Annotated in this window: 61 protein-coding genes and 3 pseudogenes (1 of these 64 running past the window's edge); 29 read left to right on the top strand and 35 right to left on the bottom strand. The window is 70.5% G+C overall.

All coding sequences use genetic code 11. From position 1 onward, the window contains the following. On the bottom strand, nt 1–370 hold the 5' end (the start) of the coding sequence (locus BG452_RS06445; RefSeq protein WP_188303190.1) for a Scr1 family TA system antitoxin-like transcriptional regulator. Its footprint begins 476 nt before the window's first position; only the first 370 of its 846 coding nucleotides appear in the window; the start codon lies at nt 368–370; the stop codon falls past the left edge of the window. Between the two features lie 212 nt (nt 371–582). Here BG452_RS06445 and BG452_RS06440 point away from each other — a divergent pair, with 212 nt between their 5' ends. From BG452_RS06440 to BG452_RS06370, 15 genes are all read left to right on the top strand, one after another. Then, a complete protein-coding gene (locus tag BG452_RS06440; RefSeq protein WP_188303189.1) occupies nt 583–1,233 on the top strand; it encodes an ATP-binding protein in 651 nt (216 codons plus the stop codon). Continuing rightward, nucleotides 1,230–1,595 carry a hypothetical protein gene (locus BG452_RS06435; protein WP_188303188.1) on the top strand — a complete coding sequence of 122 codons (366 nt, stop codon included), beginning with the start codon at nt 1,230–1,232 and terminating at the stop codon, nt 1,593–1,595. Before BG452_RS06440 ends, BG452_RS06435 begins: the two co-directional genes overlap by 4 nt. A gap of 207 nt (nt 1,596–1,802) precedes the next feature. Then, nucleotides 1,803–2,213 (top strand): 6-pyruvoyl trahydropterin synthase family protein, encoded by a 411-nt coding sequence (locus BG452_RS06430; RefSeq protein ID WP_188303187.1) that lies wholly within the window; start codon nt 1,803–1,805, stop codon nt 2,211–2,213. A gap of 14 nt (nt 2,214–2,227) precedes the next feature. Next, on the top strand, nt 2,228–2,956 hold the full coding sequence (locus BG452_RS06425; RefSeq protein WP_188303217.1) for a 7-carboxy-7-deazaguanine synthase QueE: 729 nt from the start codon (nt 2,228–2,230) through the stop codon (nt 2,954–2,956). Between the two features lie 34 nt (nt 2,957–2,990). After that, on the top strand, nt 2,991–3,614 hold the full coding sequence (gene folE / locus BG452_RS06420) for a GTP cyclohydrolase I (RefSeq protein WP_188303186.1): 624 nt from the start codon (nt 2,991–2,993) through the stop codon (nt 3,612–3,614). 39 nt (nt 3,615–3,653) lie between these two features. Further along, complete coding sequence (locus BG452_RS06415; RefSeq protein ID WP_188303185.1) at nt 3,654–4,187, top strand: phosphoribosyltransferase; 534 nt, start codon at nt 3,654–3,656, stop codon at nt 4,185–4,187. Continuing rightward, on the top strand, nt 4,177–4,995 hold the full coding sequence (locus BG452_RS06410) for a class I SAM-dependent methyltransferase (RefSeq protein ID WP_188303184.1): 819 nt from the start codon (nt 4,177–4,179) through the stop codon (nt 4,993–4,995). Before BG452_RS06415 ends, BG452_RS06410 begins: the two co-directional genes overlap by 11 nt. Then, nucleotides 4,992–5,714, top strand: coding sequence for a thymidylate kinase (locus tag BG452_RS06405; protein WP_188303183.1), 723 nt, complete (start codon nt 4,992–4,994; stop codon nt 5,712–5,714). Before BG452_RS06410 ends, BG452_RS06405 begins: the two co-directional genes overlap by 4 nt. Then, nucleotides 5,704–6,738 carry a radical SAM protein gene (locus tag BG452_RS06400; protein WP_188303182.1) on the top strand — a complete coding sequence of 345 codons (1,035 nt, stop codon included), beginning with the start codon at nt 5,704–5,706 and terminating at the stop codon, nt 6,736–6,738. The genes BG452_RS06405 and BG452_RS06400 overlap by 11 nt, the downstream gene beginning before the upstream one ends. Nucleotides 6,739–6,761: 23 nt before the next feature. Continuing rightward, nucleotides 6,762–7,847, top strand: coding sequence for a DegT/DnrJ/EryC1/StrS family aminotransferase (locus BG452_RS06395; protein WP_317620926.1), 1,086 nt, complete (start codon nt 6,762–6,764; stop codon nt 7,845–7,847). Nucleotides 7,848–7,926: 79 nt separating this feature from the next. After that, nucleotides 7,927–8,697 carry a dTMP kinase gene (locus BG452_RS06390; RefSeq protein WP_188303180.1) on the top strand — a complete coding sequence of 257 codons (771 nt, stop codon included), beginning with the start codon at nt 7,927–7,929 and terminating at the stop codon, nt 8,695–8,697. Continuing rightward, on the top strand, nt 8,655–9,401 hold the full coding sequence (locus BG452_RS06385; RefSeq protein WP_317620925.1) for an HAD family phosphatase: 747 nt from the start codon (nt 8,655–8,657) through the stop codon (nt 9,399–9,401). The genes BG452_RS06390 and BG452_RS06385 overlap by 43 nt, the downstream gene beginning before the upstream one ends. 31 nt (nt 9,402–9,432) lie before the next feature. Further along, the gene (locus BG452_RS06380; RefSeq protein WP_188303179.1) at nt 9,433–10,398 is read left to right on the top strand and encodes a phosphoribosylaminoimidazolesuccinocarboxamide synthase; all 966 of its coding nucleotides are present in this window, start codon (nt 9,433–9,435) and stop codon (nt 10,396–10,398) included. Between the two features lie 94 nt (nt 10,399–10,492). Further along, the gene (locus BG452_RS06375) at nt 10,493–11,155 is read left to right on the top strand and encodes a PolC-type DNA polymerase III (protein ID WP_188303178.1); all 663 of its coding nucleotides are present in this window, start codon (nt 10,493–10,495) and stop codon (nt 11,153–11,155) included. A gap of 59 nt (nt 11,156–11,214) precedes the next feature. After that, on the top strand, nt 11,215–11,847 hold the full coding sequence (locus BG452_RS06370; RefSeq protein WP_188303177.1) for a disulfide bond formation protein DsbA: 633 nt from the start codon (nt 11,215–11,217) through the stop codon (nt 11,845–11,847). Nucleotides 11,848–11,933: 86 nt separating this feature from the next. On the opposite strand, the gene BG452_RS06365 is transcribed toward BG452_RS06370, so the two are convergent. Continuing rightward, on the bottom strand, nt 11,934–12,500 hold the full coding sequence (locus BG452_RS06365; protein ID WP_188303176.1) for an NUDIX hydrolase: 567 nt from the start codon (nt 12,498–12,500) through the stop codon (nt 11,934–11,936). Nucleotides 12,501–12,711: 211 nt separating this feature from the next. Here BG452_RS06365 and BG452_RS06360 point away from each other — a divergent pair, with 211 nt between their 5' ends. Continuing rightward, a complete protein-coding gene (locus BG452_RS06360; RefSeq protein ID WP_188303175.1) occupies nt 12,712–13,458 on the top strand; it encodes a protein phosphatase 2C domain-containing protein in 747 nt (248 codons plus the stop codon). Between the two features lie 126 nt (nt 13,459–13,584). Here BG452_RS06360 and BG452_RS06355 read toward each other — a convergent pair whose 3' ends face one another. Continuing rightward, the gene (locus BG452_RS06355) at nt 13,585–13,788 is read right to left on the bottom strand and encodes a hypothetical protein (RefSeq protein ID WP_411292886.1); all 204 of its coding nucleotides are present in this window, start codon (nt 13,786–13,788) and stop codon (nt 13,585–13,587) included. Nucleotides 13,789–13,883: 95 nt separating this feature from the next. Between BG452_RS06355 and BG452_RS06350 the strand changes: the two genes are divergently transcribed. After that, on the top strand, nt 13,884–15,524 hold the full coding sequence (locus BG452_RS06350; RefSeq protein ID WP_188303174.1) for a hypothetical protein: 1,641 nt from the start codon (nt 13,884–13,886) through the stop codon (nt 15,522–15,524). Nucleotides 15,525–15,627: 103 nt separating this feature from the next. Here the strand turns inward: BG452_RS06350 and mobF are convergent, their stop codons facing one another. From mobF to BG452_RS06250, 20 genes are all read right to left on the bottom strand, one after another. Beyond that, nucleotides 15,628–20,088: a MobF family relaxase gene (mobF, locus tag BG452_RS06345; protein ID WP_223241830.1), complete on the bottom strand. Its 4,461-nt coding sequence runs from the start codon at nt 20,086–20,088 to the stop codon at nt 15,628–15,630. A gap of 451 nt (nt 20,089–20,539) precedes the next feature. Next, complete coding sequence (locus BG452_RS06340) at nt 20,540–20,713, bottom strand: hypothetical protein (protein WP_188303173.1); 174 nt, start codon at nt 20,711–20,713, stop codon at nt 20,540–20,542. Nucleotides 20,714–20,716: 3 nt separating this feature from the next. Continuing rightward, complete coding sequence (locus BG452_RS06335; protein WP_317620924.1) at nt 20,717–21,373, bottom strand: hypothetical protein; 657 nt, start codon at nt 21,371–21,373, stop codon at nt 20,717–20,719. Nucleotides 21,374–21,411: 38 nt separating this feature from the next. Continuing rightward, nucleotides 21,412–21,690: a DUF6211 family protein gene (locus tag BG452_RS06330; RefSeq protein ID WP_188303171.1), complete on the bottom strand. Its 279-nt coding sequence runs from the start codon at nt 21,688–21,690 to the stop codon at nt 21,412–21,414. A gap of 202 nt (nt 21,691–21,892) precedes the next feature. Next, nucleotides 21,893–22,498, bottom strand: a complete 606-nt coding sequence (locus tag BG452_RS06325; protein WP_188303170.1) for a DUF6349 family protein — start codon at nt 22,496–22,498, stop codon at nt 21,893–21,895. Further along, a complete protein-coding gene (locus BG452_RS06320; RefSeq protein ID WP_188303169.1) occupies nt 22,495–22,896 on the bottom strand; it encodes a DUF6181 family protein in 402 nt (133 codons plus the stop codon). Before BG452_RS06320 ends, BG452_RS06325 begins: the two co-directional genes overlap by 4 nt. A 42-nt stretch (nt 22,897–22,938) precedes the next feature. Beyond that, nucleotides 22,939–23,367 carry a DUF6197 family protein gene (locus BG452_RS06315; protein ID WP_188303168.1) on the bottom strand — a complete coding sequence of 143 codons (429 nt, stop codon included), beginning with the start codon at nt 23,365–23,367 and terminating at the stop codon, nt 22,939–22,941. A gap of 62 nt (nt 23,368–23,429) precedes the next feature. Further along, complete coding sequence (locus BG452_RS06310; RefSeq protein ID WP_188303167.1) at nt 23,430–24,128, bottom strand: hypothetical protein; 699 nt, start codon at nt 24,126–24,128, stop codon at nt 23,430–23,432. 80 nt (nt 24,129–24,208) lie between these two features. Then, nucleotides 24,209–25,576, bottom strand: coding sequence for a DUF3560 domain-containing protein (locus BG452_RS06305; RefSeq protein WP_188303166.1), 1,368 nt, complete (start codon nt 25,574–25,576; stop codon nt 24,209–24,211). A gap of 329 nt (nt 25,577–25,905) precedes the next feature. Beyond that, nucleotides 25,906–26,298: a DUF6409 family protein gene (locus BG452_RS06300; RefSeq protein WP_188303165.1), complete on the bottom strand. Its 393-nt coding sequence runs from the start codon at nt 26,296–26,298 to the stop codon at nt 25,906–25,908. A gap of 124 nt (nt 26,299–26,422) precedes the next feature. Further along, entirely contained in the window at nt 26,423–27,283 is an 861-nt protein-coding gene (locus BG452_RS06295; protein WP_188303164.1) for a hypothetical protein, read from the bottom strand. 125 nt (nt 27,284–27,408) lie between these two features. Further along, the gene (locus BG452_RS06290; protein WP_188303163.1) at nt 27,409–27,768 is read right to left on the bottom strand and encodes a hypothetical protein; all 360 of its coding nucleotides are present in this window, start codon (nt 27,766–27,768) and stop codon (nt 27,409–27,411) included. A 66-nt stretch (nt 27,769–27,834) separates the two neighbouring features. Continuing rightward, nucleotides 27,835–28,467, bottom strand: coding sequence for a hypothetical protein (locus tag BG452_RS06285; RefSeq protein WP_188303162.1), 633 nt, complete (start codon nt 28,465–28,467; stop codon nt 27,835–27,837). Between the two features lie 456 nt (nt 28,468–28,923). Then, on the bottom strand, nt 28,924–30,069 hold the full coding sequence (locus BG452_RS06280) for a hypothetical protein (protein ID WP_188303161.1): 1,146 nt from the start codon (nt 30,067–30,069) through the stop codon (nt 28,924–28,926). A gap of 381 nt (nt 30,070–30,450) precedes the next feature. Next, the gene (locus BG452_RS06275) at nt 30,451–31,668 is read right to left on the bottom strand and encodes a hypothetical protein (RefSeq protein WP_223241829.1); all 1,218 of its coding nucleotides are present in this window, start codon (nt 31,666–31,668) and stop codon (nt 30,451–30,453) included. Nucleotides 31,669–31,807: 139 nt separating this feature from the next. Beyond that, on the bottom strand, nt 31,808–32,233 hold the full coding sequence (locus BG452_RS06270) for a hypothetical protein (RefSeq protein WP_188303160.1): 426 nt from the start codon (nt 32,231–32,233) through the stop codon (nt 31,808–31,810). A 69-nt stretch (nt 32,234–32,302) separates the two neighbouring features. Next, nucleotides 32,303–34,198 (bottom strand): ParB/RepB/Spo0J family partition protein, encoded by a 1,896-nt coding sequence (locus tag BG452_RS06265; protein ID WP_188303159.1) that lies wholly within the window; start codon nt 34,196–34,198, stop codon nt 32,303–32,305. 98 nt (nt 34,199–34,296) lie between these two features. Next, complete coding sequence (locus tag BG452_RS06260; protein WP_188303158.1) at nt 34,297–34,758, bottom strand: DUF6197 family protein; 462 nt, start codon at nt 34,756–34,758, stop codon at nt 34,297–34,299. 26 nt (nt 34,759–34,784) lie between these two features. Further along, the gene (locus BG452_RS06255; protein ID WP_188303157.1) at nt 34,785–35,021 is read right to left on the bottom strand and encodes a hypothetical protein; all 237 of its coding nucleotides are present in this window, start codon (nt 35,019–35,021) and stop codon (nt 34,785–34,787) included. Between the two features lie 75 nt (nt 35,022–35,096). Continuing rightward, nucleotides 35,097–35,834, bottom strand: a complete 738-nt coding sequence (locus BG452_RS06250) for a DUF2786 domain-containing protein (RefSeq protein ID WP_188303156.1) — start codon at nt 35,832–35,834, stop codon at nt 35,097–35,099. Between the two features lie 534 nt (nt 35,835–36,368). On the opposite strand from BG452_RS06250, the gene BG452_RS06245 reads away from it, so the two are divergent. From BG452_RS06245 to BG452_RS06230, 4 genes are all read left to right on the top strand, one after another. After that, nucleotides 36,369–36,806 carry a hypothetical protein gene (locus tag BG452_RS06245; RefSeq protein ID WP_188303155.1) on the top strand — a complete coding sequence of 146 codons (438 nt, stop codon included), beginning with the start codon at nt 36,369–36,371 and terminating at the stop codon, nt 36,804–36,806. Continuing rightward, the gene (locus tag BG452_RS06240; RefSeq protein ID WP_188303154.1) at nt 36,796–37,428 is read left to right on the top strand and encodes an HNH endonuclease; all 633 of its coding nucleotides are present in this window, start codon (nt 36,796–36,798) and stop codon (nt 37,426–37,428) included. Before BG452_RS06245 ends, BG452_RS06240 begins: the two co-directional genes overlap by 11 nt. Before the next feature lie 95 nt (nt 37,429–37,523). Continuing rightward, entirely contained in the window at nt 37,524–37,889 is a 366-nt protein-coding gene (locus BG452_RS06235; protein WP_188303153.1) for a hypothetical protein, read from the top strand. Between the two features lie 42 nt (nt 37,890–37,931). Beyond that, nucleotides 37,932–39,020: a restriction endonuclease gene (locus BG452_RS06230; RefSeq protein ID WP_188303152.1), complete on the top strand. Its 1,089-nt coding sequence runs from the start codon at nt 37,932–37,934 to the stop codon at nt 39,018–39,020. 111 nt (nt 39,021–39,131) lie between these two features. Here BG452_RS06230 and BG452_RS06225 read toward each other — a convergent pair whose 3' ends face one another. The 4 genes and pseudogenes from BG452_RS06225 to BG452_RS06210 all read right to left on the bottom strand — a co-directional run bounded on the left by BG452_RS06225 (nt 39,132) and on the right by BG452_RS06210 (nt 40,850). After that, complete coding sequence (locus tag BG452_RS06225) at nt 39,132–39,281, bottom strand: hypothetical protein (RefSeq protein ID WP_188303151.1); 150 nt, start codon at nt 39,279–39,281, stop codon at nt 39,132–39,134. Nucleotides 39,282–39,338: 57 nt separating this feature from the next. Beyond that, a pseudogene (locus tag BG452_RS06220) lies at nt 39,339–39,497 on the bottom strand (DUF255 domain-containing protein); the annotation flags it as partial. 112 nt (nt 39,498–39,609) lie between these two features. After that, on the bottom strand, nt 39,610–40,284 hold the full coding sequence (locus BG452_RS06215; protein ID WP_317620923.1) for a class I SAM-dependent methyltransferase: 675 nt from the start codon (nt 40,282–40,284) through the stop codon (nt 39,610–39,612). Then, on the bottom strand, nt 40,281–40,850 hold the full coding sequence (locus BG452_RS06210; RefSeq protein ID WP_223241827.1) for a hypothetical protein: 570 nt from the start codon (nt 40,848–40,850) through the stop codon (nt 40,281–40,283). Before BG452_RS06210 ends, BG452_RS06215 begins: the two co-directional genes overlap by 4 nt. Nucleotides 40,851–41,054: 204 nt before the next feature. Here BG452_RS06210 and BG452_RS06205 point away from each other — a divergent pair, with 204 nt between their 5' ends. Further along, nucleotides 41,055–42,500, top strand: coding sequence for a sensor histidine kinase (locus tag BG452_RS06205; protein WP_317620922.1), 1,446 nt, complete (start codon nt 41,055–41,057; stop codon nt 42,498–42,500). Next, entirely contained in the window at nt 42,497–43,183 is a 687-nt protein-coding gene (locus BG452_RS06200; protein WP_188303149.1) for a response regulator, read from the top strand. The genes BG452_RS06205 and BG452_RS06200 overlap by 4 nt, the downstream gene beginning before the upstream one ends. Before the next feature lie 159 nt (nt 43,184–43,342). Here BG452_RS06200 and BG452_RS48020 read toward each other — a convergent pair. The 3 genes and pseudogenes from BG452_RS48020 to mca form a co-directional block, all read right to left on the bottom strand. Next, a pseudogene (locus BG452_RS48020) lies at nt 43,343–43,468 on the bottom strand (DUF255 domain-containing protein); the annotation flags it as partial. A gap of 176 nt (nt 43,469–43,644) precedes the next feature. Then, on the bottom strand, nt 43,645–43,836 hold the full coding sequence (locus tag BG452_RS06190) for a hypothetical protein (protein ID WP_188303148.1): 192 nt from the start codon (nt 43,834–43,836) through the stop codon (nt 43,645–43,647). Between the two features lie 48 nt (nt 43,837–43,884). Next, a complete protein-coding gene (gene mca / locus BG452_RS06185) occupies nt 43,885–44,790 on the bottom strand; it encodes a mycothiol conjugate amidase Mca (RefSeq protein ID WP_188303147.1) in 906 nt (301 codons plus the stop codon). Between the two features lie 242 nt (nt 44,791–45,032). On the opposite strand from mca, the gene BG452_RS06180 reads away from it, so the two are divergent. Together BG452_RS06180 and greA are read left to right on the top strand one after the other, a co-directional pair. Further along, nucleotides 45,033–45,446 carry a DUF4307 domain-containing protein gene (locus tag BG452_RS06180; protein ID WP_188303146.1) on the top strand — a complete coding sequence of 138 codons (414 nt, stop codon included), beginning with the start codon at nt 45,033–45,035 and terminating at the stop codon, nt 45,444–45,446. Nucleotides 45,447–45,852: 406 nt separating this feature from the next. Further along, entirely contained in the window at nt 45,853–46,353 is a 501-nt protein-coding gene (gene greA / locus BG452_RS06175; protein ID WP_188303145.1) for a transcription elongation factor GreA, read from the top strand. A 160-nt stretch (nt 46,354–46,513) separates the two neighbouring features. Here the strand turns inward: greA and BG452_RS06170 are convergent, their stop codons facing one another. From BG452_RS06170 to ilvA, 3 genes are all read right to left on the bottom strand, one after another. Continuing rightward, entirely contained in the window at nt 46,514–47,371 is an 858-nt protein-coding gene (locus BG452_RS06170) for an ABC transporter permease (protein ID WP_188303144.1), read from the bottom strand. Nucleotide 47,372: 1 nt separating this feature from the next. Then, nucleotides 47,373–48,473 carry an ATP-binding cassette domain-containing protein gene (locus tag BG452_RS06165; protein ID WP_188303143.1) on the bottom strand — a complete coding sequence of 367 codons (1,101 nt, stop codon included), beginning with the start codon at nt 48,471–48,473 and terminating at the stop codon, nt 47,373–47,375. Between the two features lie 205 nt (nt 48,474–48,678). Further along, on the bottom strand, nt 48,679–49,890 hold the full coding sequence (gene ilvA, locus BG452_RS06160; protein WP_188303142.1) for a threonine ammonia-lyase: 1,212 nt from the start codon (nt 49,888–49,890) through the stop codon (nt 48,679–48,681). Nucleotides 49,891–50,138: 248 nt separating this feature from the next. Here ilvA and BG452_RS06155 point away from each other — a divergent pair, with 248 nt between their 5' ends. Next, entirely contained in the window at nt 50,139–50,621 is a 483-nt protein-coding gene (locus BG452_RS06155) for a MarR family winged helix-turn-helix transcriptional regulator (RefSeq protein WP_188303141.1), read from the top strand. Between the two features lie 12 nt (nt 50,622–50,633). Here BG452_RS06155 and BG452_RS06150 read toward each other — a convergent pair whose 3' ends face one another. Continuing rightward, complete coding sequence (locus BG452_RS06150; protein WP_188303140.1) at nt 50,634–51,788, bottom strand: cystathionine gamma-synthase; 1,155 nt, start codon at nt 51,786–51,788, stop codon at nt 50,634–50,636. A gap of 116 nt (nt 51,789–51,904) precedes the next feature. On the opposite strand from BG452_RS06150, the gene msrA reads away from it, so the two are divergent. Beyond that, complete coding sequence (gene msrA, locus BG452_RS06145; protein ID WP_188303139.1) at nt 51,905–52,570, top strand: peptide-methionine (S)-S-oxide reductase MsrA; 666 nt, start codon at nt 51,905–51,907, stop codon at nt 52,568–52,570. 137 nt (nt 52,571–52,707) lie between these two features. Next, nucleotides 52,708–53,073 (top strand): cupin domain-containing protein, encoded by a 366-nt coding sequence (locus BG452_RS06140; RefSeq protein ID WP_188303138.1) that lies wholly within the window; start codon nt 52,708–52,710, stop codon nt 53,071–53,073. A gap of 72 nt (nt 53,074–53,145) precedes the next feature. On the opposite strand, the gene BG452_RS06135 is transcribed toward BG452_RS06140, so the two are convergent. Then, on the bottom strand, nt 53,146–53,607 hold the full coding sequence (locus BG452_RS06135) for a hypothetical protein (protein WP_188303137.1): 462 nt from the start codon (nt 53,605–53,607) through the stop codon (nt 53,146–53,148). Nucleotides 53,608–53,638: 31 nt separating this feature from the next. Here BG452_RS06135 and BG452_RS45345 point away from each other — a divergent pair. Beyond that, nucleotides 53,639–53,864: pseudogene (locus BG452_RS45345) on the top strand (hypothetical protein); the annotation flags it as partial.

Genomic DNA, 53,864 nt, shown 5'->3' with positions numbered 1-53,864 from the left:
GATGCTGGAGGAGGTAGCCGAAGCAGTCATCGACGATCTCTTCCAGGAGAGCCGCCTTGGCCTCGACCTCAATCTCCCCGATCATCTGATGGTCAAGGATCTCGCGGAAGGCCGCCCACCAGTGGACCTTGGTTGCGTCCTCTCGGAGGTTCAGCAGGGCCTGCCGGCGCGTCCCCTGAACATCATGGAAGTCGAGTAGGCGTTCGAGGGATCGCTCTGGGATGAGCTTGCTGCCGTTCTCGTACTTGCTGAGGTCGCTGACGTCGATCCCGGTCGCCTTGGCTACCTCTCGCAGCAGGAGGTTGCCGCGGAGGGCTCCCAGCTCAACGCCCAGGGCCCCGGCGGCGATCGGTGAGAAGTGTGGTGGCACGGTTCCTCCTTCCTGGCTGTCCGTCAGTCTCCTGCGCCGACGGACGCGTTGCAAGATTCGAAGATAGACCCATTGGGTCGCCCATTGGGGTTGCGCACGCCATGTGACCGGGTCCACACTCGGTATCGCCACGCAGCGCGGTCATCGCCCCACCGTTGGTGATCATGTCGTGCCCTCGACAGCTGCACCCCCTCGCGTTGGAGGCAGTCGTGATGGCCTTGGAAGACAAACACCCTCACGTGTTCGCGACTAGCCAGTTCCCAGCGTTAGACCAGTCCGTCCGCGAGGCTCGCCAGTTCGTCAAGACCGCCTACCAGTGCTTCGAGGTGGAGACAGACGCCGCCGAACTCGTCGTCAGTGAACTCGTCACCAACGGCGTCCAGCACACCAAGCGCCCCGTACGCGTAACCCTGTTCACGCCCGCGTGGGGCCTGCTCCGCATCGAGGTCGCGGACACGAGCACCGTGCTTCCTGAACCCCGGGAGGCCGGCCCGGAGGACGAGGGGGGCCGCGGAATCGGGCTTGCGAAGGAGCTGTCCGAGTCGTTCGAGGTCTCTCCCGTCCCCGGCGGGAAGGTGGTCTGCGTCTCGATCGCGATCGGCGACGTCAAGCCCTCGCCGGAGGAGGCGTTGGACACGGCGACACGCCTGCTCGGCCTCATGGACCCGCAGCACCTCAAGCGCCTGATGCTCCGTCTCGGCGAGCAGATCGGCGCGGAGATCACCGTCGATGGCCATCCCATCACCCAGGGAATGGCCGCCTTAAAGATCATGCGCGACGTGGAGAAGCCCGGCTGGGGGCTCCCTGCCAGCCCGGCCATCCTGCCGTCCGGCGAGCAGCGCATCATGGAGGGGGTTCGATGAGCACCGGACAGGAAGAGACTCTGCACGAAGCGGGGGGCGAGGAACCCGTCTGTCCCGGCACAGACGTTGAGTTGACCGTTGATCAGCTCTGGTCCCACATCCGCGACGAACACGCGAAGTTGAAGGCGTACTCGAACGGCGCGCCGGACTTCATCAACCTCCTGTTGCTCTACCTCCAGGAGGACATGGGCAACGCGGCGCTCCACATGCTGAAACTCCGCAAGATGCGCGTGGGGCGCACGAGCCACGCCACCAGGGAGTTCCAGGCATCGCTGGTCGCGGTTGCGCAGATGGCCCTCGTGACGCTGCTGGAGTCGACCGAGGACGCGCCGGCCGTATTCCGCTCGGAGCTGCGGCTCTGATCTCAGCATTGAGGACCGCCCACGCTGGGCATGTCGCCTTCTGATGCAGCGGCTCGAACTAGGCAGCGCTAGAGAGCGGTTCACGCTCCCACTGCGGCCTGACCTGATGCTGAGCCCCGCGAGATGGCGAGCCCCGCCGGGCCATCCGAGGAGAGAAGTCACCCGATGACCGAGGGGTCGCCTCGGCCTGACCCAGTGAGGAACAACATGGACTTGAGCTCCGTTGCGATGCCGACCGGGACCTTTACCATCGGCAAGAGGTTCCGCTTCGAAGCCGGGCACCGGCTTCCCGGCCTCCCGCCCGAGCACAAGTGCTCCCGACAGCACGGCCACAGCTACGAGGTCGAGGTTGTCCTCACCGCCCCCGACTTGGAGGAGCCCGGCTTCGTCACGGACTTCGGTGCGCTGGGCCCGTTCAAGGCGTTCCTCGATGCCGAACTGGACCACCGCAACCTGCACGAGGTCCTGCCCTTCGAGCCGACCTCGGAGCGCCTGGCCCAGTTCCTGGCCGGCTGGTTCATGCAGAACCTCCAGCCGAAGATCCCCGGCCGCCTGGTCGCGGTCGCCGTCAGCGAGACCCCCAGCAGTTGGGCCCGCTTCGAGGTGGAGGGGAAGTGACCTTACCCCAGCCGATGGCCCATGGGTCGGCTACGAGCCTCGTCGCGTTCAGTCTGATCGTGGCTGAGTGCTTCGGCGTCGAGGTGCCGACCTTCCAGGGCGAGGGCCCGAGCTGCGGCCACCCCGCGCTGTTCATCCGCCTGTCCCGCTGCAACCTGACCTGCAAGCTGTGCGACACCAAGTACACCTGGGACTGGGCCCGCTTCGACCCGCGCAAGGAGTCGAGGAAACAGACGGTGGCGGACCTCGCGGCGTGGGCCGCGTCCTCGCCGGTCGAGCTGGTCGTGATCACCGGCGGTGAGCCGCTGATCCAGCAGGAACGCCTGGTGCCTCTCGTTCGTGAGCTGCTGGCCGCCGGGAAGCGGGTGGAGTTCGAGACGAACGGCACCCTCGCGCCGGTCCCCGAACTCCTGGTCGACGGAGTCCGGTTCAACGTTTCCCCCAAGCTCTCCTCCTTCGGTGTCGATGAGGCCAAGAGCATCGTGCCCTCCGCCCTAGAGGCGTTCGTAGCGTCTGAGCGCGCGGCGTTCAAGTTCGTCGCGTCCTCGGTCCCTGACCTGGAGCGGATCGCCGAGCTGGCCGACACCCACCGGCTCGCGCCGGTGTGGGTGATGCCGGAGGGCACCACCGCCGATGCGATCACCGAGAAGACCCGGGTTCTCGCCGACGCCGTCGCGGCCCACCACTGGTACTTCACCACCCGGCTCCACGTGCTGGCCTTCGCGGACACCCGTGGCCGATGACCGCCCGCAACCCGACCTGAGACGAGAGAGGCCCATGACGACCACCACCGCCGACACCGCGCAGGCGCTGAACACCGGGTTACCCACGCAGAGCATCGACAGCGGCCGGGTCGCCGCCCTGGTCACCCAGCTCCTGATCGAGCTGGGCGAGGACCCCACCCGCGCCGGCCTGACCGACACGCCGAACCGTGTCGCCGCCTGGTGGCAAGCCTTCCTGTCGCCGGACAAGAGCGCGGTAGCCACGTGTTTCCCCGAGTCCCAGCTGAGCGGTCAGCTGGTCATCGTCGGCGGCATGAGCGTGTGGTCGCTGTGCGAGCACCACATGCTGCCCATGAACCTCCAAGTCACTGCCGGGTATGTGCCGGACGGGGAGGTGGTGGGTCTGTCGAAGTTCGGGCGGATCGCCCAGCACTTCGCGGGCCGGCTCCAGGTCCAGGAGCGCTTCACGCAGCAGTTCGCCGAGCACCTCACCGGCTTGATCGGACGTGAGGACGTCGCGGTCGCCGTGCGCGGGTTGCACCTCTGCATGAGCATGCGAGGCGTGCGGATGGAGGAAGCCCGGACCACCACGGTCCACACCGGTGGCCGGTTCGCCAGCGACCCGGTGCTCACCCAGCAGTTCCTCACCCTCGCCGCCGTCCAGCAGCACACAGCCTGATCCCCGTTCGGCAAGTAGACCGAGAAGGAGGTGAAGCCCATGGCCACGTCATCGACACCGTCGGCGCAGGACGCTCCTGGCTCCGGGCCGCTGTACATGACCTGGGAGGACATCGACACCGCCACCCGGACCCTCGCTGAGCAGGTGGAGGCCGTGGAGGTACCGCAGGTTCTGGTGGGCATCGTGCGGGGCGGCATGATCCCGACGGTGTGGCTCGCCCACCGGCTCGGGGTCCGCGACGTGCGGTGCATCGAGGTCACCCGCACCACCAGCGACGGCATCAACGCCGCCAAGACCACGCTGCCGACCACTCGCAACCCCGGTTCGCTCGGCGACATGACGGGCCTGGACGTGCTGTTGGTCGACGACATCGCCGGCAGCGGCGCGACGCTCGCCCACACGGTGGATCTGCTCCGCGACCTCGGGGCCTCCCGGGTGCGCACCGCGGTCCTCACCGTCAACCGGGCCAACTGGGCGCGCGAGGCGGAACCCGAGAACGTCATCGACTACATCGCATCGCTGAACCACACCTGGATCGTCTTCCCCTGGGAGGGACAACAGCATGAGCGCTGAACTGGACGAGCAGTACCGCACTCGGCCGGGTACGCCGATGATCGGCCCGTACAGCACGAACCAGATGGACGACTTCTATACCGCCCTCGCGGTCGGCGAGGCGAAGCCGTCCGGCCTGATGAACCTGATGCAGCACCTCATGGTCGCCGAACGGTGCGGGGAGGGCGCGAACGTGCTCGACGTGTGCTGCGGCCGTGGCCTGGCCCTGCCGCTGCTGCACCGGTACGCGCCGAAGATCGCCCGCTACGTCGGTCTCGACATCAGCCCGGACAACCTCACCGAGGCCCGCACGCGGTTGACCGCGCTGCGGGGGGAGTACGGCAACCTCTTCCCGGTCGAGTTCGTCCAACACGACGTCTCCGCCCACTGGCCCGAGCTTCCGAAGTTCGACGTCGCGGTGTACACCTCGGCCCTGGAGCACCTGCCCTACGAACTCGGTGTGAAGAGCCTGCTCGAAACGGGGAACGCGCTCGCCCCGGGTGGAGTGCTCTACCTGTCCACGCCGCAGGCGTTCGGACCGCCGCCCCGCCCGTTGCAGTACCGGGTCCACGTGTACGAGTGGTCGCGCGAGGAGGTCGTCAAGGCCGTCGAGGCCGCGGGCCTGGTCGTGGACGACGTGATGGGGGTGCTGCCGCCCGAACCGGACGATGTGGTCGCCGAGTTGGCGGTGCGGTACGGGTCCGCCGCCGTCGACTGGTACCGCGACCTGGCCGCCCGGGTGCCGAAGGCGCTGCTGGACACCGTGTCGTCCGTCGCCGTGCCGGACCGGGCGACCGAGCTGCTGTTCGTGTGCCGGAGGCCGGCATGACCGTGATCCCGGTTCCCCGGCCCCGCCGCGGTGGCGTGTTACTCGACCGGCCGCTGTGGGTGAGCGTGGAGGGCATCAACGGTGTCGGGAAGACCACTGCGGTTCGTGCAGCGGCTGCCGCGCTCGGCTCGCGGTGCCTGCGACTGGACGAGCTGACCGACCAGGCCGCCGACACCCTGCCCGGCCAGGTGATCGCCGCGCTCTCCGCGGAAGGAGATGTCTGCCTGCGGACCGGGCACCCGGTGGTGGAGACGCTGGCGCTGCTGGCGCTCAAGTTCCGCGAGGTCGAACGCCTTACGCCCACGCTGCTGGACGGTGTCGACGTAATCCTCGAAGACCGCGGCGTGGACAGCGTGGCCGTGTGTCAGGGAGCGATCCTGCACGCAGAGCACCGGGCGACGCCGGCCCGGGCGGTCGCTGACCAGATCCTGGCCACCACCCGCCGGTGGCGGTCGATGCCGGACGCCACCCTCCTGCTGACCGGCGACCTCAAGGTGTGCACGGCCCGGTTCGCCGAGCGGATCGGTCGTGAACTCCCGGCAAGCGCCCTGGAGGTGATCGAGCAGACCGAGCAGCTGTACCAGGAGCTGGCGGCTGCCGAGCCGGACCGGTTCACCGTGATCGACGTGACCGGCTACGGCCGGGTGGAGACCGGCAAGGCCGTCGAAGACGCCGTCCGCGTCATCGTCGCGCACCGGGAGGTCGACCGTGCCTCGTGACGTCACCCTCTTGTGGGCCCTGCGCTCACCCTGCTCGTTCGCTTGCCCGCACTGCTACTTCGGAGAGCTGGAGGTGCACAAGGAGGCGCCTCCGGAGGGTCCGGGATTGCTCTCCCACATCCCCCTCCGCGACCTCGACCGCACCGTCATGGAGGCGTTCGCGCAGACCCTGGCCGGCTCGCCGGTTGAGCGGGTCGTCCTCGCCGGCGGTGAGCCGCTGGATTGGCTACCCACCCTCAGCCTGATCAAGACGATCAAGGACGCCGGATGCGAGGTCGTCATCGCGACCAACGGCGTGCCGCTCACCCGGCCCGGCATCGCCCGGCGGCTCGTGGAGCACGGCGTTGACGGGGTGTCGGTGTCCCTCGACAGCGCGGACGCGGCCACCAACGACCGGCTGCGGCCGTCCCGGTCCGGACGGGTCGGCCACCGGGAAGTCCTGGACGGCATCCGTACCCTGCTGGGCGAGCGAGGCTCCGGGCCGGGCCCCCGGGTCGGCATCTACACCGTGGTCATCCGGGACCGGCCCCAGGAGATCACTGACGTGGCCCGACTCGCGCGGGAGATCGGCGTCGACTACTACGTCCCGCAGCCCATCTCTCTCCCGCCCGATCACAAGCTCTTCGCCGAGCGCTGCCACACCCCCGGCGACGTGCCCGCCGTCGAGGACGAACTGCGCCGCCTCCAGCAGGACCCCGGCGGGCTCACCATCCCCGACCCTGCCTACACGAGGCAGTTCATTGCCTCGATCTCCACCCAGGACAGCGGTCGGGTCGAAGACTGCTACGGCGGAGCCCAGCTCTTCTTCGTCCAGCCCGACGGCTCGGTGTGGGACTGCCCGTCCGATCGGCGGATCGCCGCCACACCGCCCCAGGAGCACCGCACGATCGTCGGGGCCGACGCGCGGGCCCTGTTCGCCGACCGCCCAGCGTGCACGGACTGCTCACACTTCTCCCGGGACTGCGTGAACATGGGGCCGCTCGTGCTGGGCATGCCCCGTCTCCTTGCTCGGGAGGCGACATGATCGGGCTCCCACCGCTGCCCTCGGTGCAGGACCTCGGCGAAGGAATGCTGTCCGCGCTGGCCAGCATGCCCAACCCCGCCGGTGCCGAGTTCACCAGCGGGTTGGAACACGACCTCGCGGACACGTTCTCCAGCGAGCACGCGGTGGCGGTGTCGTCCGGCACGACGGCCCTACATGCCGCGCTGTCCGCGGTCGGAGTCGGGCCGGGTGACGAGGTGCTGGTTCCAGCGCTGACCGTGGTCATGACGGCCGCGCCGGTTGTACTGCTCGGCGCCAAGCCGGTGTTCGTCGACAGTGACCCCTCGACACTCGATCTGGACTTCGCCGATGCCGCCACCAAGGTCACGGCCCGTACCAAGGCGATCGTTCCGGTACACCTTTGGGGCAGGATGGGCGCCCCGGCCGACCTGCTCGCGTTCGCCGCCGAGCACGGGATCGTCGTTGTTGAGGATGCTGCCCAGGCTGCGGGCACATCGCGTGCTGGTGCCATGGCCGGGACAGTCGGCGCGGCCGGATGTTTCAGTCTGAAGGACGGCAAGGTCCTCTGGAGCGGGGAGGGCGGCTTCGTCCTGACCGACGACGGTGCTCTCGCCGCGCACACCAGAGCCTTCCGCGGTCACTGGCTGACGCCCCCGCTCGGCAGCCGCCCCCAGGAACGGATTGCTCTCAACGGGCGCTTGGCCGAACCGCTCGCCGCGCTCGCCCACGCCAACCTGTTCCGGTTCCCGGCGCTGCTGGACTACCGCCGCGCACAGACCGCGTACCTCGTCCGTGCCTTGGACAGCGCCCGGGGCCTCACGCCGCTCCTGCCCGCCACCGACGAGACCTGGAACGCCTACGCCCCGCTCTTCCACATCGGGCTGGCGAACCCCCGAGGGTTCGCCGAGCACCTGGCCCAGCAGGAAGTACCGAACTCCACCGGCACGTTCCGGCTCGTGCCGTGCGACACCCGGCCCATGTTCGCCGGGGTGGACCGGAAGCCCTGCCATGGCGCGGCCGAGATCCTGGACCACACTCTCGCTCTCGTCCTCACCGAACGCGACGACGAAGCGGTCCTCGACCAGTACGCAGCCGTCATAGCCCGGGAGGCCGCTGCATGGCGCACCTGACCGACGCCCCCGGGCCCGCACCGACCGGAACAACGCTTCCGGCACCTTCCTGCCTTCGTCGCCGAACGGATGCCGCCGCATGACGATCACACCGAAGCTCTCCGCCTGCACCCGCGGCCCGCTGATCTCCGCCGAGGGGCTGAACGGTGTCGGCAAGACGTACCTCACCAACCGGGCCGTCGAAGGGCTCGACCTCAAGCCGCTGATGCTGGACGAGTTCTCCCAGCGGGTCAATGGGCGCCCTGGCCTGGGGGAAGCCCTGTTGCGCGCGCTGCGCGAGGCCAGCGCGGGCGACCCGTTCCTGCGCGGCGGCACCCCCATGGCCGAGGCGCTGATTCTCATGGCCATCAAGCGGCACGACCTGGACACCGTCCTGCCCGAACTGTCCGGCGGTCGTCCCGTCGTTGAGGGTCGCAGCGTGGACACCACCGCCGTGTGCCAAGCTCTGCTCCTGCACCCGAACGACCAGGACGAGGCCCTTCGAACGGCGGTTGCCCTGCTGGGCCTCGCTTCCTCCTTCCGCCCCCTGCCGGACCTCACCATCCTGGTCACCGACGACGCCTCGAAGGCCCTGGAACGCGCACAGCAGCGGGACCAGTGCGTCTTCACCGCCGAGCAGGCCACGTTCATGGCAGACGCCTGCACGCTCTTCGAGCGGCTGGCCGCCACCGATCAGGTCCGCTACCGGGTGGTGGACCGGCGACATGTCAACGAGTACGAGGCGGCCGAGCAGATCCGGGCCTGGGTCGCCGATGCCGGCCGTGACCTGGGGTGCGTGGTGGAGCCGTGGCAGGGCCCGGGCGCGGCGTGCATCTGCTGCGGCCGGCTCTCCGAGTTGCAGTCGGCATGAGTGCGGAGCTGCGGCACCCGTTCTCCACCGGGCAGCCCTGCCCGCAGGGTTGTGTTCCGGCGATCCCCAGCGACGTCGAGGCGCTGGTCCTCGACTTCGACGGAACCCTCGCCGATACGACCGGAGGGCATGAGGAGGCCCTGCGTACGGCACTTCGGCCGTACGGCGTCGACCTGGATCACGACTGGTACCGCCAGCACGTCGGGCTGTCCATCCGAGAGCTCTTGGCGGCCCTGCCCGGCGGCCCTGCCCTGCCCCACAACGAGATCATCGCGAACAGCCGTGCCCACCTGCTGGCCGTGCTGCACACGATCACCCCGATCCCGTGCGTCGTCACCCTCCTGGGTGCTGCCCGTCGGGCCGGGTTGCCCTGCGCTGTGGCATCCGGCGCGAGCCGGCTACTCGTCGAACCGGGTCTCGCCGTCCTGGGCCTGGCGCAAGAGTTCGCGGCTGTCGTCGCACGCGAAGACGCCATGCACGGCAAGCCGGCCCCGGACCTGTTCCTCTCGGCTGCCCGTCGGCTGCGGGTCTCGGCGGGCAACTGCCTCGCGGTAGACGACGCTCCGGACGGCATCGCCTCCGCCCGCGCGGCTGGCATGCGGGTGTTCACGGTGATCGGCGGGCACCTCGCCCCGGCCGAGAACCGCGGCACTGCGGCACTTCCCGCCATCGCCCCTCCCCCGTCAGCAGATCCCTTCCGGTGACGGCACAGTGCCGTCGAACCCGAGGAGCATGATGCCCGTCCTCCACTCGACCAAGAACCTGCGAGTCGTCTCGCCTCCCACCAGTACCAGGGAAGGCGTCGGCATCTTCGAGTACACGGACAACTACACCGTCTTCCACTACGGCCGGATGCCGGACCCGATCCCCGGCAAGGGCGAGGCGGTCTGCCGGATGGCCGTCGCCAACTTCACGATGCTGGAAGAGGCCGGTGTGCGGACCCACTTCCGCCGCTTCATCGCCCCGAACCAGATCGAGTTCACCCTGACCCGCCTCCCTGACCTCACCGCCCGCCCCCTCACCCCGGAGCAGGGCAACTACCTGATCCCGCTCCAGATCCTCTTCCGCAACGAGCTGCCGCCGGGAAGCTCCGTCCACCGGCGGCTGGCCGCCGGTGACCTGTCCCCTGCCGATGTCGGACTGAGCACGGTGCCCTCGATCGGCGAGAAGCTGGAACGACCGCTCATCGAGTACGCGACCACCCGTGACGACGTCAACCGGTTCATCGCCCCCGGCGAGGCACAGCGCCTCGCCGGCTTGGACGACGTGCACTTCGAAGCCATGCGCGCGACCACCCTCAAGGCCAACGAGGTGCTGACCGGGCACGCGGCCAAGATCGGGCTGAGCCACTGCGACGGCAAGTTCGAGTACCTGCTGACGGCTGACCATGAGCTGGTGCTCGCCGACAGCCCCGGCACGCCGGACGAGAGCCGTCTGATGTTCAACGGTGTGCACTGCGGCAAGCAGATCCTGCGGGACTGGTACGTCCGATCGGGGCACGAGATCCCGGTCAGCAAGCTGATCGCTGAGGGCGTGCCGAGGAGCGAGTGGCCGAACCCGACGCCGCTCCCGCCCGCGTTCGTGCCGGTGATGACGGACCTGTACCAGTCCCTGAGCGAGGCGTGGACGGGCGAGCAGCGGTGGAACGCATCGGGCTTGGAGGCAGCCACCCGCGCCGTCACCGAGGTCATCCTTCCGTGACGATGCATCAGGCAGTCTGGTTCTCCGGCATGCTCGTGCGGGCATGCCGGGTACCGGATTGCATCGGTACAGGCCCCGCAAGAACGGTGGAGACATGGGAAGCCTGACCAAGGACCCCGCCTTCCAGGCGATGACCTTCGTGGTCATCGACTTCGAGACAACGACGCCGACAGGCCACCCGCCCCAGCCGATCGAAGTAGCCGCTCGCGCCCTGCGGCACGGGGAGAATGGTTGGGCGCAGAGGGGAACAAGCGCGTCCCTGATCCGGCCGCCCTCCTTCGCTCCGGTGACGCCGGCTGACACCGCGCAGACCGGACTGACGGCAGAACAGCTGCGGCAGGCTCCCACTCCCGCTGAGGCTCTGGGCGCGTTGGACAAGCGGTTCACCCCCGGTGCCCCGTACCTTCTGGTGGCCCAGCACGCTGCCACTGAGGCCAACGTGATCTACACCCAGCGCGAGCACTGCCCCGCGCTGGCCCACCTCGACTTGCTCGACACGATCCCGCTGGCCAAGCACCTAGTCCCGGGGCTGGTGAACTACAAGCTGGACACCCTGCTCGCGCACTTCGCCATCCCGCAGCCGGCGGACCGCCACAGAGCCTTCGCCGACGTCGACGTCACCGCACAGCTATTCCAGCAGCTGATCACCCTCGCGCACGAGAGCGGAGAACTTGACGATCTCGCTGCCCTCGTGAAGACCGCGGGGCGCAGGGCCAAGTGCAACCTGCCCGTTCAAGGCGGGCTCTTCGACCTGTGACACCCGGAGTCGAAGACGCCGCCCGACAACTCCGAGAGAAGGAAGAAGGTGCGGATCTGATGCCCGACGCACAACCGGACCGCGAGTTGGTCCCCTTCTGGTTCGACCCGCTGTGCCCGTGGGCGTGGATCACCTCGCGCTGGCTGCTGGAGGTTGAGCAGCTGCGGCCCGTGCGGGCCGACTGGCGAATCATGTCGCTGTCCTACCTGAACCTCGTCCAGCGCGAGGGCAAGGGACTGAGCGACGAATACCGGGAGCTGATGACGAGGGCGTGGGGCCCGGTGCGGGTCTGCGCCGCAGCCGCCGAGCACGACAGCCCCGCCGTACTCGGAGCCCTGTACACGGCCATCGGCACGCGGCTGCACAACCAAAGGCGCCGCGACGATCCGACCGTCCTCACCGAGGCCCTGGCGGAGGTTGGTCTTCCTGAGTCGCTTGCGGCGGCGGCCACCAGCAGGGAGTTCGATCAGATCATCAAGGACTCGCACCACGAGGCGTTCGACGAGGTTGGTCTTGATGTCGGGACGCCCGTACTGCGCATCCGCGGCACGGCTCTGTTCGGCCCCGTCGTCACGCCGGCTCCTCGCGGTGAGGCCGCCGCGCGGCTCTGGGACGGCATGGTCGCCGTCGCTGAGACGGACGGCTTCTTCGAGGTCAAGCGGAGCCGGGACCGTAAGCCGTCCTTCGACTGAGCGCACGGCCGACTCATCAGGTCAACTGTCGTTCGCCGACTGAACCCGTGGTCGGCCAGCCATCTGGCGGGCCGACCACGGAGCGATCAGCCGAGCCGAGCTGGCGCACTGACCGCCCGGCCGATGCGCCACCCGACCAGACGCTCGGCCGTGGCGAGCGGGTACCAGGCCGCGCCCGTCACCTCGGACTCCTGGAGGGCACCAACGTCCACGTTCGCGTGAGCAGTCCTGAACGCGAATCCGAGGTCGAGGTGATGGTGAGCTGGCTCATCCTTCTCCGGCCGAGCCGGAACCTCGCCGTACTCGATGTAGACCGGCGTCACCGACACCGGGACCACGTCAGCAGGATCAAGCCCGGTCTCCTCCGTCAGCTCGCGAACTGCGGCATCCAGAAGATCGAGGTCCGTGAGCTCAAGGTGGCCGCCAGGCTGAAGGGTGATGCCGTACGCCAGATGCTCGATAAGCAGAACCTCAGCGTCGTCCCTGACGAGGAGCGCGCCAACGGTCACGTGCATGGGGAAGCTCCGCCGCGACGCGAAGTCCCGTCCTTCACTCAGAAGCCGCAGAGGTTCGGACAGCTGCTCGACCTCGTCCGGGAAGCGCTCAAGGTAGGCGGCAAGGGTGCCCGCGATGACCGCGTCACTGATCGCCACGGCGCACCTCCACGCCACCCCGAGAGCAAGGCTCCCGGTGACCGATCAATCGAACGCGAGCTACCAGCGCTAACACAGTCGACTCCCACAAGATGCATGGCTTACAAGGCGGTTCGCACTCTACAAGTCACGCCTGCCCCACCACGCACCAACGCGCCGTCATGCCGGTGGCCAAGGGCGCCCCAGGCATCGAATCGAAGGAGTTCCGCCTATGGAGATCACATGCGCCAGTGTCCCGACGCCGGGGACAGACGGCGACGGCGACGACTACGCCCTCACCGGGAACACCTGGGCGGTTGCTCTGGACGGCGCTACCGCGAATGGTCTGCCTACCGGCTGCACCCATACCGTCGCCTGGTACGTGCGCAAGCTCGCCGCCGGGCTCGGCACCCGGCTGGCCACCACCGCCGTGCCGCTGCCGGAGGTGCTGCGGGCCGCCATCGCCGACCTCGCCGCGTTCCACGGCCGGACCTGCGACATGACCTGCCCCGACAGCCCGTCGTCCACCGTGGCCGCTGCCCGGATCACCGAGGATGAGGTGGAGCTGATGGTGCTCTGCGACTCCCCAATCCTCGTGCTCACGAGCGCGGGCGAGGTTCAGGTGGTCACCGATACCCGCACCCGCCACCTGCCTGGCTACACGCCCGACCACCTCAGCGCCCTGCGGAACCGCGACCCCGGATTCTGGGTCGCCTCCACCGACCCGGCTGCCGCCGACCGGGCCGTCACCCGCACCCTGCCGCGGGACTCCGTCGCCGCCGTTGCAGTGCTCACCGATGGCGCCTCCCGCCTGGCCGACCACTACGGCTGGACCTGGGAAGAACTCATGGACGCGCTGCTCAACCTCGGTCCCCGGGAGGTCATCCGCCTGACCCGCGAAGAGGAAGCGGTCCGGTCCCCGGAGCGGGGAAAGCCGCACGACGACGCCACTGCGATCATCATCCGCCTGATCTCGTAGGCCGACCCGCCACCAGCGAAGCCACGGCAGCAGTTCAGCCGAGCCGAGCCAGCGTGCTGACCGCCCGGCCAATGCGGTGCCCGACAAGACGCTCGGCCGTGCCGAGCGGGTACCAGGCCGCGCCCGTCACCTCAGACTCCTGGAGGCGACCCACGTCCACGTTCGCGTGAGCCGGTCCTGAATGCGAATCCGAGGTCGAGGTGGTGGTGAGCCGGCTCGTCCTTCTTCGGCCGAGCCGGGAACCTGGCCATACTCGATGTAGACCGGCGTCTGCGACGCGGGAAGCACACCGGCAGGGTCAAGCCCGGTCTCCTCTATCAGCTCGCGCACTGTGGCAGCGAGCAGGTCGACGCCGGTGGGCTCAAGATGGCCGCCGGGTTGCAGAGTTCTGCCGTACGCCAGGCGCTCGCCGATAGGATTAGCGGGTGGCAATTGAAGATAGGGGCGGCTTTTCGGCCGCCTGGGTAGGCGCAGCAGTCGTCTCCTTTACGGTTCTCGCGATCGTCTGGCCGATGGCGGCCGCGGACCACTCGACCTTCCCGTGGTGGCCTACGTACCTCTGTGCCGGGCTCGGGGTGATCACTTTGTACCTGGGCTTCGCCACCGTGTTGAAGTGGTGGCCGGCTCGGGAGCGTCCGACTGTCCACGTCGAGTCGTCAACGGCCGGTCGAGGCCGTGATGCTGCCGACGTGCCTGCGGCGCCGGTTGTGGTCCGGCTCTCGCCGGAGTTCGACACGGCCACGAATCGCCTCCGGCTCGGTGTTCTGAACCGGGGTGACCTCGGGCGCTTCCGGGTGAAGGTCATCGACGCCCATGACCAGGATGGCGGTTGGGTCGGCCCTCGAAGTTGGCCTGTGCCCTGGCTGGAGGACGGGTCGGTCGACGCCAAGGCTGTCCCGAAGTTCGACAGGCCGTTGCTCGACCTCGCCGGATTCGACTTCCCCGCGCTCCGGGAGGATCTTGAGGGGACCAAGTGGCTGCGCGGCGATCATTGGGTCTTCCCGTCGCTCCCGAAGGCGGTGACCTTCCGCTATCAGGCTGTCAGGGCCTGGGCCGAGCTCAAGAGTCAGCACATCATCCTCACGCTGCGAGTGATCAGGGACGAGCCGGAGGGCAACGTCGACTACCAGTTCCAGATCGGTACCGACGGGACCGAGCCGTACTGCCTCGATCTGAGCAAGCTGCCCGAGGAACCGGAGCAGGAGAACGCGATCGAGCCTGAGCCCGCGTCCGCCCTGGGGCTGGTACCGGCGGTGACCGACCACTGGCACCACACCACGAACGGTGCGGAGGTCGGTGGGGTCATGAACATGAGCCACAGCATGATGTCCCACCCCGGCTATGGCGGCCGTCAGTGGGAGGATGCGCCGCCGGTGGTCAAGGTCGGCATGCTCGTCGGCTGCGAGGAGATGGACCAGGCGGTCAGTGGCACCGAGCTGCGTGCGAAGTTGGCGGCGTTTCTCGACTCAGCTGCCGTGCGCGAGGTCGTCGGATCGTTGACTCATGTGCCAGCTGATGCGGCCTGGACGAATCTGGCGGGGCGGGGGCTGCTGGCCCTTGAGGCCGCTCTGACGGCTGGTGACGATCCGATGGAAGGTACGCCGGTTGCCTCTGCGCTCTTCCTGCCGCCTACCGGCGGGAGTCTCGGCCGGCCCGCGCGGACGGCAGCCTTGCTCCTCTATGTCGAGCCGCGGACGGCCGACGGACAGGTACCTCCGGCCTCGGGTCTCGTGGAGTGGTACCGACGCATTAACCTTGGCCTGGCGGTCCCGGCAGCCTTCGCCGAGTTCCTGACGAAGGATCTTGGACTGGGCACCTTCGCTCCCCCTGCGGCCCAGTTCGGGGTCTGGCTGGAGAGCCGCAAGCCGCTGACGACCATGGTTGGCACCGATGGGCTGCGGACGCTGCCGGGTTCCCCGCTGTCGAACCAGTTCATCGGCTGGGCGTACGCCGACCTGGACGGCAAGCCCGCCGTGGGGGTCGCTCGCGACATGATGTTGCAGATGTGCGAGTACGAGCTGCACCTGGACAACTTCGAATCGGTGCTGCCCGAGAGCCTCGGGTGACGCGGCGCGTTTCTTGATCGTGTGCAGGTGATGGGGCGGGGAGCCAAGGAGTTGCTCCCCGCCCCTTCGCGTGCGCCCGTACGTTACGCGGCTGTCAGCGTCCCTACGGCAGCGGTGTAGCCAGCGGGGTTTCCGGCACCTCGTACAAGTACGGATCTGCCGCACTCGCGTGCTTGGCGTACGGGGACTCCGGGTTCGGCGTAGTCGGCACTGCTGCCTCTTCGGTGTCGTTGTTCTGCCGGCTCCGGTCGGTCCGCCGAGTCAGTTCTTCCTGGAGCCCGAACACCCGGCTGTCGGCCTTGCGTGCGGTAGTGCGTGCCTTGGTCGCCTCGACTCGGAGGCCCTTGGCCGCTTGGGTGTCCTTGTCCTTGGCACGTCGCAGAAGCGCGGCCTTCTCCTCCTGCGGCATGTCGGCCTCGGCGAGCACGGCTTCGTGCTCGCTGGCGGGTCCGGCCTGCTGGGCAACCTCGCGGAGCCGCTTGCTCGCGGTCTCCAGCTCCTGCCCAGCGTCGTGGCACGTACGGATCAGGTCCTCGCGCTCTGTCTCGACGGCGGCCCGCTGGTCTCCGCGCAGCACCAGGCGCCCGAACCGACCGGTGGCGGCCAACTGCTGTTCGACCGCGCTGATGCGGTCCTGTGTTCCGTGCAGCCGGGCAGTGCGCTCGGCGACCACAGCGTTCAGCGTTCGCACTTCGCGGATCGCTCCGGCGCGTTCGGCGATCTCTTGCTGCCGGCGGCTGAGAGCCAGCACGTTCGGACCGGTTCCAGCGGATACCTTCTGCTCGACGCGGTCCGCTGCGGCCTCTGCCTTATCGGCCGCCGCTCCCGTAGCCCGTGCGGCTGCGGTGGCCTTGCGCACAGCGTCACGCAAGGCCGAGTTGGCCAGATGGGCGAACGGACGGACGGCGTGCGACTGGCGGATGTCCGAGGTCACGGCCGGGTCCACCGCACGCTTAGTGGAACTCGCGGTGCGTCGGTGCTCAGGCTTGGGCGTGTCCGCAGTCTCGATGTCGCCCGCTTCCTCCGCCTCGTGTGCGCTTCCGGGAGCACGGGGGATCGGCAGGTCGGCGACGATTTCCCGGACGTGGGCGGGGACGGCAGCCTGCGGGAGTTCAGTGAGGATCATGCGTTCCTCGGTGCCGGTCTCGACCTCGCGGATGAGGCCCGCGACGGCGCGGTCAAGCTGCTCCTGGTCGGTGAGCGCTTCGCCTGCGCGAGCACGGTCCGCGTCGGTCTCGTAGACGGACAGCGGGAGAAAGAGGTGACTCTCCTTCTTGTCCCGGCTCAGCATCGTGTAGAGGGCGTTGGCCTGCGCGCCGGGGCCGTAGACCAGGGCTTCCTGAACGCTCAGGCCCTGGGACTTGTGGCCGGTGATGGCGTACCCGAGGCCGAGGCCGCCCTGTGCGATGTAGTCGGTATCGACCCACTCTGCGACGTCGCGCTGGCCCTCGGGGGTCTTCTCCCTCCACTCGACCAGGACCCGGCGTGCCTCGTCCACGGCCCGCACGATTCCGCGGTAGCCGTTCAGGACGTCTTCGTTCGCACCTCGACTCTGCTTGTTCCGGTAGTCGTTGGCTCGCAGGAGCACCTGGTCGCCGATGGACAGCGCGAGTTCGCCGCCGCCTGGCAGTGCGAAGAGGTGTTCCGGGCCGGTGAGGGCACCGGCGGCCTTCCGCAGGGCGCGGGCGCCGAGATTCAGCTCTTCCACAATCTCGTTGGTGGAGGCGAGCATGAGGAGCTGCTGCACGGCGGTGTGGTCGTCGGTGTGCGCGGCGCGCTTGTCGGCCCAGATGGTGAGCATCGCGGCGAGGGTCGCGTCCTTGTCCGCAAGGGCGTGCACGCGGCCGGTCCCGGCGAAGGAGCGGAGTGCTTCCATGCGGTTGTCGTCGCGCCACAGTGCCAGTGCCCGACGCTCGATCGCGTCCTTCTGCCGGAAGTTCTCGGTGAGTTCGAGTCCACCCACGATGTGGTGGACGGCGGCGAAGGAGCCGCCGATGCCGGGTGCGTGCAGTTGCTTGGGGTCGCCGATGCCGATGATCTTCGTGCGGGTCGTGGCGGCGTGGGCGAGGAGTTCGGCGATGTCGCGGTCGTCGCACATCGCCGCCTCGTCCACGACCAAGACGTCCACGCCAGTGAGACCCGGGCCGCCGTTGCGGATGCCGGTGAGCCAGGAGGCGAGGGTGCGGGAGCCAATGCCCGCCTCTGCTTTGAGGTTGGCGGCGGCGACGGCGGCGGTGCTCGCCCCGGCGATGATGAGCCCGTTGGCCTCCCACGCCTGCCGGGCGGTGTCCATGATCGTGGTCTTGCCCGATCCGGCGATGCCCACGACGGCGTCGATTCCGTGGCCTGCGGTCAGCAGCCGTTCGAGGACCGCGCGCTGCTCGCCCGAGAACGCGAAGGTGCCGCCGTGCTGGGCTTCGACGGCGGACAGGGTCATGGCGACGGTGTCGTGGCTGACTACGGCCGCGTGCTCGTTGAGGCGGTTCGTGGCCTCGGAGATGATGAGCGTTTCGGCGGCGACCACGTCGGCTGTGGTGTAGCGGTCGGCGTGGGTGAAGTGCCTGGCGCCCTTCGGGTTCAGCTTGACCGCGTACCCGCTGTGCCGCAGGACGGAGTTGGTGAGCCGTTCGGCTTCGTCGGCGTCGGCGACGCCGTACGGGAGGGCGTCCAGGACGGCGGCGATGGCGGCGGCGTGGGTGAACTCCTTGGAGTGGCTGGTCAGGCCGGTCTTCGGGTCGAAGACCTGGGCGCACAGCTGGTCCAGGTCAGGGTTCTGGCCTGCCTTGGCCTGCTGCACGGCGCTGGCCGCGATGGCGTCAGGGTCGTCGCCAGCGGCACGGCCTTCGGCCTGCCAGTACGCGCGCAGGACATCGTCCTCGACCCCGGCGGCTTCGCCGTTCTTCGCGGCCTTGGACGCGGTGGAGGCGGCGGTGCGCTCGCGAGTGGTGGCGCTGTCGTAGTCGATGCCCAGCTTGCTCAGCAGGGACCGCACCTGGCTGTCGCGCTTGCTGAACAGGCGGACGGTGGCTTCGGGGATCGCGCCGATCTCCCAGGCACCGGTGCGCTCTTCGCGGCGGAAGGTGATGCCGAAGGTGTCGGTGAGCTCCCGGCGGATGCGGGCATTCATGAGGGACTGGGTGGCGCGCGCGTGGCGGTTGAGGTCACGGCCTCCGGCCGCCACGGTGGACCACTGGCCGTCGGTCCCCTTGGCCATGTTGGCGAGCGTGAAGTGGAGGTGAAAGTGGGGGTCGCCGTACGGGGCGCCGTCCACGGGCCGGGCGGCTCGGTGCACCATCATCCAGCCGGAGAAGCCGCTGGTCCTCACGGTCTCCGGTTCGGCGCCGTCGCCGTTGCGTCCGCGCATGCCGTAGGCGGTCCACCGTTCCAGAGCGGTGATGGACTCGCGGCCGGCGGAGGTGTAGATGGCCTCAACCTGGGCGGCGATCTCCTCGGGTGCGTAGGCAAGCAGCACCGACTTGGACTTCGCCAGGTCGAGGGTGACGTCGGCGCCACGGTTGCCGACCTGTACCCGGCCTTCGAGGAAGGCGGCCTTGATCTCCTCGGCGTCCCACACGCTGTCAGGTGCGAGCCCTGCGGCCTTGGCCATGGCGACGGCTTCGCGGACGTCCATGGGCAGGTCGCGGAGGCGCCGTTCGCCTTCGCGTGCGGTCTGGGCGTACCGGCGCTTCATGGACGCTGCCGTGAACAGGTCGGCAGGCTGCTGTCCGGTTTCGGTGGCGCGGGCTTCGACGGCGCGCAGGAGTGCACGGGCGTCGAGGCGACCGCCCGCCTCGGCGGCGACGGCCTTCTGCAAGGCGGCTTCGCCGTAGAGGGCGACGGCGTCGATGCCGACGGCGTCGGCGAGCTTGAGCAGGGTGGAGGCGGGGATGCGGTGCGATTCGCCGTGCCGCTGGAGCTGGTTCTCCATCCTGCGGAAGGCGTCCTTCTTCCGCTGGGAGTCCAGCAGGCTCGCGGGGCTCACGCTGCGTTCGGCGCCGGCGCGGCGGATGGCGCGGACCAGCGGGGCGGCGGGCAGCTTCGCGGCCGGCGCGATGGCGACCATGGGTTCCACCAGGGTCTGGCCTGTTCGGGGGTCCTCACCGCGCATGAGGCGCCGGGCCGCCTGGAAGTCGGTGGGAGCGAGCACGCTGCCGGGGGCGATGCCGAATTCGTTGAGGCCGCCGCCGATCCACACGAGGGGGCGTTCGCTGGCATCGAGGTGGTAGTCCACCTGCCCGTCGGCAGCCTGGAGCGGGAGGGCCTGTTCGCCGTACAGCTCGCGGGCGCTGAGGCCGGCAGCGGCAGCGACCTCGACGGCGTCGAACCCGGTGAACCGCGCGGACTTGGCGTTCCGCACTTGGGCGCGGGCCCGGAAGAACGCCTTCTTGGCCTCGGTGGAGCCGAGCAGGGCGGCGACGGTCGTCCCGGCTTCCTCGGCCTTGGCCTCGATCGCGGCGACGAGGGGCGCGGCGTCGACCGTGACCGTCTTCCCGCATCCGTGGCCGCCGGTGAGGCGGTACTCAACCTGCTCGTCGGACGGGCCGATCATGGTCACCCACGCCATCGGCCCGCTCACCCCCCGCACTCTTCCGGTCAGATCCGGTCATCTTTGCCGATTGTATCGTCACGAAGTGACGATACCTTGGTCCTCTAAATTCAAGATCATGATCAGCTAGGGGTGCCTTCGGGCACTCCGGGCGGGTTGGTTGCTGCTACGGATCGGGCTCGATCGGGCCTGGCGTGCTGTTGGACTGTTACCTCGGGAGCGGGTCCGGGGGCTGGGGCTTCGTACTCGGTGAGGTGATGGAGCGGAGGTGGCTCCGGGCCCTGCGGGCGTGGGTGGACTTCGCGGGTTCGGGCTCGGTGGGCAGCTGCTGGTGGCCGGGGCAGGCGGCTCCGCGGGGCGGGCCGGGCTCACGGGTCGGCTGCTGCCGGGAGATACGGGAAGGTCCCCCGCTCCAGCGGCTGGAGCGGGGGACCTTCCCGTGCCACCGGGTGGCCCTGGGGGGGCTGAACTAGGTCAGCGGCCATTCGCCGGGCGGCACAGGTGCCTGGCGCTGGGCCTGGCGCACGGCTTCGTCGGTGCCGCACGTGGTGCAGATGAGGATGTCCCGGTGGGTGGTCAGCCTGGAGTGGGCGGGCCGTTCACCGAGCGGGCCGCCGCAGCGCGGGCAGCGGGTGTCGGGCAACGGTCAGTCCTCCCCGGGGTGTTCGCGGGCCGACTTGAGGATGTTGTTCCAGGTCGGGCGGGAGTAGGTCTTCTCCGTCCGCTCCAAGAGCTGGGGGATCAGCTCGGCGTTCGTGGCCTGAGGGTTGGCGGCGATGGCCTGCCGGGCGAGGGTGAGCCGTTCGTCCCCCTGGTACGGGTAGGCCACACCCCGGCGCCCGGTGGGGCGTCCGCCGGCGTGGCCCTTGCCCTTGCGGTCGGCGAGGTACTGCCACAACCGCCAGCGCTTCCACTTCGGGCGGTCCCTGGTCGGCAGCTTGTCCCAGTCGTCTGGGTCGGGCCATCCCTCCGGCGGGTTCTTGACGTAGTGGGAGACGGTGGCGGAGTCGGAGAACCCGCAGACCTTCGCCGCTTCGGCCGGGCCCACCAGGTCCTCCGGGTCGCCGTCGAGCTTCGGCGGGTTCGTGGTGTTCGCGGCTGCCCGCTGGCGCTGGAGCTCGTGGTGCCACTTCGCCCAGACGTCGCCGTCCCAGTGCATGACGCCGTCGATCGTGTCCGCGACGGGCGGATGCCCGTTGTTCTCGCGGTCGGTCCAGAGGTTCTGGAGCGTGGGTTCGCTGATCTTGTGGACCTGGCGCAGGTCCGCGCGCGAGTAGAGCGTGCGGCCGTTCTTGGCGGGCACGGTCGCCTCCTGTTCGTGGTCGTGGGTGCTCGGTGGGGTCACTGGAGTTCGTCCGGCTCGGGGACGGGCGTCCAGGTGCGGCTGCCGGTGGGTTCGAGTCGGGTGAGGGTGGCTATCTCCTCCACCGGTACAGCGGCGGCCCAGTCGTCGTGGGCGGGGTGGGTGATGGGGAGGTTGAGCACGAGGTGCCGGCCGGTCCGCGGGAAGTCCTCGACGATGACGAAGCTGTCGGTGTCCTTGGCGCCGATACTGTTACCGCTCCTTAGCTGGGCGGTGTCACCCGGCTGGGGACGGTCGGCATGCCGATCGCATAGCATGGTGTGGTTCTTTCTGGTGAGAGAACACCCGGACGGCCAGCACCGTGTTGCCCATGTGTGCTGGCCGTCCTTTGTTGTCTTGGTGGTGCGGGTGCCGGTTCGGCACCCGCCGGGGCGGAGGTTGCCCGCTCCGCCGTCGGCGGAGTAATTAGACCATCTTTGCGCCGGGGTGGCGGGGCTCTGGCCCGGACTGCGGCGGTCATCAGAACAGGGCTTCCTGATCGGCGGTGCGGTTCGCCCGGCTGCCCGGTGGCCGGAGTACGCGGAGTTCGTAGCGGGGGCGTCCGCGGTGCGGGGGTGCGTGAACTTCGCGGCGGTGGCGGCTCCACGCCACCAGCGGGGCGCCCTGGTCCAGCCACCCGGACGGGTAGCGGGAGGTCAGCTGTGCCCACCGCCCCCGGTCACGCGGGAGTGCCGACCGGTCCTCGACGGTGGTCAGGGGCGGCAGGGTGCGCCAGCCGGGGAAAGCGTGATCGTGGGCCTCCTCCACGGCCTGGTTGTCGCCGTCGCCGTACCCGTCGCCGCGGTGGACGGGGCCTTCCCAGCCGCAGGCCAGGCACCCGCCCCGGAACTCCTCCGCTTCCCGGCGGCCGGTCGGCCGGCTGCGGGTGAGCAGGGTGGGGACGTGATGCCCGGACGGGTCCAGGTCGTGGCCGAGGTCGCTGTACTCGCCACCGGGGTGACCGTGGCGGATGTGCCATGCCCGCGGGGCGCTCTCGGTGGGTTCGGGCGTCCGCCCGTTGCGCACCCGCCAATAGAGCGTCTGCCGGGCCCGGGCGCCGGTCGGCTCGGCGGTGGGCGCGGTCACGGCCACTCGCCCGCCCCCGTGGCGAGCACCTCGCGCAGGGGGTCGGCGAGCACGGCCACCTCTGCCGGGGAGTCCTGGAAGCGCGGTCCGTAGGCGCGACGGATCGCGCGGCGGGCGTCCTGGTGGCGGTCGCGGCCGGGGTCGTACGGCGACCGGTCAAGTACCTCGTAGCCGTGCTGGGTGAGCACCTCGGCGATGATCGCGCGGACCTGTACGGGGTCGAGGGTGTGGAGGTCGGTCTCCGCCGGGGCCGCAAGGAGTACGCGGATCAGGTCGGTCGCGCTGAGCCGGGGCTGGAGGGGGACGCCGATTCGGTGGACGCCGTCCTTGCTCGGGGTGGCGGCTCCTCGTCGGCTGGGGGCCCCGGTGGTGCTGCGGAGTGTGGTCGTCTGGTCCATCGTGCTGGCTCTCGGAGTGTCGGGGTGGCGGGGCAGGCCCGGTCAGAACAGGGCGTGGTCGGCACGGACGGCGGCTTCGCGGAAGGCGCGGGCGGCGTCGGCGACGGTGCGGCCGGGCTCGGCGCTCCACTGGTCGATGACATCGCAGTGGGCGTCCTTCGCAGCGGCGGGGTCGGCGGCGTCCACGGGGTGGCCGGTGAGGGTCTCGGCGAGCAGGGCGAACGCCTTGTCGCGGGCGTGGTTGATGCGGGGCCAGTCGTAGGTGCGGCCAGCAGCTCCCCGCCCCTCGCCGGCGGCGACTTCGAGGGCGCCGCGCGGCCAGCACGGCAGCAGCGCGGTACGGCCGGGGCCGGCGAACAGGCGCGGGCCCTGGTTGATGCCGACGTGCTCGATGTGGTGGGCGGCCCATTCGAGGATGTCGGCCGGGGTGTCGGCGATGACGATGCTCTCGGGGCTGTAGCGGATGGGCATGGTGGTGTCCGTCTCGGTGGCGGCCGGGGGCGGCGGCGTGCCGCCGACCCCGGGTAGTCGGTCTACTGCTGGTAGGCGGGGATGAGTTCGCGGACGCGGTCCGGGCCGACGCATCCGCCCTCGTGGCGGTGGAGGCTCGGCAACCCGCCGTTCCTCCCGCGCAGGTGCGACCAGAACTTGGGGCCGACCCACCCGCACAGCTCGCAGAGCAGGACCCAGTGGTTGTCACTGCCGGGGAACCCGGTGAGGACCGCGCGCCACCGGAGGTTCGCGAGTCCGGCGAACGCGGTGAGAGCGCTCTTGACGTTGCGGTCGTTGACGGGCATCCGCGGGTGCAGCAGAGGCACGGGGCCGGTGAGCGGCCGGAGCACTTCGGCGCGGATCTGGTCCAGCGGGACGGCGGTGATCTCTCCGGCGGCGTACTGCTCGGCGAGGCGGGCGGCGGCCATCTCGACGCCGGGAACGCCCTTGTCCGGGCGGCCGAAGTTGCTCTCCCCCGCGCTGGTTTCGACCCACCAGTCCCGGCTCCACCGGTGTGCGCGGCCGATGACCTGGTCCTGGCCGATGATCACGGGATAGCGGCCTGCGGAGTCCGGGGTTCCGATGCGGTAGGGCATGGCGGCCTGGTGGGCGGCGGGCGGTGCCGCTTCGGGGGCGGCCGTCCGGTGGTCGGGCTGGCCGGGGACGGGGGTGTTCTGGTCGTCCGGCTCGGGGGTGGGGACCGTGAGGACAACGGGGCGTTCGAGAAGCTGGGTGGTCATGGTGGTGCCCTGTTCTGGTGAGTTCTGGTGAGAGGGGGCCCGCCCCGACGCGCTCGGCTGCCGGGGCGGGCGGGCAGTCGCTACGCGGCGTCGGCCAGGATCTTCGGGGCGGCGGTCCATTCACGGCGCGGCGTGATGCCCAGGTCTTCAAGAACTGGGTCAAGGCTCCCGTTGTCCGGCACCCATTCCCAGTCGGCACCCTCGCTGCCGGGCTGCTCGGTCCAGGTGAGCATGTACGAGCGGCCGGAGGTGCGGGGGTCGCCGCATACGGCCTGTGCCTCGCGGCGGGTCATCGCCCACAGGGCGCGCTTGCGGGAGCGGGGGGAGTGCTTCGAGGCGATGAGCACGAGCGCCATTCCCTCCAGCCAGTTCGCCGCTGCGGCGGGGGCCACCGGCTCCTCGACCCGCAAGGAGTGCTCGGCCTCCTCCTGGTGCTCGGTGGCCTCGGCCTGGGCAGGTTGCTGCATCTCGTCGGCGCCCTTGCGCCCCGAGATGTCGTCGTAGGGGGCGGTGGAGGTCCAGCCGTCGTATCCATCGTCGGTGGCGCGGACGACCGTCTTGCCGGTGCCGTTGAAGATGTGCCGGATGGTCACGCTCTTGGGGTTGACGCGCAGGACTTCGTACCAGGTGCCTCGGTAGAGCGCGAAGTCACCGCGCTTGAAGTCGGTCTTCGACCAGACCTTGAAGCCCCGGTCTTCGGCGTCCTTGATGACCTGCTCCCAGTGCGCGATCTCCTCGGTCAGCTCCTCGTGCCGGATGGTCAGCTCCGGGTCCTGGGGGTTGCGGGAGTAGCCCTTGGCGGACTCGCCGCGCTGCCACTTCTCGACGGCGCGCAGGTCGGCCCGCAGCGTGTCGAGGCGTCGGAGAGTGCGGCCGGGGTTGGTGCGGAACTGCTCGTAACTGGCGGCGGCCTTCTGCCGGTCGGCCCAGTGCTGGGCGCGGTCGCCTTCGCTGATGCTCTTGCGCATCGAGGTGTCCATGCGCTCGCGGTCGCGGAGGGCGCGGGGTTCGGAGTGGTGTCCGCGGAGGATGGGCTGGCCGAACTCGAACCGCTCGGATATCTCGTGGGCGGACTTCCACGCGGCCTGGGAGTTGCTGGCGGCGTTGTCGGCGTATCCGGCGAAGCGATCGGCACGGGCCTCGGCGCGCTCCTCGCGGTCCTGTTCGGCCTCGGCGAAGCTGCGGCGGGCGGCGTTGTCGACGGTCAGGGTGGCGTCGAGGCCGGCGTCCCGCAGTCGCTGGGCGAGGAGTTCGAGGTTGGGGGTGTACGCGGCGTGGTCGCGGCTGTGCGGGAGGTACCAGGAGTCGAGGTTGCGGCTCCAGCGGAAGGGCTGGCGCAGGGTGCGGCCGTACTCGCGGAGCTTGAGGATCTCGGCCGATCCGTCGTTCCGGCTGGTGCCGTTGACCAGGGTTCCGGCCCGGCGGGTGTGGGTGATCTGGATGGTCATCGAACTGGTCTTTTCTGGTGAGAGTCTTTTGGCCGCCCGGAGGGCGGACGGGGTGCTGGAAGCGGTGAGCACCACCGGGGGCGGGCCGTGAGGGACGAGCGGTCCGCCGCCGTCGCGCCCTGCGCGGCGGCAGGGGCTGCCGCGCCCCCGCGGGGCGCGTCCTTCGCGGTCCGGTGCCCGCCGTTGGTCGGCGGAGCCGCTAGGCGGAGTCGGCCGGCGGCGGTGAACGCACCGGACCGTGCTGCTGTCGCCCCGAAGGGGTGGCCGCTCGGGTGTGGGGGCCCGCCGGTCCGGAGGTGTTGCCCTCCCCCGGACCGGCGGGCCTTCGGTCAGCTGTGGGTGGCCGGAGCAGCTGCGATCCGCTCGCGGACCGCGCGGTTCACGGCGGCGGTGAGGTCGTCCCCGTCGTTGTAGGCGAACCGGCCGAGCGGCAGGCTGGTGGCGAGGTCGCAGAACGCGCCCTGGTCCATGGTGGTCAGCGTGTCGTCAAGCGGCGTCAGCTCGTGGGGAAACATCGCCTGGAGGCTCAGGCCCGACACCGGCATGCCCAGGGTGTAGTACCAGACAACGACCATTCGGGCCTCACCTGCGAACTCCGGGCCGCCCCAGGGGCCGACGACGATGGCCGGGCGGGGGTCGAGCTGGTGGCCGCTGGCCCAGGGTCCGGCGGTCACGAGGGTTGCGGTGGGGAAGTCCTGGACGGTGGGGGTCTTGGTGGTCATCGTCTTGGCCTGCCTTCTGGTGAGAGGTTCCGCCGGGGCTGGTCGGCCCCGGCGGGGGTGTCGGTCGGGGGTGTTGCCCTCCCCCTTCCGGCATCACTAATTAAACCATGTTTCTAGGTCTGGGTCAACCGGCCGGGGCGAGTTCGCGGCGGTGCTCGGCGGCGGCGGTGACGGCCTGGGCGATGGCGCGGCCGGTCTCGATGACGCGGACGGCGGACTCATGCACGGGGGGCTTCCTGTCCTGGGTGATGATGCCCGCGAGCGGGGGCATGACGGCCGGTCCGGGGGCGATTCCGAGGATCAGGGCGGCGGCGTGGGCGGCTGAGGCGACCTCGGCGAGGTGCTGGCCGGGGAGCGGGGCGTCCGCCTCGGTGATGCGTCGCCATGCGTGGCCGTACAGCAGGATGCGGGCGGCGGCGTCGGGGGCCTCGCGGGCGAAGTCGAACCCTCCGGCCTGCTCGGGGTCCTCGTGGTACCAGTCGCGGTACTGGGTGAGCAGGGTATCCCGGACGACCTCGGCGGCGAGCACGGCGGCGGCGGGCTCCTCGTAGGCGTCGCCGTCCGTCTGGCTGATGTCGAACACCGGCCCGGCCTTGAAACCGGAGACCCGGCGGCCCTCCCCCTCGGCGACGTCGGCGGCTTCCCGGGGCCCGGCCTCGGCGGCGGCCTGGGCGTCGTCGGTCCGCCGCCGGATCGGGGTCCAGATGCGCACGGAGGTGGACCCCTTGACCGGGAACCGCCCGGCCTTGCGCCAGTCGCCGGAGCTGAGGACGCGGGTGGCGTGCGGGCACTGGGCGGCGATGGCGATGCAGTTGACGGGGCTGCGGTCGGCCAGGGTCGCGGCCGTGCGCATGACGGCGGCCCAGAACCCTTCGTCAGCGACCATCGCGCCGTACGCGCGGTCCATCACGCCTTCGAGTTCGCCGCGCATCCGGGCACTGTAGGCGCGGCGCTCATCGTCGGTCATCTTCGGCTTGCTGGGCATTCCCTGGTCTCCCTGGTGAGAAATTGCGATCCTCGGCCGGCTGGCCGGTGGATGTCGGTCGGTGGTGTTGCCCTCCCCTTCCGACATAACTAATTAAACCACGTTCTTGAGGGTTCGGCAAGCCCTCACATCCAGTGCAGCCCTTCCGCGTGGCAAGAATTTCGGTATGCCGCTATGACCTCGTCCTCAATTTCTGTCCAGTGTTCGAGGATATCCGGGGCGGTCTTCTGGTCGCTGGCCTCGCGCTTGGCCCTGCGCCATTCGATGGCGATTTTGAGCGTGCGGAGCTGGGAGTGGCCAAGGTGCCACGGGCCGGAATCGGAAAGTTCCCCGCCGTCGGCCATTGCACCGGCATTGTTGATGTGCTCCGTACCGGACCACACCTTTTGTTCGGGCTGGGCGGCAAGGGCCCTTCTCAGGGTGCACCGGAGGTGCGGGGCCTGCACGGCCCATTGCGGGCGGATGACGAACAGGTCGGCGCTCATTGCGGCCTTTCTGGGGCTGGGTGGGCGGCGCGCTCCGGGAGCGCGCCGCCGGAATTCTCGGGGAGATCAGAGGTCGAATTCGTCGGCCTGCTGGCCGCGCTCGTCCTCGGGCGTCTGGATGTCGGGCAGGAATCGGCTGACCGCGAATACGACCGCGTCGGCGATGATCAGGGGTGCGTCTTGGAGAACGATGTTCACCGAACCCCCTTCAAGTCCGATTCGGACATCTCCGGGCTCAAGGTTCATGCGGATGTAGGCGCTCGTCCCGTCGATCCGGGTCCGGGCTCCGGGGAGGCGGGCGGCGATTTCGCGGGCGGCCTCTTCGGTGCGGCGGCACATCGCGGCCTGTTCGCTGTTGTAGTCGTTCACGAGCTGGTGAACGGTGCGGTGCGTGGGGATGAGGTGGTTCGAGATCAGGGCCGCGATCCGCGCGGGGTCTTCGTCCATGGAGACGCGGACGCTGTCGCGCTCGCCGCTGCGGAACGGGTAGTCAGTGGCGGGGAACGCGCCCCGGATGTGGAGGTGGCCGGGGTCGTCGTAGCGCTCGGAGAGGTGGAGCCGTCGGCCGTCGAGGTGGGTGAGGTTGGCGGCGTGGGCCAGCTCCTGGACGCCGTGGAGTACCTGCTGCGGTCGCCAGTTCCCGCCGAGCGCGAGGGCGATCGGGTGGGCGAGGTCGGCGACGGTGGGCGGCGGGGTCATCTGGGTTCTCCTGGTGAGAGTGAGCTCCGGGGCCGGTCGGCCTCCGGTGGTCGGCTGGGGTGTTGCCCTCCCCTTCCGACATGACTAATTAAACCATGTTCTGAGGGTCGGGTCAAGCCAACCAACCCCACTGACCTGCCCTTTTCCCGCCGCGCCGACCCGCACCCGCCCGGCCGGACCCGGCCACAACGGGCCCCGGGCGGGGTTCCCTCCTCGGTCGGACAGCTCCTGCCGGACCAGGGTTCCGGGTGGGGTGTCCAGGCTCGCGCAGCGACCGCGCAGCGGCTCGGCCTGGACACCCTGCCCGGGGCCCTGGTACGCCCAACGGGTGGCCGACCGAGGAGGGAACCCCGCCCCCCACAACCCCAACCACCACCCACGCCGCACCCAACCAACCCGCCCCCAACCCCTCCGAGAGAGGACCCGCCGGAGGCACAACAACCGTGCTCCGGAGTGTCACCACAGGGCGGGCTGGAGCGGGGAGACGGGGATCGGCCGGGCCCGCCGCAGGGCGCGTCGGGGCTTCTGTGGAGCAGGTGCAGGAGTTCTCGGGGTCGTGGTCGGGGCGGGTGCCGGCTGCGGCGAGTTGGCGGCAGGGAGAGGTCCGGCACCGGTTGCCGGTGGGCTGGTCTGTACGGGGTCGACGGGTGTCTGTTGGCTGGCGAACGCCTGCTGTTCGGCGATGGTGACCGGCTTCTGGTAGAGCTTCTGCGCGCTGGGGTCGAGCGGGGGCAGGCGGCGGGCGGCGGCTTTCTGGTCGTCGCGGCGCTTGTGGCGGCGGCGGACCCGGGCGAACCGTGCTTCGTAGGCGGCGTGGTAGGTGGCGTGCAGTCCGTCCTGGTGCAGTCGGGCGAGTTCCAGGGCGACGTGGCCCATCGGGCTTGGGGTGAGTGCGTGGGTGCCGTCGCTCTGCTGGGCGGTGGTGAGGAACTTGGCGGTCAGCAGTGCCTGCGTCCTCTCCTGGCTGATCCGGCGCCCGCCGGTCCACTCGCCGTGCCGCACCGCGAGCCGAGCACAGCCACCTCGCCAGTACAGGCGGCCGGTCGCGGCGGCCTCCATCACCAGCAGGTGGCCGGTCGCCCAGCCGAGTTCGGCGACGTGGCGCTCGGCGAGGTAGAGGTTCGAGGCGGCTTGCTCCCGGTTCTGGCGGTCCATGCCGGTGGCGGCCTGCTGTTCGGCTTCGCGCTGGGCCTCCTCCCGACGGCGGGCGCTCTCGCGCTCGGCCAGTTCCGCGGGGGTGAGGACTCGGTCCAGTTCGGCGCGCAGGCCGGCGGCCGTGGTCTCGACTCCGGCGGCGGCTTGGGCGAGCACGGCGTGGTGGACGGCTTGGCGGGCGCAGTAGGCGAGCGCGCTGGCGGGCATCTCGGGGTCGTCGGCGTACCTCTCGGCACGGTCGGCGTGCCGGGCGGCTTCGACGGCTTCCTGGTGGGCCGCGTGCATGGCCACCTCCAACCGCGCGGCCCCGGAGCGGCTTCGGCAGACGGCGGCCATGGCGTCGTCTGCGGCGATGACGGCCAGCAGGGCGGCTTCCCCGGCGACTTGCAGGCAGGTCTGCGGCGAGGGGTCTCCGAACGGGGCGGCGGCGCGCACGGGCTCGGGCATGGGTGGTCCTCGGTGGGTTCGGTGGTGCGGTCGGGGGCGGGCGGCGCCCCCGTTGTCGGGCTGCCGCCGTGGTCGCGCGGAGCGCGATGAAGAGTGCTGTCGTGCCCGCAGGGCACGCCCGTTGGCCCGGCGTCCGGGTGGGACGGGAGGGCCGCCTGCGGCCCGGACGTCCCGGCCGGCTGCGAGCCGGGCCGGGCTGAGCCGTCCCGCAGGGACGCCCTTTCGGTCGGGGCCGCAAGGTGGGCCGACCGCCGGACGGGGTCACCCTGGCGGGCGGTGGGCGAGCGTGGGGGTGGGCGGCTCGATGCCGCCCTCCCCCACGCCCCCGGCGGCCGGGGCGGCCGGGGCGGCCGGGCGGTGGTCTCCGCCCGGCCGGGCTTCCTAGGCGGCGACCGGTTCGCGCTCGGTGACGCGGCACCGGGTGAGCACGGTCTGCGCGGTCTCGCCGTAGACGCTGTGCTCCTTGACGGTGCCGGTCAGCTCGACCTCGTCGCCCTTGTCCGGGACGGTGGCCGCGCTGCTGAACCAGACGAACACGTTCCCCTGCCGGTCCTGGAACTTGATCAGTCGGCGGCGCTGGGCGTGGTAGCCGTAGTGCCGATCCTCCAGCTCGATCACGGTGGTGACGGTGGCGGGGACGGTGAGCCGCTCGCCCTTGGTGCCCTGCGGCTTGCTGTTCTGGGCGGCCCGCTCGATGACCGCCTTCTCCTGGTCGCGGTGCCACCCGGCGACGGCGGACACCAGCGTCGGCAGGTGGCGGGGGGCGACGGTCTCGCCCTTGGCCAGCTGGCCCACCTTGTGGCGGTACTCGGAGAGGCTGCCGTACCCCTGGAGGGCCCACGCGCGGACGGCGGCGGCGGTGCTGGCCGCGTCGGGCTCGGCGTCGATTCCGGCCCGCCACTCCTGCGGGGCCTTGCGGTCGAAGAAGTAGGCGTCCACCGAATCGGCGGTGGGTATGCGGTTCTTCCACTGCTCGGAGCGGCTGTAGAAGCGGCCGTCCTGGGTGACGACGGCGGCGGCCACCCGGAGCACCTCGTCCACCGGCACGCGCAGGTCGGCCGGGACGCCGCCCTCGTCGCCGTCCCAATCGGAGTCCTTGATCGTCCCGAGACGCCACAGTGCCTCAAGACCCTTGATCGGCAGGCCGGTGTACGGCTCGACGCACGTGGTGCCCAACTGCTTGATCTCGCCGTTCTCGTGGCGGGCGAGATAGGTGGCGGTGCGGTGCCGGGCGACGGAACACCCCTGGCAGAACCCCTCGGTGGCGCGGTGCTGGCGCGCGGCCTCGGCGTCCCGCTCGGGCAGGCCCGGGAACAGGCTGGTGATCGTCTCGCCCTCCTCGTCGTGGTCCAGGCGGGCGATGACGGTCCAGCCCTGGTGGCGGGGGAGGTCGCCGGAGATGGTCACGGTGACGGTGGGGCGCTTGCCGATCACGCGGCCGTCCGCGTCGCGGTAGTCCGCGAGGAACTGCGCGGAGATGTCGAGCGTGTACGGGCTGAGGCGGTGGACGGCGGCGCGGGCGTTGGTGGCCTCAACGAGCTGGCGGACGCGGGACTCGGCGGTTGCGGGGACGGAAAACCGCATGGCTGCGCTGGTCATCGTGGGTGCTCCTGCTGGTGAGAGAGATCGGGCCCCGGCCGGGCGGGTTGCCCTCCGCGTGCGGCCGGGGTCGGGTCCGGGCCGGCTGGCGGCCCGTGGTGTCGGAGGGGGTGTTGCCCTCCCCCTCCGACACCCCTAATTAAACCATGTTTTGAGAGGTAGGGCAAACATCCCGGCCGGGGATGTCGAGTGCGGCGCGGTCGCGCAGGAAGGCGGCGAACAGTGCGGCGGTGTAGCTGTCGGCGGTGCCGTAGGTGCGGCGGCTGTCCAGGGCCCCGATGCGCTCGCCGTGGTGGCGGACGGGGAACGGCTGGCCGGGCCGGGGGATGACGAGCGCGTACAGTCCGCGCGGGGTGTCCACGCGCAGGACGACGGCGGCGGCCTCACGGTCGTAGGCGGCCGACCAGCGGGCGGACCCGATGCCGAACTCCGCGAGTCCGCCCGCGATGGCGCGGGCCTGCATGAGATCGGCGGCAACGCCGGGGTTGGGCTCGGCGGGGGCGGCGGCGTATCCGCAGCAGTAGTCGTCGGCGTAGGTCGCGGAGAGGGTGGCTGCACGGGTCACGGTGGGGCTCCTGGGGTGGCCGGGGGCGGGGCGGTGTTCCCGCCCCCGGCGTCGGATCGGCGGGGAGGATCAGGCGGTTTCGGTGTCGGTCGTCGGTTCCTCGGCCGCCTGCGGGGCGTCCGGCTCGGTCGCGGCCCCCGGCTCCGCACCCTCGGGCTCCGTGTCGGCCCGCTCGGCCTCGACGGCCTGTTCCGGCTGGGCGTCGTCCTGGGCGGCCTGCTCGCCTTCGCCCTCGTCCTCGGTCGGTTCGGCCTCCGGCTCCTCGTCGTCCTGCTTCGCGTCCGGCTCGGCCTCCGGCTCACCTCCGCCGAGGAGGGAGGCGCGGGGCTCCCTCCTCGCCGGGTCGTACGGCTTCTCCTCCGCCACGGAACGCTCGATGAGCGTCAGCGGGTACCCCAGGGACTCCAGCACCCGGAACCACGCCGCCGTGGGCTTCCGCCTCTCCGGGACCTGCTGACTGTCGGTCCGCCACGCCGACCGGGTCGCGCACTTCTCGCGGACGGCGGCGACGGCGGCGAACTGGAGCTGAGGCGCCCTACGGGGGTCCTTGGCGACGTGCTGGGCGAACGTGCTGCGGCTCTTGGCCTGCTGGGCGTTCAGGCCCAGGAGATTGGCCAGGATCTCGGTGGTGGGCCCCTTGTTCAGGTCGTCGCTGATCCCCCAAGTACCGCTGAGAAGCGCCTCGTTGACGTGGCCGATCAGGGCGTTGGTGGCGTTCTTCGGGAGGGTGCGCGACTTGATCAGGTCCGCGAGCCACTTCCGGCGGATCACCTCGGCGGCGTCCCAGTCGATGTTCCCCGCCTTGGTCGCAGCCAGGGCGGCACGCCCGGACTCCGATTCGGCGTCCTTCGCGCTGGTCTGGGCAGCCTCGGGGGTGACGTGGCCGTACAGCACGGGCGAGACACAGTACGGCTCGTACCGGTCCGACCGCTGCGCGTCGATCGCCCAGACCTGGCCCTTGCAGGCGGCGTGCTCCTCGTCCGTGACACCGCTCAGCTTGCTGACGGGGGTTGCCCTGTCGGACAGTTCCTCGGCGTCCCGCACCTTGTGCCCGGCGGCTTCCAACTCCGCGCGGTGGGTCGCAGCCCGCTCGCGCTTTTCGCGCCGGGTCCGCGCCCTGGTGATGGCCCACTCCACATCGTGGTCGTCGGCCCACCGGCCGGTGGCGGCCTCGGTGATCGCGGCGAACTCGTCGGCGTCGTCGGCGAACTCGGCCAGGGCTGCCATGTGGTCAAACGTCCACTCGTAGCTGCCTCCCGCACTGCTGACGGCCTCGCTCAGCTTCTCGCTGGAGTGCACCCGGACCACCGCCTTCACGTCCTTCTGCCGCACGCCTGCGGCCTTGGCGATACGGCCGACCTGCGCGCCCGCCTCGGCGGCGCTGAACATGGCCTGGTTCATCTCCCGCACCGTCAGGCTCTTGCGCTGCTCGGAGGTGGTGATCATGTCGAGGAACTGCCCGGCGGCGTCGCGGTCGTCGTCTTCCCACTCGTACGGCAGGTGGGTGAGGCCCGCGTCCTGCGACCCGAAGTAGCGGCGGTGCCCGTCGTTGATCTGGATCGTCCCGCCTTCAAGTCGCTGGATCTTGACGGGGATGCGGCAGCCCTCGATGCGGAAGCTCTCCACGAACCGCGCGTTGATGTCGAGATCCTCGCGGGCGTTCGCCGGGTGCGGGGTGAGCGCGTCGATCCGGATCACCGGGCGGGGCGTGAACGGCACGGCCTCCAGCCCTGCCGCGACGGCGGCGGCCAAACGCTGGAACCCGTCGATGATCTGGGGCACCCCACCGTGGGTGCTCACGATGTACAGCGGCTCCTGGACGCCGTGGGCCTGCACGTCGGCCAGCAGATCGGCCGGGACCTCGGCGTCGCGGACGTTACCGGGGTGCGCGAGGAGTTCGGCGGTCGTGACGGTCGGCCACGGGGCGGGAGCGGTCTGGACGCCGGCCTGGGTCTTGGTGGTCATCGTCGTACTGCCTTCTGGTGAGAGGTTCCGCTGGGGCCGGTCGGCCCCAGCGAGGGTGTCGGTCGGGGGTGTTGCCCTCCCCCTTCCGACACCATTAATTAAACCATGTTCTGGAGGGTGGGACAACCGGGGACGGTGTGATCGGCGTCACTCCGGTAGAGGGCGGCGGCGGAGCGGAGCAGGACGGCGGCCTCGGCGGTGGTGCGGCCGGGGGTGTCAGTCCAGCACCACAGAAGGGTGCGACGGTAGGCGTCTTCGGCAAACCCCAGCCTCCGCCACCGGACGGGCGACACGGGGCGGCCGTGGACCTGATTGCTGAGCACCACCAGGGAATCGAACAGGGCCCGCTGGAAGATCTCCCACGCCTCGCCGCGCTGGGACCAACGGGGCCGGGCGGCGCGCACTCCGCGCCCCCATGCGTGCAGCAGGTTGCACGGGGCGGTGTCGCCCATCCGGCCGGGCTGCCAGAGGTGGTCACCCTGGTACAGGCCGACGCGCTCGATGTGGTCGGCGGCGGCGGTGAGGATGCGGGCGGGGGTGGCTCGGGGCTTCCGGGGCATGACGCTCTCCTGGGCGGTCGCGGTGGTCAAGGTGCCGCGCCCTCAACGGACTTGGCGGCAATGGCGCAATCTGTGCAGTAGCAGGGGGTGCGCCACTGACGCCCGGCCGGGCTGGCGCTGGCGAGGGTGCGGGCGGCGGCTTCGCTGATGCGGCCGGTGCCGGGAACCTTCGGGGCGGCGGCGTTCCACTGCTGGGGGACGCTGTAGATCTGGAAGTAGTGGTGGCCGCTCTCGTCGGTCTTGTGGAACCTGATCCAGTCCATGTACACGCGGGGCTCCTTGGGGCGCGCGGCGGTGGGGCCGGGGCGGCGGGCCGCCGCCCCGGCGGGGTGCGCGGATCAGGCGACCAGCGATGCAGCGGATGCGGCTCCGATGCGGCGGGTTCCGCCGATGTCGGCACGGTTGCCTGCTGCGGCCCCGTCGCCGTATCCGCTTCCGGTGTACGTGCCGCGCTGGGTCCGGGCATCCGGGTGGGCCTTCCGGTACACGGCCTGGACCGCCGCCGCCCGGTCAGCCAGCACGAGTTCGCCGCTGCGGCCGGTGGCGGACGTCTCCCCGCTGGCTGCGGCTCTGGCGGCGTCTTCGATCGCCTTCAACCGTTCGACCACGCGCTCGATGAAGCCGAGCTGCCAGGAGTTGCGCCATGCCTTCGCGCTGCGCACGCCGAACGGCACGACCTGCTTGTTCAATCCGTTGAGCATCTGGAGCACGAGCGAGGTGTACAGGATCTCGGCCCGCTGGACATCGGACTCGTAGCCGATGACGTGAACTCGGCGGCCACCGCCCGCCACCTCGTGCCCCTGGTGGACGGCCCGGCAGCCGACACCCTCTGCGATGAAGGCCACGAGGCGGACGCGGGACATCGACCAGGGGTTGGGGAGGTCGAAGTAGCGGTCCGTGAGTCCATCCCGCGACGGCTGGCCGTCGCTCAGGAGTGCCTCGTCAACGCCGTACTTGGCCATGAACTCGACGGCCTTCGCGGTCAGCGCCTCGGCCTCCTCCGGATACTGGGTCGCTTCGGCCTTCGCAAGGAGGGCTCGGATCTGGGCAAGCTTCGGGTGCTCCTGCTGGGTCACTGCGTTCTCCTGGTGAGAGTTGATGGCGGCCGATTGGTTCGCCCGGTGGCCGGCTGGGGTGCTGCCCTCCCCTTTCGACATCACTAATTAAACCATGTTCTGAGGGTCGGGTCAAGCCAACCAACCCCACTGACCTGCCCTTTTCCCGCCGCGCCGACCCGCACCCGCCCGGCCGGACCCGGCCACAACGGGCCCCGGGCGGGGTTCCCTCCTCGGTCGGACAGCTCCTGCCGGACCAGGGTTCCGGGTGGGGTGTCCAGGCTCGCGCAGCGACCGCGCAGCGGCTCGGCCTGGACACCCTGCCCGGGGCCCTGGTACGCCCAACGGGTGGCCGACCGAGGAGGGAACCCCGCCCCCCACAACCCCAACCACCACCCACGCCGCACCCAACCAACCCGCCCCCAACCCCTCCGAGAGAGGACCCGCCGGAGGCACAACAACCTGGAAGTTCCTTCCGGGTAACGGGATTTGAGGTGGCCGCGGGCTCGTGCTTACGGTGCGCGCGATGAGTACGGATCTGGCGATGGGGAACGGATGAGCGCGACTTCGACAGCAAAGGTGAGCGCGGCGGAGTTGAAGCGGCGGGTCCGCGCCGTGGAGGAGGTCAAGGTACGGACGCGGGAGTTTGCTGCGGCGAACGCCCTGGCCACGCGGGAGGCCGCGGTGACGGCGGCGAAGGCGAAGGAGAGCGCCGAGGTCGCCGCGCGGGAGGCTGCCGCAGCTGTCCTGCGGCTGTTCAACAATGACGCCGAGTTGGTCGCGCGGCTGCTCGGCGTGACGGCGGAGGAGCTGGAACGCGAGGCGAAGCCTGTTACCGCTGCTCGCGCGAAGGAGGTGATCGAGGAGCTGCGTGCCCGTGCTGAGCGCCCGCGTCCCGTCCGCCGTGCCAGGAAGGCCAGCGCCGCCGCCACGGCAGCTTCTACCTCTTCGCCGACTTCCGTGCCGGACGGCGGCCTGGCCGATGCCGGCTGAGAGCGGCGACCTCGGGCCCGGACTCTTCCCGCGCGCTGCGGTGAAGGGCTCCGGGCCCGCTCCCGTTGACGAGCAGCTCTCTCTCCTTGGCGACCCGACGCCCGTACGGATAGCGGCGGTTGAGTGGGCGGCGTGGCTGGTCGACAAGTCTGTACAGGCCCGGTACTGGGCGAAGGTCTACCGGGCGCCGTCCAAGGGGTGCTGGTTCTTCACCGGCGGGATCTCAAGTACCGGGCATGCCACTTTCCGGGCGACCTCGCGGCCTGGCCGGACTCGGCGGGGCACGGTACCGGCGCACCTGTACGGGTACCAGCTCGCGCACGGCGTCATCCCGAGGCTGGCCTGGGGCACCGACCTGACCGTCTGCCATACCTGCGACAACCACTCCTGCCAGCAGCCGGCACATCTGCGGCTGGGCACGGCAGCGGAGAACCGGGCCGAGTGGGTGGCCCGGCGGCGCGACCCGGGCAGCCCCCTCGCGGACCTGCGCGGCCCCGCCGGACGCTCCCGCGCAATCGGTGCCGCCATCCGCGCCGGCCTGGCGGGCGGCGAGTCCGAAGCAGGAATCGCTGCGCGGATTCGGGCTGCGATTGCCGAAGGGCGACCGCTGAGCCTCTGGTGACCGCCCGGCGATCGCCCCTCCGAGACTGCCGAGTCATGTCGCACCATTGCGTTACGGTCGGCGGAGCGGTGTTGAAGCCACGAGAGGAGTACTCCGTGCCCGATGTCCATCCCAGCCACATCGGCCTGCCTACGCTCTACGGTGCCGAAGTCTCAGGCTTCCGCGGGCGATGGGCGCTGAACGTAGTTGCCCCCGGCCCTGAAACCGTGGCTGGGCCAACCGACCTCGGTCCGATTGACGCCTTCGTCGTGGCCCATCCCGATGACCCTGGCCGCTTCCTGATCGCCATCGACGGCGAAGAAGTGCCGGCTCTGCCCCGGAAAGCCGCGGTGCGGGCCTTGGAGGAGCACGGCTTCGTGATCGCGGCTGACGCTCACAATGACGCAAAGACCGATCACGGCTGGACTCAACTTGCGACCGCGCTGTGGACTGCTCCATGCCAGCCCGCATCGCGCTCTTGAGCGGCGGGCCCCATGGGTTCATTTAGCACAACCGGACGTAGCATGGTCGACTGGCTGACCGAACTCGTAGGCCGCAGTGTCGGATTAGCCGTATCGGATTCCGACCTTCGAAAGTCCGCAGACGCCAGCAGTTATGCTGACTACTTCCCCGCCCTCACCACCGAGCCTTTTCGGGTCCGCGCCGAAACGGTGGAATGTCTCGCCTATTCGGCACTTGACCATTTCGGAGCCCTTGGGGCCTGGCGGGCGCAGATGCCCCTGGCGCGCGCTTTGTCAATCCTACGGAGAGGCCCCCACGCACAGCCGAGAGGCTTCGCCAGAGTATCGTGCAGCGAATATCCGGAGTCGATCGAGGCAGTGACTCTCCTTCGGAAGGCCCTTGGCAGCCCTGACCTTGGCCCTTATGAGTCCGTTGACGACTGGCGCCCCTACATTTGGGATCTTGACCTCAGAAAAATCGACCGCCGAAGTCTCCTCTGCTCCGCCCAAGAGATCGGGATCAAGGAGGTGATGAGCACCCTCCTTGACGAGGTCGAAAACCGAGCCAAGATCAATCACTACATGCGATTCAGAGAGAATGCATGGACCGACGTCCTTACCCTGTCGGAGCTATTCAATAGCGAGTCATCCCTGGCCTCCTCCGGACGATTCATTGATCAGCGCTTCATCAACTACCTTGCCACGAACTACGAGGAAATCGGATTTATCAACTGGCGGAAGTTTGAAGCTCTAATCGCTGAGCACTTCCACCGATCCGGGTTTGAAGTGGAACTCGGCCCAGGGCGCGGTGACGATGGAGTCGACATCCGCGTTTGGGAAAGCGGCGCTGAACGCGATCCGTCGACTTTGGTCATCATTCAGTGCAAGAGAGAGCGACGGAAGATCGAGAAGGTCGTCGTCAAAGCCCTGGCCGCAGATGTGAAGTGGAATGGGGCAACCAAGGGCTTGCTGGTCGCGACAACCGACTGGTCGCCCGGCGCGCGCACCGTGGCGCGAACCCGCGACTATCCCGTAGAGGAGGTCAACAGTGACGCAGTCCGCTCGTGGGTTGAGGCGATGAAGACGGCCGGCGCCGGGACGGCAGCCGCGGGCAGCTCCTCGCGGCAGGCTGAGAGGCCCCGGACAGACTGACCCCGTCCCACCTGATCTTCCTTGTCGGCCAGAGCGATGCCGTGTGCGCCGACTGGTAGGCCCGCGCACACGGCACCACTCTCGTGAGCCACGATCTGCGGTCCCGCCGCCTTACTCGTCAGCAGCGGCAGCGGGTTCGCTGCCTTCCAAATGCTGCCGAATGGCGGCGTAGCGCTCGGGTGCCCACTTGGGCGAGGCGGCCAGCTGCTCCTCGACCCAGGCGTCTATGTCCCTACCCAGCTGCTCATCGTACGTGTCCACGCCAATACTCCTTGGAAACGTGCCAGGTCAGAGGCTCTTGCTTCTATACGTACACTGGCACCAGTGACAGGCGGCGTACCCGACACTCAGCAGTACCGGCACCCCACGCCGCTCCGCCTCCTCGAACGCCTCGGGCCCCCAGGGCCACCAGTCGACCGGGTTCTCGGCATGCTGCAGCAGGTACGGCGAGGTCGCGTCCGCGAGACGGTTCGGCATGCCCCCCATCCTCCCGTATCCGGGGCCACGGAACGGACTGGTGGCTGATCCCCGGATTGGTGTCGAAGGTGCGCATCCGCCGAAGCAGGCGCTTGGTCGGCTGCTGCAGCAGCTAGCCTCTGGTGGCCGCCGTGCGTCCGCACGGGCGGAATCGGGCCATGTACGCCAAGCTGGGCCCACGACGCGCGGTGAAGTGCAGGCCGTTCTGGTCGGCCATCCGGTGCAGGCGGCCGAACGAGATCCAGTGCCGGTCGAAGAACTCGCCCACCACCAATCGCCCGCCGGGCCTCAGTACGCGGGTCGCCGCGCTCAGCACTCGCTCCGGTTCAGGGATCTCGCCAAGAGCGGTGACCAAATAGACCGCGTCGAAGCTGTGGTCCTCGAAGGGCAGTTCACGAGCGTCCGCGCGGTGCGGGTGGATCGTGGAGATGTCACCCCGCTCTGCCTGTGTCATGACGTGGTCCAGCATTTCCTGCTGGATGTCCACGATGTCCAGGCGTCCGCTCGGGCCCAACTGTGGTGCGACGTGCAACGCTTGCAGGCCGGTGCCCGGGCCCAGTTCCAGGATGCGTTCTCCTGCTCGCGGCTGGAGCATCGAGTCCAGATCCGTCTTGGTCAGGAATGGAAGCTGAATATCGAGCAGTCGACGCTGCGCGTATGGGTAGGGTGCCTGATCGGTGAACCACAAGGCTCCCGCCGTCAAAGCAGCGACACCGGCCGCCGCCGCGATCTTGGTGTGGCGTGTCGGGTGGGTACGGTTCGGCATCCGACTGATAGTGGCGTTCACGGTGATTCCTGTTCAGTGGTTTCGGACTGCGGGAATGGGTGGCGGATCAGCCGTAAGGCCAAGACGGTGCACACGATGGCGACGGGAATTTCGGCGCATACGGCCATGACGATCGCGACAGCCAACGCGCCCCCGGGTGTCGCCGCGGTGACGTCGAACCAGGCGTCCGTCAGGAAGAGCGCAGCGGCCGCTGTGGCGGTCAGCGTGCAGCGGTTATCCGCCCGCTTCAGGAATCGACCGGTGGCGAACAAGGCCAGTGCCTCGCAACTGTCCAGAACGACCCAGTCCAGGGCCCAGTGACCATCCATCGCCTGCTTCGGCAAGGACATCGACAGATAGAGAACCCACGGGATCATCATCAGGCCCACGGTGGCGAAGGCCCTGCCGAGACGTCGCGGGCTTCGGGTACCGGGTCTGTCCGGCACCGCCGACCAGCCCACGTGGTCAGCGCTGCCGAGCACATCGATCGTGTTGGTGGTCCGCCATTCCAGGCCCCGCTTCATGCCCGCGGAGAACCCGCCAACATGGCGGCGCAGGATGCCGGACAGGCCGGAAACGGCCGTCACCTCGCTGGTTCAGAGCACAGTGATGCCAGGCCACTTGCGGCCGGGACGTGCGGTGCGCGGCGCTCGAGCGACGGGTTCGTCGCGGTGGCATCCACGGGCGCCCAGACCTGCTCGAGCGGGTCGCAGCGCCTGGTGCGGGGGCGTCCATCGGCGAAAGGGGCGCCGGAATCGGGCGCGTCCGGGCCCAGGACCATCCGCATCGTCGTGGACAAGGCCACACCGGCCGGCGCGGGCGGGCCGCCGTCGCACTTCTTCGTCCTGTCGCGAAGATCGATCATCGGTGTGTTCGTCATGGCCACGAACCTACGAACAGAGCGTGATCCGTCGCGTCGGCCGGCGGATGTCACCGTTCCCCGGGCCTTCGGCCCGGGGGTGTACCCCGCGTACATCCCCGGGGCGACGCGTGGAGCCGGAGCCGCTGAATACGATCTCCGTATGGATGAGCTTCTCCGGCGTCTGCCGACATCGAAGCGCGTGACCTGGCTGAGGCCACAGGCCGTGGTGTTGGCCACCGCCTGCTTTTACGCGCTGATGCTCTGCTTCACGATGCCGGTCCCTGAGGCTCGGTACTTCGACGGCCTGTTCTGGTTTCCCGGCCTCGGGCCCTTCCAGACGGTCGGCCTGTGCGTCGTGCTCGCCCTTCCGGTTCTGCTGGTGCACCGTCTGCCGGCGGCGGTCTTCGCGGCGGTCCTGGGCGAAGCAGCCCTCAGCGACATCTTCGGCGCGCGGCCTTTGACCGTGTTCATCCTGCTCATCGCCTTGGGCGGGTACCTCGCCGTCCGGCGGCCGAAGGCTGCCGCCGTCGGCTCCGTCGCGGCCGTCGCGGCCGCCTTCGTCAACTTCACCCACGTCAACCCCGAGGGCTCCGTCGGCGAGGCGGCCGGGTGGGCCGGGCAGTACGCGTTGTGGCTCGCGGTCGCGTGGGTCATCGGGGGGGTGTATCGCAAACGCCGTGAATACCTCGAAGCCTTGCATGAGCAGAGGGCGGCCCGCGTCGTCATGGCCGAGCGGCTGCGGATCGCCCGCGAACTGCACGACAGCGTCGCGCACAGCATCGGGATCATCACGGTGCTGTCGGGAGCGGCGGCGCGGGTCGTGGACACCAAGCCCGAGCAGACACGGCAGGCGCTGACCGGCATCGAGTCCACCAGCCGCCAGACGCTGCTCGAACTGCAGCGCATGCTCGGGGCGCTCCGCCGTGCCGAGCCGGACGACGCCATGCCGCAGGCCGCTCCGCTGGCACCGGCCGGCAGCCTGGCCGATCTCCCGCAGCTCGCCGAACGCACGGCCGACGCCGGGGTGCGGGTCCACGTGGCCTGGCGGGGCGAGCGGCGTCCGCTGCCGCCGGAGATCGAGCTGGCGGCGTTCCGGATCGTCCAGGAGTCGGTGACGAACGTGGTGCGGCATTCCGGTGCGCGGACGTGCCGGGTCGCGGTCGGATACGAGCCGGCAGGAGTGACGATCGAGGTGGTGGACGACGGGGACGACGGTCCCGACGGGCCCGGCCGTCCGAGGCTCTCGGCGGCGGCCGGCGGGAGCGGCTTCGGCCTGCTCGGCATGCGCGAGCGAGTGACGTTGCTGTCCGGCCAGTTCAGCGCGGGCCGGCGTCCGGAGGGCGGATTCCGGGTGGCGGCTAGGCTCCCGGCATGAGCGTGCGGGTACTGCTGGTCGATGACCAGCCGCTGATGCTGGTCGGACTCGGGATCCTGATCGGCGACACCGACGACCTGGAGGTGGTCGGCGAGGCCGGCGACGGCCGCGAGGCGGTGCGCCTGGTGCGTGAGCTGCGGCCGGACGTCGTGGTGATGGACATCCGGATGCCGGGCATGGACGGGATCGAGGCGACCCGGCAGGCGACCGCCGAACCGGACCCGCCCAAGGTGCTGGTGCTGACGACCTTCGACGACGACGAGTACGTCTACGGCGCACTGCGCGCCGGGGCCAGCGGATTCCTGCTCAAGAGCATGACCCTGGACGCGATCCTGGACGCGATCCGCGTGGTGGCGGCCGGCGACGCGTTGATCGCGCCGAGCGTGACCCGTCGGCTGATCGCGGACTTCGCCGGAACCTCCGCCACCCCCGTGGCCCCCGCACCGGACACCGAGCCCGACCCGGACTCACGTCTCATCGCGGGGATCACCGACCGGGAGCGCGAGGTGCTGGCACTGGTCGGACAGGGCCTGTCGAACGCTGAGATAGCCGAGCGGTTGGTGATCAGCGCGGCGACGGCGAAGACGCATGTCGCGCGTCTGTTCGCCAAGCTCGAAGCCCGGGACCGCGTCCACCTGGCGATCATCGCCTACGAGACCGGACTCGTGCCGCGTAGACGGTAGGGCAGGGTGAGAGGAACGATCGCCGGCCACGCGTTCGCCGCGTCCTCCGGATGCGCCGGCTCACCCACCCGGCCGCAGCGGGATTCGAGTCGAAGCGGCTCCGGCTTGCCCCGGACATCGACACCGAAGGCCGCGTACCTCGCCGGCACGGGCCGGGATCAGCAGCACCGGCACCCCACGCCGCCGCGCCTCCTCGAACGCCTCGGGCCTCCGGGGCCACCAGTCGACCGGGTTCTCGGCATGCCGCAGCAGGCACGGCGAGGTCGCGTCCGCGAGACGGTTCGGCGCCGCCCCATCCCCCGCATCGGACGCCCCACACCCGTCAGGCCGCCCCGGCCGGGCCGAGGCGCACGGCCCGCCGGACCGGCTTCCCCCAAGCCGGTCCGACTGTCGTCACCCCCCCGCCCGAGAGCCCGGAGCTCGCAAACGCGCGAAGCCCGCAGGCCCGCAGGCCCGCAGGGTCACTCCTTGGGGGCCTCCGGCTCCTCCGTGAAGTCGACCTTCTTGAACTGCCGGTTCATCGACTTGGCCAGGAACCACGTCGCCACGCCGAGGGCGGCGAAGACGACGAAGCCGAGGAGACCGGGGGTGACCTTGGCGTCGTCGACGGCGAGGTCAGCGGCGATGTGGATGAGGTTCACGGGGGCACTCATATCTCTATGGTGGCCCGGCTCACGCCGAGCCGGGCCGTCGGGGGTGGGTCAGTCGCGCGCGTCGGCGGCTTCGGCCGCCAGGCTGGGGGTGCGCAGTCCGGCGAACAGGTCGTCCTCCGGGAGGTCCACGTCGATCAGGGTACGGGCGAGTTCGTAGTCCTCGGTGGGCCAGACCTCGCGCTGGACGTCGAGCGGGACGCGGAACCACGGGCCGTCCGGGTCGATCTGGGTGGCGTGGGCGATCAGGGCGCGGTCGCGGGTCTCGAACCAGTCGTCGCAGCGCACCCGGGTGGTGATCTCGCGCTCCTTGCGGCCGCTCTTCTCCCAGCCGGCGATCCACTCACCGTACGGGGAGTCGTGGCCGTGCTCGGTGAGGTACTGGTGCAGGGCGCGGATGCGGCCCATCGGGAAGCCGTGGTTGTAGTAGAGCTTGAGCGGCTGCCAGGGCTCGCCGGCCTCGGGGTAGGCGTCCGGGTCACCGGCGGCGTCGAAGGCCAGCATGGTGATCTTGTGGGTCATGATGTGGTCCGGGTGCGGGTAGCCGCCGTTCTCGTCGTAGGTCGTGATGACCTGCGGCTTGAACTCGCGGATCAGCCGGACCAGCGGCTCGGCCGCCTCCTTGACGTCCTGCAGGGCGAAGCAGCCCTCGGGCAGCGGGGGCAGCGGGTCGCCCTCCGGCAGGCCGGAGTCGACGAAGCCCAGCCAGGCCTGCTTGATGCCGAGGATCGCCCGCGCCTCGTCCATCTCCTTGCGGCGCACCTCGTGGATGTTCGCCTCGATGTACGGGTCCCCCTGGAGCTTGGGGTTGAGAACCGACCCGCGCTCGCCCCCCGTGCAGGTGGCCACGAGCACGTCCACACCCTGCTCGATGTACATGGCCATGGTGGCCGCGCCCTTGCTGGACTCGTCGTCCGGGTGGGCGTGCACCGCCATCAGTCGCAACTGCTCAGTCAACGCCTTGCGTTCCTTCCACATCGTCGGGCGTTCCGCGAAGTCCGGTCTGCCCACCGTACGAACCGCTCACTTCGGGACCGCGTCGCCGCAAGGCCGGCCTTCGGCGCCGGACTCCGGCGCGGCCGAGCCCCGCCCCCGCCGGACCGGCCGCGGGCGAGCCCCTCCTATAGTGACGGACTGGAGGTCCGTCGCATTCCCCCGCACCGCCCGCACGGTCCCTCCCCAGGAAAGGACGGAGTCCGATGACTGCACAGAGCACCGCCCCGCGGCTGCCCGAGGGCCGCTACGGCCGCAGCGGCGACAGCGAGTCGGACCGCCGTCTGAAGACGATCGGCGCGGTCTGCGGTGTGCTCGGCCTGGGTCTGATCGCCTGGCTGGGCGGCTCCTACCTGCTGCGCGAGTCGAAGATCAACGGTTCGGTGCCGACCTTCCAGGTGCTCTCCGACTCCGAGGTGCAGCTGCACCTGACCGTGCGCAAGGGCGACGGGACGGCCGGCACCTGTACGGTCCGCTCGCAGAGCGACGACCACGCGGTGGTCGGGGTGGCCGACTTCCCGGTCCCGGCGGCCGGGTCGAGCTACGAGGCCACCGTCACCCTGCGCACCACCGCCCGGGGGACCACCGCCGAACTGCTGGGCTGCACCCCGGCGAAGTGACCGGGGACGGTCCGTGAAGTGGCCGGGGAGCGGTCTGCACATCGACCGGGGAACGGCCCGGCCGGGGAACGGCCCGAACGGTGGGCGGGCGACGGCTTGCACGGCGAGCGGGCGACGGCCCGCGCAGCGACCGGGAACGGCCCGGCGACGCATATTCGTTCGGCAGAACGGGCATCCGTAGGGAGTCCCGCACCCGGTTGCCGTACACCGTGGCGCAACGCCACCGTCAATGCCACGACAACGCCTCTCCCGCTTGTCGGCAGGACTTGTTAGGCTCGTGGTTTCGCCCTTTCCGCACCGGATGGTACGGGAGCGGGCGTTGCTTTGTAGTTAAGACCGAAATCACCGTCGACCCTGCTGACGACGCACACCCTCAGCACAGCCCCAGCACCTACGAGGAGCACCTGTGACCCAGACCAGCGAGAACGTGACCTGGCTCACTCAGGCCGGCTATGACCAGCTCAAGGCGGAGCTGGATCACCTGACCGGACCCTGGCGCATCGAGATCGCCCAGAAGATCGAGGCGGCGCGCGAGGAGGGCGACCTCAAGGAGAACGCCGGCTACCACGCGGCGAAGGAGGAGCAGGGCAAGTACGAGCTCCGCATCCGCCAGCTGACCCAGCTGCTGGAGCGTGCCAAGGTCGGCGAGGCCCCGGCCGACTCCGGTGTGGTGGCCCCGGGCATGATCGTCACGGTCGCGTTCGACGGTGACGAGGACGACCTGATGGAGTTCCTGCTCGCCTCGCGCGAGGTGGCGGGCGCCGACGACCTGGACGTCTACTCGCCGCAGTCGCCGCTGGGCCGCGCGATCGACGGCAAGAAGATCGGCGACGAGGCCACCTACGAGCTGCCGAACGGCAAGCCGGCCATGGTGAAGGTCGTCAAGGTCGTGCCGCACGCCGGCTGATCCGGCCCCCGACCCCTGACGCTTCACTGCACCACCGCACCACCGCACCACTGCACCACTGCACCACTGCACCGCCGAGGGCGGCTGCGGAGTCCCCTGGACCCGCAGCCGCCCTCAGGCGTTCAGCCCGTTCACGGCGTTCCACGTCCGAGGAAGCGGTTCACCCCACGGCCGAGCGGTACTTGCGCACCGACAGCCAGGAGAACACAGCCGTGATCACCAGCGACCACAGCACCGACACCAGCGCCGCGTGCTGCATCGGCCAGGCGCTGTCCACCGGCCCGACCTGGTTGCCGAAGAGGTCCCGGCAGGCCTGAACCGTCGCGCTGAACGGGTTCCAGTACGCCACGCCCTGCAGCCAGCTCGGCATCGAGCTGACCGGCACGAAGGCGTTGGACACGAAGGTCAGCGGGAACAGCCAGATCAGCCCGGCCGAGGTGGCCGCCTCGGGGCTGCGCACCGACAGGCCGATCAGCGCGCCGATCCAGGAGAAGGCGTAGCCGAGCAGGAGCAGCAGTCCGAAGGCGCCGAGCGCCTTGAGCGCCCCCTCGTGGATCCGCCAGCCGACCAGCAGCGCGACCAGCGCCAGCACGACCAGGGTGAACGCGGTCTGGCACAGGTCGGCGAGGGTGCGGCCGACCAGCACCGCCGAGCGGGCCATCGGCAGCGAGCGGAAGCGGTCCACCAGGCCCTTGGTCATGTCCTCCGCGATGCCGGCCGAGGCGCCGGCGACGGCGAAGGTGACGGTCTGGGCGAAGATGCCGGCCATCAGGTACTGGATGTACGTGTCGGAGCTGGAGTTCGTCCCGGGGATCTTGATCGCCCCGCCCATGACGTACGAGAACAGCAGCACGAACATGACCGGCTGCATGAGCCCGAACACCACGATCTCGGGGATCCGGGACATCCGGCGCAGGTTGCGCTTGGCGACCACCCAGGAGTCGTGCAGGGTCGCGGACAGGCCCCGGCGGGGCGTCGGCATCGGTGCGCCGATGGCGTGCTCGGTGGCGGTGCTCATCTCAGCGCTCCGTTCCGGCCGTGACGGCCTGCTGCTGGTCGGGCCCCTGGCCCTCGCCGCCCTCGCCGCCGTCGCCGCCGTCCGCTCCGCCGCCGCTCTTTCCCCGGCCCCGGCCACCCCGGCCGCGGCCCTTGGCGCCGGCGCCGTCGTCCTCCTCGGCCGCCTCGGCGACGTGGCCGGTGAGGGTGATGAAGACATCGTCCAGGGTCGGGCGGCGCAGGCCGATGTCGTCGATCTCGATGCCCCGGCCGTCCAGCTCGCGGATCGCGTCGGCGAGCACCCGGGCGCCGCCGCTGACCGGCACGGTGATCTTCCGGGTGTTCCTCTCCACCGCCGGCTCGCCCAGCGCGTACCCGGAGAGGGCCGCGACGGCGTCCGCCACCAGGCCCGGGTCGTGCACCACGACCTCGATCCGCTCGCCGCCGATCTGCGCCTTGAGCTGGTCGGCGGTGCCGCGGGCGATCACCCGCCCGTGGTCGACCACCGCGATGTCGTGGGCGAGCCGGTCGGCCTCCTCCAGGTACTGGGTGGTGAGCAGCAGCGTGGTGCCCTGCTCGACCAGCGTCTCGATGACCTCCCAGAGCGCGAGCCGGTTGCGCGGGTCGAGGCCGGTGGTCGGCTCGTCCAGGAACATCACCGGCGGGCGGACGACCAGCGCGGCGGCGAGGTCGAGGCGGCGGCGCATGCCGCCGGAGTAGGTCTTGGCGGTGCGGTCCTTGGCCTCGGTGAGGTTGAACCACTCCAGCAGCTCCAGCGCGCGGGCCTTCGCGTCGCGGGTGCGCATCTGGTACAGCTCGCCGACCATGGTGAGGTTCTCGAAGCCGGTCAGGTACTCGTCGACCGCCGCGTACTGGCCGGAGAGTCCGATCAGGCTGCGGACCTGGTTCGGGTGCTTGAGGACGTCCACGCCGGCCACCACCGCGCGGCCGGAGTCGGGACGGAGCAGGGTGGTGAGGACGCGCACGGTGGTGGTCTTCCCGGCGCCGTTCGGGCCGAGCAGCCCGAGCACCGTGCCCTCGGGGACGTCGAGGCTGACGCCGTCCAGGGCTCGTACGTCGCCGAAGGTCTTCACCAGGTTCTCGGCTTGGATGGCTGGCGCCATGGGCCTGCCTCATCTCCTCGGACGAATGTGAGCGATCTGTCCCACTTTGCCCCTCGAACGGGCGCATGGGCGACTCGGTTCTCGGCCACCGACACAGAACGCGAACGCGATGTATCGCGAGTCTGGCAACTCGCGATACATCGCGTCAAGGGGATTGACCGGACGGGCCCGGCGGAAAGGGGGATCCGCCGGCGCAGCCGGGCGCTCAGCCGGCGACCACGTACCCCGCGTCCCGCAACTCGCCGACCACCAGCGCGCAGTGCTCCGGCCCCTTGGTCTCCAGGTGCAGGTCCACCTCGACCTCGGTCAGCCCCAGCCGCGGGTCGGTCCGGACGTGCGCGACGTCCAGCACATTGGCGTCCACCCTGGTCAGCACCCCCAGCAGGTCCGCCAGCGAGCCCGGCTTGTCCGCCAGCCGCACCCGCAGCGACAGGTAGCGCCCGGCCGCCGCCAACCCGTGCCGCAGCACCCGCTGCATCAGCTGCGGGTCGATGTTGCCACCGGACAGCACCGCCACCACCGGGCCCTCGAAGGAGTCGGGCTGTTCCAGCAGCGCCGCGATCGGGGCCGCCCCGGCCGGCTCGACCACCAGCTTCAACCGCTCCAGCCCGAGCAGCAGGGCACGCGACAGGGCGTCCTCGGAGACCGTCCGGACGCCGTCCGCCAGCGTGTTGACCACCTCGAACGGGATGTCCCCGGGGCGCCCGACCATGATCCCGTCGGCCATGGTGGCGTAGTGCTCCAGCGACACCGGCCGCCCGGCCGCCAGCGAGGGCGGGTACGCGGCCGCGGCCGCCGCCTGCACCCCGATCACCCGGACGTCCGGCCGCAGCGGCTTGACCGCCGCCGCGATCCCGGCCAGCAGCCCGCCACCGCCCACCCCGACCAGGATGGTGCGCACCTCGGGGCACTGCTCCAGGATCTCCAGGCCGACGGTCGCCTGGCCGGTGACCACGTCCCAGTGGTCGAAGGGGTGGATGAACACCGCGCCGGTCGCCTCCGCGTACCGCTGCGCGGCCTGCAGCGCCTCGTCCACGGTGGTGCCGTGCAACCGCACCTCGGCACCGTAGTCGCGGGTGGCGGCGACCTTCGGCAGCGGCGCCGCGACCGGCATGAACACGGTCGAGCGCACCCCCAGCAGCGAGGCCGCCAAGGCCACCCCCTGGGCGTGGTTCCCGGCGCTGGCCGCCACCACCCCGCCGGCCCGCTGCACCGGCGAGAGTCCCGCGATCCGCACGTACGCCCCGCGCAGTTTGAACGACCCGGTGCGCTGGAGGTTCTCGCACTTCAGGTGGACCGGCGCGCCGATCAGCCCGGACAGGTGGCGGCTGCCCTCCATCGGGGTCACCCGGGCGACCCCGGCGAGCATCTTCTGGGCGCCGCGGACGTCGTCGAGGGTGATCGGCCAGTTGTGCATGACCTCAGCCTAGGACGCGTCCTACGGGTCGTGCCGCGGACCCGACGAGGACCCGACGAGGACCCGCACGCGGACCCGACGAGGACCCGACGAGGACCCGCACGCGGACCCGACGAGGACCCGCACGACGCGCCCCCGGGGCGCGGGACACCGGCAAGACGGGGCGTCGGGCCTGTTCCCGGGCTCGCTCCACCCGCGTACGCTGCTGCTTCTGAGCTTCTCTCACCGCATGACGATCGTGAGCCGCGATGACGACGACCTCGCCCCAGGCCACCGACCGAACCGAGCCCGTACACACCCAACTCCAGTACCAGCTGGCGGTGTTCGCCCGCCGGATGGAACAGGTCCGATCCTCCGGCGGCGGCGTCGCCGCGCTGGACCGGGCCGCCTACCTCCTGCTCGACCGCCTGGAGCGGCACGGGCCGGCGAACGTCAAGGCGCTGGCCGAGGCGCTCGGCGTGGACTCCTCCACGGTGACCCGCCAGGTCGCCCCGCTGGTCGCGGCCGGGCTGGTCGGCCGGGTGCAGGACCCGGCCGACCGCCGCGCCGTACGGCTCGCACTGACCTCCTGCGGCACCGGCCGGCTCGCCGAAGTCCGGGACGGCCGGGCCGAGTTGACCCGCCGCCTGACGGCCGGCTGGCCGCCCGAGGAGCAGCGGGCCTTCTGCGCCCTGCTGGCCCGCTTCAACCACGCGATGGAGTCGTACACGGCGGACCAGCAGGGGCAGTGAGCCCCGAATCCGTCAGCCCAGCGCCTGCTTGAGGTCGGCCAGCAGGTCGTCGATGGACTCGATGCCCACCGAGACGCGCACCAGGTCGGCCGGCACCTCCAGCGGCGAACCGGCCGCCGAGGCGTGGGTCATCCTGCCCGGGTGCTCGATCAGCGACTCCACGCCGCCCAGCGACTCGCCCAGGGTGAACAGCTGCGCGCGGTTGCAGACCTCGACGGCCGCCTCCTCGCCGCCGGCGACCCGGAACGAGACCATGCCGCCGAAGGCCTTCATCTGCTTGGCGGCGATGTCGTGGCCGGGGTGCTCGGGCAGGCCCGGGTACAGCACCTGGCTGACCTTGGGGTGGCTCGCCAGCAGCTCGGCGACCTTCTCCGCGTTGGAGCTGTGCCGGTCCATCCGGACGCCCAGGGTCTTGATGCCGCGCAGCACCAGCCAGGCGTCGAACGGCCCGGAGACGGCGCCCATCGCGTTCTGGTGGTACGCGACCTCCTCGCCGAGGCCCGCCTCGGCCAGCACCAGGGCGCCGCCGACGACGTCGGAGTGGCCGCCCATGTACTTGGTGGTGGAGTGCACGACCGCGTCCGCGCCGAGCGCGATCGGCTGCTGCAGGTACGGGCTGGCGAAGGTGTTGTCGACGACCAGCAGCGCGCCGGCGCCGTGCGCGACCTCGGCGAGGCCGGCCAGGTCGGTGATGCCCAGCAGCGGGTTGGACGGGGTCTCCACCCACACCGCGCGGGTGTTGGGGCGCAGCGCGGCGCGGACGTCGTCCAGCTTCTGGGTGTTGGCGACGGAGAACTCGACGCCCCAGCGGGTCAGCACCTTGGCGAACAGCCTGAAGGTGCCGCCGTAGGCGTCGTTGGGGATCACGATGTGGTCGCCCGGCTTGAGGATGGTGCGCAGCAGGGTGTCCTCGGCCGCGAGGCCGGAGGCGAAGGCGAGGCCACGGGCGCCGCCCTCGAGCGCGGCGAGGCACTCCTCCAGCGCGGTGCGGGTCGGGTTGGCGCTGCGGCTGTACTCGTAGCCGCCCCGCAGGCCGCCCACCCCGTCCTGCTTGTAGGTGGACACCTGGTAGATCGGCGTGACGACGGCCCCGGTCTGGGGGTCCGCTTCCTGACCCGCGTGGATGGCGAGGGTCTCGAAGCCCTGGGGAAGCTGGTGCTCGGTCATGGCTCCGAGCCTAACGGCCGGACGGCCGGACGCCCGCCCGAATGCCCGGACGGAATCCACGGGCCGTCCGGCGCGTTGAATCCTGGGCAACCCTCCCTACCCCGCTGGAGCAGGCCGTGCTGTTCAACCGCCACAAGTCCTCGCTCGTCCCCGCCGACCAGGCGCTGCCCGGCCGCCAGGCCGCGGGCTTCGCCCTGACCGAGCCGCACACCGTGCTCGGCCACCCGCTCACCGGCCCGTACCCGGAGGGGCTGGAGGTGGCCGACTTCGGGCTGGGCTGCTTCTGGGGCGCCGAGCGCACGTTCTGGCGGCTGCCCGGCGTCTGGACGACGCTGGTCGGCTACCAGGGCGGCCACACGCCCAACCCGACGTACGAGGAGGTGTGCAGCGGGCTGACCGGGCACACCGAGGCGGTCCGGGTGGTCTTCGACCCGGCGGTGATCTCCTACGAGCGGCTGCTGAAGGCCTTCTGGGAGGCCCACGACCCGACCCAGGGCAACCGCCAGGGCAATGACGTGGGCACCCAGTACCGCTCGGCGCTGTACACCCACTCCCCCGCCCAGGCCGCCGCCGCGACCGCCACCCGGGACGCCTTCCAGCCCGCGCTGACCGCGCTCGGCCACGGCCCGATCACCACCGAGATCGCCCCGGCCGGCCCGTTCTACCCGGCCGAGCCGTACCACCAGCAGTACCTGTCGGACGCCAAGAACCCCAACGGCTACTGCGGTCTCGGCGGCACCGGCGCCTCCTGCCCGATCGGGGTGGCCCGCACCCAGGGCTGAACCGCCGCCCGGCACCGCGGCCGGGGCGCGGCCACCCAAAGTGACCGCGCCCCGATCCGGGCGCAGACTGGAGACACCGGCAGGGCGGCCCGGCCACCCCCGGTGGCCGGGCCGCCCTCGTGGAGAGGAGTCGTGCCATGTCCGGTCTCGTCCGCAAGAACTTCGACGATCCCGAGGAAGTCCGCCCCTTCGAGGAGGGCACGGGGGAACTGCGCCTGGTCAACCTGGAGGCCGGACCGGTGGGCCGGGCGGTGTTCCAGCCCGGCTGGCAGTGGTCCAAGCACATCAAGCCGCTCGCCAAGACGGACAGCTGCGAGGCCGCCCACATGGGGTACGTGGTCTCGGGCCGGATGAAGATCGTCATGGACGACGGCGAGCAGGCCGAGTACGGCCCCGGCGACTTCATGATCTGCCCGCCCGGGCACGACGCCTGGATCCTGGGCGACGAACCGTGCGTGATCGTGGACTGGCAGGGCTTCGCGGACTACGCGAGGCGGCGCTAGGACGCCGGGCCCTCGGGCGCCGGGCGGTAGGACGTCAGGGCACCGTACGCCGGGGCGCCGTACGCCAGGACGTCAGAGCGTGGCCGGGGCGTGGTCGTGGCCGCCGTCCCGCCGCGGGAACGGGTTCTCCGCGAGGAGCTTGCCGTCGGCGTCGTAGGCCGCGACGACGAAGGAACCCGCCTTGCTCGCCGGGTCGTTGGGGTCGACCGGCGGGACGAGCACGTAGTACGCCACCCAGCCCTTCATCCCCTCGGTGGTCACCACGGTGGCCAGGTAGGGCGTCCCGTTCTGGAAGGCGACGATCCGGGCCGGCGTCGGGCCCAGGTACATGCCCATCGTCGGGCCGCCCGCGCCCTGGGTGTTGATGGTGGGCTTGGTGTGGTCGAGGTTGTCGCTGGTGGCGTCCCGGCAGCCGAAGGTCGTGTGCCAGCTGCCGTCGGCCTGGCGGGCCTCGTCGCAGCGCTCGGTCGCGGTGACCCTGAAACGGACGTCGTCGGTGATCGCGACCTTCTCCCCGGGGGCGACCTGCCGCACGGGCGAGAGCGGCAGCCTCGGGGTCCCCGGTGTGCCCGGCGCCGGGCTCGGGGGCGGCGTCAGGGTCGAAGCCGGGCTCGGGGGCGGCGTCAGGGTCGAAGCCGGGCTCGGCGTCGCGGTCGGGGTCGCCCTGGGAGTCGCCGGGGGAGTCACCACCACACCGGCGCCCCCCGCGGACGGGGCCGACACCGAAGCCGCCGCTCCCGCCGCGACGCCCCCGTCGTGCCGGGCGCCGCCCGCCGTCACCGCCGTGGCCC

It is taken from the genome of Streptomyces sp. CBMA123, from assembly GCF_014596465.1.
GTDB lineage: Bacteria > Actinomycetota > Actinomycetes > Streptomycetales > Streptomycetaceae > Kitasatospora.
This window is presented reverse-complemented; position numbering and strand designations above follow the sequence as displayed.

What these genes read in the sequence shown, in the direction of transcription:
- BG452_RS06440 (WP_188303189.1), top strand. Translation starts at nt 583, where the DNA reads ATGGCCTTGGAAGACAAACACCCTCACGTGTTCGCGACTAGCCAGTTC.
- BG452_RS06435 (WP_188303188.1), top strand. Translation starts at nt 1,230, where the DNA reads ATGAGCACCGGACAGGAAGAGACTCTGCACGAAGCGGGGGGCGAGGAA.
- BG452_RS06430 (WP_188303187.1), top strand. Translation starts at nt 1,803, where the DNA reads ATGGACTTGAGCTCCGTTGCGATGCCGACCGGGACCTTTACCATCGGC.
- BG452_RS06425 (WP_188303217.1), top strand. Translation starts at nt 2,228, where the DNA reads ATGGCCCATGGGTCGGCTACGAGCCTCGTCGCGTTCAGTCTGATCGTG.
- folE (WP_188303186.1), top strand. Translation starts at nt 2,991, where the DNA reads ATGACGACCACCACCGCCGACACCGCGCAGGCGCTGAACACCGGGTTA.
- BG452_RS06415 (WP_188303185.1), top strand. Translation starts at nt 3,654, where the DNA reads ATGGCCACGTCATCGACACCGTCGGCGCAGGACGCTCCTGGCTCCGGG.
- BG452_RS06410 (WP_188303184.1), top strand. Translation starts at nt 4,177, where the DNA reads ATGAGCGCTGAACTGGACGAGCAGTACCGCACTCGGCCGGGTACGCCG.
- BG452_RS06405 (WP_188303183.1), top strand. Translation starts at nt 4,992, where the DNA reads ATGACCGTGATCCCGGTTCCCCGGCCCCGCCGCGGTGGCGTGTTACTC.
- BG452_RS06390 (WP_188303180.1), top strand. Translation starts at nt 7,927, where the DNA reads ATGACGATCACACCGAAGCTCTCCGCCTGCACCCGCGGCCCGCTGATC.
- BG452_RS06380 (WP_188303179.1), top strand. Translation starts at nt 9,433, where the DNA reads ATGCCCGTCCTCCACTCGACCAAGAACCTGCGAGTCGTCTCGCCTCCC.
- BG452_RS06375 (WP_188303178.1), top strand. Translation starts at nt 10,493, where the DNA reads ATGGGAAGCCTGACCAAGGACCCCGCCTTCCAGGCGATGACCTTCGTG.
- BG452_RS06370 (WP_188303177.1), top strand. Translation starts at nt 11,215, where the DNA reads ATGCCCGACGCACAACCGGACCGCGAGTTGGTCCCCTTCTGGTTCGAC.
- BG452_RS06360 (WP_188303175.1), top strand. Translation starts at nt 12,712, where the DNA reads ATGGAGATCACATGCGCCAGTGTCCCGACGCCGGGGACAGACGGCGAC.
- mobF (WP_223241830.1), bottom strand. Translation starts at nt 20,088, where the DNA reads ATGGCGTGGGTGACCATGATCGGCCCGTCCGACGAGCAGGTTGAGTAC.
- BG452_RS06330 (WP_188303171.1), bottom strand. Translation starts at nt 21,690, where the DNA reads ATGCTATGCGATCGGCATGCCGACCGTCCCCAGCCGGGTGACACCGCC.
- BG452_RS06320 (WP_188303169.1), bottom strand. Translation starts at nt 22,896, where the DNA reads ATGGACCAGACGACCACACTCCGCAGCACCACCGGGGCCCCCAGCCGA.
- BG452_RS06315 (WP_188303168.1), bottom strand. Translation starts at nt 23,367, where the DNA reads ATGCCCATCCGCTACAGCCCCGAGAGCATCGTCATCGCCGACACCCCG.
- BG452_RS06310 (WP_188303167.1), bottom strand. Translation starts at nt 24,128, where the DNA reads ATGACCACCCAGCTTCTCGAACGCCCCGTTGTCCTCACGGTCCCCACC.
- BG452_RS06305 (WP_188303166.1), bottom strand. Translation starts at nt 25,576, where the DNA reads ATGACCATCCAGATCACCCACACCCGCCGGGCCGGAACCCTGGTCAAC.
- BG452_RS06300 (WP_188303165.1), bottom strand. Translation starts at nt 26,298, where the DNA reads ATGACCACCAAGACCCCCACCGTCCAGGACTTCCCCACCGCAACCCTC.
- BG452_RS06295 (WP_188303164.1), bottom strand. Translation starts at nt 27,283, where the DNA reads ATGCCCAGCAAGCCGAAGATGACCGACGATGAGCGCCGCGCCTACAGT.
- BG452_RS06290 (WP_188303163.1), bottom strand. Translation starts at nt 27,768, where the DNA reads ATGAGCGCCGACCTGTTCGTCATCCGCCCGCAATGGGCCGTGCAGGCC.
- BG452_RS06285 (WP_188303162.1), bottom strand. Translation starts at nt 28,467, where the DNA reads ATGACCCCGCCGCCCACCGTCGCCGACCTCGCCCACCCGATCGCCCTC.
- BG452_RS06280 (WP_188303161.1), bottom strand. Translation starts at nt 30,069, where the DNA reads ATGCCCGAGCCCGTGCGCGCCGCCGCCCCGTTCGGAGACCCCTCGCCG.
- BG452_RS06275 (WP_223241829.1), bottom strand. Translation starts at nt 31,668, where the DNA reads ATGACCAGCGCAGCCATGCGGTTTTCCGTCCCCGCAACCGCCGAGTCC.
- BG452_RS06265 (WP_188303159.1), bottom strand. Translation starts at nt 34,198, where the DNA reads ATGACCACCAAGACCCAGGCCGGCGTCCAGACCGCTCCCGCCCCGTGG.
- BG452_RS06260 (WP_188303158.1), bottom strand. Translation starts at nt 34,758, where the DNA reads ATGCCCCGGAAGCCCCGAGCCACCCCCGCCCGCATCCTCACCGCCGCC.
- BG452_RS06255 (WP_188303157.1), bottom strand. Translation starts at nt 35,021, where the DNA reads ATGGACTGGATCAGGTTCCACAAGACCGACGAGAGCGGCCACCACTAC.
- BG452_RS06245 (WP_188303155.1), top strand. Translation starts at nt 36,369, where the DNA reads ATGAGCGCGACTTCGACAGCAAAGGTGAGCGCGGCGGAGTTGAAGCGG.
- BG452_RS06240 (WP_188303154.1), top strand. Translation starts at nt 36,796, where the DNA reads ATGCCGGCTGAGAGCGGCGACCTCGGGCCCGGACTCTTCCCGCGCGCT.
- BG452_RS06230 (WP_188303152.1), top strand. Translation starts at nt 37,932, where the DNA reads ATGGTCGACTGGCTGACCGAACTCGTAGGCCGCAGTGTCGGATTAGCC.
- BG452_RS06200 (WP_188303149.1), top strand. Translation starts at nt 42,497, where the DNA reads ATGAGCGTGCGGGTACTGCTGGTCGATGACCAGCCGCTGATGCTGGTC.
- BG452_RS06190 (WP_188303148.1), bottom strand. Translation starts at nt 43,836, where the DNA reads ATGAGTGCCCCCGTGAACCTCATCCACATCGCCGCTGACCTCGCCGTC.
- BG452_RS06180 (WP_188303146.1), top strand. Translation starts at nt 45,033, where the DNA reads ATGACTGCACAGAGCACCGCCCCGCGGCTGCCCGAGGGCCGCTACGGC.
- BG452_RS06170 (WP_188303144.1), bottom strand. Translation starts at nt 47,371, where the DNA reads ATGAGCACCGCCACCGAGCACGCCATCGGCGCACCGATGCCGACGCCC.
- BG452_RS06165 (WP_188303143.1), bottom strand. Translation starts at nt 48,473, where the DNA reads ATGGCGCCAGCCATCCAAGCCGAGAACCTGGTGAAGACCTTCGGCGAC.
- ilvA (WP_188303142.1), bottom strand. Translation starts at nt 49,890, where the DNA reads ATGCACAACTGGCCGATCACCCTCGACGACGTCCGCGGCGCCCAGAAG.
- BG452_RS06155 (WP_188303141.1), top strand. Translation starts at nt 50,139, where the DNA reads ATGACGACGACCTCGCCCCAGGCCACCGACCGAACCGAGCCCGTACAC.
- BG452_RS06150 (WP_188303140.1), bottom strand. Translation starts at nt 51,788, where the DNA reads ATGACCGAGCACCAGCTTCCCCAGGGCTTCGAGACCCTCGCCATCCAC.
- BG452_RS06140 (WP_188303138.1), top strand. Translation starts at nt 52,708, where the DNA reads ATGTCCGGTCTCGTCCGCAAGAACTTCGACGATCCCGAGGAAGTCCGC.